This is a genomic window from Candidatus Nanopelagicales bacterium (assembly GCA_028687755.1).
Classification (GTDB): Bacteria; Actinomycetota; Actinomycetes; order S36-B12; family S36-B12; genus UBA11398.
Genome location: JAQTZL010000003.1, coordinates 172,017 through 229,687, shown reverse-complemented (window position 1 = coordinate 229,687; position 57,671 = coordinate 172,017). Strand labels below are relative to the sequence as shown.

The 57,671-nt window shown below is 53.7% G+C and carries 61 protein-coding genes and 1 pseudogene (2 of these 62 cut by a window edge); 8 read left to right on the top strand and 54 right to left on the bottom strand.

The genetic code is table 11. From position 1 onward, the window contains the following. From PHN51_06515 to sucC, 11 genes are all read right to left on the bottom strand, one after another. A protein-coding gene (locus PHN51_06515) for a glycosyltransferase (GenBank protein ID MDD2818432.1) crosses the window boundary here: on the bottom strand, positions 1-1,509 show its 5' portion. It extends 414 nt beyond the left edge of the window; the window shows 1,509 of its 1,923 coding nt (coding positions 1-1,509); the start codon lies at positions 1,507-1,509; its stop codon lies beyond the left edge, outside the window. Continuing rightward, a complete protein-coding gene (locus PHN51_06510; GenBank protein MDD2818431.1) occupies positions 1,506-3,203 on the bottom strand; it encodes a hypothetical protein in 1,698 nt (565 codons plus the stop codon). Before PHN51_06510 ends, PHN51_06515 begins: the two co-directional genes overlap by 4 nt. Beyond that, on the bottom strand, positions 3,200-5,245 hold the full coding sequence (locus PHN51_06505; protein ID MDD2818430.1) for a cellulose biosynthesis cyclic di-GMP-binding regulatory protein BcsB: 2,046 nt from the start codon (positions 5,243-5,245) through the stop codon (positions 3,200-3,202). Before PHN51_06505 ends, PHN51_06510 begins: the two co-directional genes overlap by 4 nt. 265 nt (positions 5,246-5,510) lie before the next feature. Then, positions 5,511-6,467 carry a DMT family transporter gene (locus PHN51_06500; GenBank protein ID MDD2818429.1) on the bottom strand — a complete coding sequence of 319 codons (957 nt, stop codon included), beginning with the start codon at positions 6,465-6,467 and terminating at the stop codon, positions 5,511-5,513. Positions 6,468-6,496: 29 nt separating this feature from the next. Beyond that, complete coding sequence (purH, locus tag PHN51_06495; protein ID MDD2818428.1) at positions 6,497-8,050, bottom strand: bifunctional phosphoribosylaminoimidazolecarboxamide formyltransferase/IMP cyclohydrolase; 1,554 nt, start codon at positions 8,048-8,050, stop codon at positions 6,497-6,499. Between the two features lie 52 nt (positions 8,051-8,102). Then, on the bottom strand, positions 8,103-8,672 hold the full coding sequence (purN, locus tag PHN51_06490) for a phosphoribosylglycinamide formyltransferase (protein ID MDD2818427.1): 570 nt from the start codon (positions 8,670-8,672) through the stop codon (positions 8,103-8,105). A gap of 112 nt (positions 8,673-8,784) precedes the next feature. Next, positions 8,785-9,447: a hypothetical protein gene (locus PHN51_06485; GenBank protein MDD2818426.1), complete on the bottom strand. Its 663-nt coding sequence runs from the start codon at positions 9,445-9,447 to the stop codon at positions 8,785-8,787. Next, on the bottom strand, positions 9,437-10,846 hold the full coding sequence (locus PHN51_06480; protein ID MDD2818425.1) for a DUF6350 family protein: 1,410 nt from the start codon (positions 10,844-10,846) through the stop codon (positions 9,437-9,439). Before PHN51_06480 ends, PHN51_06485 begins: the two co-directional genes overlap by 11 nt. A 33-nt stretch (positions 10,847-10,879) precedes the next feature. After that, positions 10,880-11,668, bottom strand: a complete 789-nt coding sequence (gene heR, locus PHN51_06475; GenBank protein MDD2818424.1) for a heliorhodopsin HeR — start codon at positions 11,666-11,668, stop codon at positions 10,880-10,882. Positions 11,669-11,751: 83 nt separating this feature from the next. Beyond that, positions 11,752-12,624 (bottom strand): succinate--CoA ligase subunit alpha, encoded by an 873-nt coding sequence (gene sucD / locus PHN51_06470; GenBank protein ID MDD2818423.1) that lies wholly within the window; start codon positions 12,622-12,624, stop codon positions 11,752-11,754. A 10-nt stretch (positions 12,625-12,634) separates the two neighbouring features. Continuing rightward, positions 12,635-13,822 carry an ADP-forming succinate--CoA ligase subunit beta gene (gene sucC / locus PHN51_06465; GenBank protein ID MDD2818422.1) on the bottom strand — a complete coding sequence of 396 codons (1,188 nt, stop codon included), beginning with the start codon at positions 13,820-13,822 and terminating at the stop codon, positions 12,635-12,637. Between the two features lie 260 nt (positions 13,823-14,082). Here sucC and PHN51_06460 point away from each other — a divergent pair, with 260 nt between their 5' ends. The 3 genes from PHN51_06460 (at position 14,083) to PHN51_06450 (ending at position 16,649) form a co-directional block, all read left to right on the top strand. Then, a complete protein-coding gene (locus PHN51_06460; protein ID MDD2818421.1) occupies positions 14,083-14,721 on the top strand; it encodes a DUF3800 domain-containing protein in 639 nt (212 codons plus the stop codon). A gap of 93 nt (positions 14,722-14,814) precedes the next feature. Further along, the gene (locus PHN51_06455; protein ID MDD2818420.1) at positions 14,815-15,801 is read left to right on the top strand and encodes an ATP-binding cassette domain-containing protein; all 987 of its coding nucleotides are present in this window, start codon (positions 14,815-14,817) and stop codon (positions 15,799-15,801) included. Then, positions 15,798-16,649, top strand: a complete 852-nt coding sequence (locus PHN51_06450; protein MDD2818419.1) for an ABC transporter permease — start codon at positions 15,798-15,800, stop codon at positions 16,647-16,649. The genes PHN51_06455 and PHN51_06450 overlap by 4 nt, the downstream gene beginning before the upstream one ends. Positions 16,650-16,674: 25 nt before the next feature. Here the strand turns inward: PHN51_06450 and PHN51_06445 are convergent, their stop codons facing one another. The 4 genes from PHN51_06445 to PHN51_06430 are packed head-to-tail and all read right to left on the bottom strand — an operon-like array spanning position 16,675 to position 22,549. After that, positions 16,675-17,901 carry a HipA domain-containing protein gene (locus PHN51_06445; GenBank protein ID MDD2818418.1) on the bottom strand — a complete coding sequence of 409 codons (1,227 nt, stop codon included), beginning with the start codon at positions 17,899-17,901 and terminating at the stop codon, positions 16,675-16,677. Then, the gene (locus PHN51_06440) at positions 17,898-18,212 is read right to left on the bottom strand and encodes a helix-turn-helix transcriptional regulator (protein ID MDD2818417.1); all 315 of its coding nucleotides are present in this window, start codon (positions 18,210-18,212) and stop codon (positions 17,898-17,900) included. The genes PHN51_06445 and PHN51_06440 overlap by 4 nt, the downstream gene beginning before the upstream one ends. A gap of 60 nt (positions 18,213-18,272) precedes the next feature. After that, positions 18,273-20,489, bottom strand: coding sequence for a DNA helicase PcrA (gene pcrA, locus PHN51_06435; protein ID MDD2818416.1), 2,217 nt, complete (start codon positions 20,487-20,489; stop codon positions 18,273-18,275). 41 nt (positions 20,490-20,530) lie between these two features. Next, positions 20,531-22,549 carry a hypothetical protein gene (locus PHN51_06430; protein MDD2818415.1) on the bottom strand — a complete coding sequence of 673 codons (2,019 nt, stop codon included), beginning with the start codon at positions 22,547-22,549 and terminating at the stop codon, positions 20,531-20,533. A gap of 101 nt (positions 22,550-22,650) precedes the next feature. Between PHN51_06430 and PHN51_06425 the strand changes: the two genes are divergently transcribed. Next, the gene (locus tag PHN51_06425; GenBank protein MDD2818414.1) at positions 22,651-23,364 is read left to right on the top strand and encodes a PIG-L family deacetylase; all 714 of its coding nucleotides are present in this window, start codon (positions 22,651-22,653) and stop codon (positions 23,362-23,364) included. A gap of 3 nt (positions 23,365-23,367) precedes the next feature. Here PHN51_06425 and PHN51_06420 read toward each other — a convergent pair whose 3' ends face one another. The 8 genes from PHN51_06420 to PHN51_06385 all read right to left on the bottom strand — a co-directional run bounded on the left by PHN51_06420 (position 23,368) and on the right by PHN51_06385 (position 32,185). Further along, positions 23,368-23,721, bottom strand: a complete 354-nt coding sequence (locus tag PHN51_06420) for a hypothetical protein (GenBank protein MDD2818413.1) — start codon at positions 23,719-23,721, stop codon at positions 23,368-23,370. 75 nt (positions 23,722-23,796) lie between these two features. After that, the gene (gene guaA / locus PHN51_06415) at positions 23,797-25,362 is read right to left on the bottom strand and encodes a glutamine-hydrolyzing GMP synthase (GenBank protein MDD2818412.1); all 1,566 of its coding nucleotides are present in this window, start codon (positions 25,360-25,362) and stop codon (positions 23,797-23,799) included. A 29-nt stretch (positions 25,363-25,391) separates the two neighbouring features. Then, positions 25,392-25,664 carry a CD225/dispanin family protein gene (locus tag PHN51_06410; protein MDD2818411.1) on the bottom strand — a complete coding sequence of 91 codons (273 nt, stop codon included), beginning with the start codon at positions 25,662-25,664 and terminating at the stop codon, positions 25,392-25,394. 8 nt (positions 25,665-25,672) lie between these two features. Beyond that, positions 25,673-26,782, bottom strand: a complete 1,110-nt coding sequence (locus PHN51_06405) for a GuaB3 family IMP dehydrogenase-related protein (GenBank protein ID MDD2818410.1) — start codon at positions 26,780-26,782, stop codon at positions 25,673-25,675. Between the two features lie 9 nt (positions 26,783-26,791). Further along, on the bottom strand, positions 26,792-28,285 hold the full coding sequence (guaB, locus tag PHN51_06400) for an IMP dehydrogenase (GenBank protein MDD2818409.1): 1,494 nt from the start codon (positions 28,283-28,285) through the stop codon (positions 26,792-26,794). Positions 28,286-28,382: 97 nt separating this feature from the next. Continuing rightward, positions 28,383-30,020, bottom strand: a complete 1,638-nt coding sequence (gene groL / locus PHN51_06395) for a chaperonin GroEL (protein MDD2818408.1) — start codon at positions 30,018-30,020, stop codon at positions 28,383-28,385. A 90-nt stretch (positions 30,021-30,110) separates the two neighbouring features. Further along, positions 30,111-30,410 carry a co-chaperone GroES gene (groES, locus tag PHN51_06390; GenBank protein ID MDD2818407.1) on the bottom strand — a complete coding sequence of 100 codons (300 nt, stop codon included), beginning with the start codon at positions 30,408-30,410 and terminating at the stop codon, positions 30,111-30,113. 149 nt (positions 30,411-30,559) lie between these two features. After that, positions 30,560-32,185 (bottom strand): bifunctional diguanylate cyclase/phosphodiesterase, encoded by a 1,626-nt coding sequence (locus PHN51_06385; GenBank protein MDD2818406.1) that lies wholly within the window; start codon positions 32,183-32,185, stop codon positions 30,560-30,562. A 127-nt stretch (positions 32,186-32,312) separates the two neighbouring features. Between PHN51_06385 and PHN51_06380 the strand changes: the two genes are divergently transcribed. Then, entirely contained in the window at positions 32,313-33,443 is a 1,131-nt protein-coding gene (locus PHN51_06380; GenBank protein MDD2818405.1) for a class I SAM-dependent methyltransferase, read from the top strand. On the opposite strand, the gene tsaD is transcribed toward PHN51_06380, so the two are convergent. From tsaD to glmS, 8 genes are read right to left on the bottom strand one after another with little or no spacing between them, the layout of a single operon-like run. Further along, positions 33,423-34,469, bottom strand: coding sequence for a tRNA (adenosine(37)-N6)-threonylcarbamoyltransferase complex transferase subunit TsaD (gene tsaD, locus PHN51_06375; GenBank protein MDD2818404.1), 1,047 nt, complete (start codon positions 34,467-34,469; stop codon positions 33,423-33,425). The genes PHN51_06380 and tsaD overlap by 21 nt on opposite strands. Beyond that, entirely contained in the window at positions 34,469-34,918 is a 450-nt protein-coding gene (gene rimI, locus PHN51_06370; protein MDD2818403.1) for a ribosomal protein S18-alanine N-acetyltransferase, read from the bottom strand. Before rimI ends, tsaD begins: the two co-directional genes overlap by 1 nt. Continuing rightward, the gene (gene tsaB, locus PHN51_06365; protein ID MDD2818402.1) at positions 34,915-35,631 is read right to left on the bottom strand and encodes a tRNA (adenosine(37)-N6)-threonylcarbamoyltransferase complex dimerization subunit type 1 TsaB; all 717 of its coding nucleotides are present in this window, start codon (positions 35,629-35,631) and stop codon (positions 34,915-34,917) included. The genes rimI and tsaB overlap by 4 nt, the downstream gene beginning before the upstream one ends. Further along, positions 35,625-36,089, bottom strand: coding sequence for a tRNA (adenosine(37)-N6)-threonylcarbamoyltransferase complex ATPase subunit type 1 TsaE (gene tsaE / locus PHN51_06360; protein MDD2818401.1), 465 nt, complete (start codon positions 36,087-36,089; stop codon positions 35,625-35,627). Before tsaE ends, tsaB begins: the two co-directional genes overlap by 7 nt. After that, positions 36,080-37,174: an alpha/beta hydrolase gene (locus PHN51_06355; GenBank protein MDD2818400.1), complete on the bottom strand. Its 1,095-nt coding sequence runs from the start codon at positions 37,172-37,174 to the stop codon at positions 36,080-36,082. The genes tsaE and PHN51_06355 overlap by 10 nt, the downstream gene beginning before the upstream one ends. Continuing rightward, on the bottom strand, positions 37,171-38,301 hold the full coding sequence (gene alr / locus PHN51_06350) for an alanine racemase (protein MDD2818399.1): 1,131 nt from the start codon (positions 38,299-38,301) through the stop codon (positions 37,171-37,173). Before alr ends, PHN51_06355 begins: the two co-directional genes overlap by 4 nt. Further along, positions 38,298-39,812, bottom strand: coding sequence for an NAD(P)H-hydrate dehydratase (locus PHN51_06345; GenBank protein MDD2818398.1), 1,515 nt, complete (start codon positions 39,810-39,812; stop codon positions 38,298-38,300). Before PHN51_06345 ends, alr begins: the two co-directional genes overlap by 4 nt. A 2-nt stretch (positions 39,813-39,814) precedes the next feature. Then, a complete protein-coding gene (gene glmS / locus PHN51_06340; protein MDD2818397.1) occupies positions 39,815-41,656 on the bottom strand; it encodes a glutamine--fructose-6-phosphate transaminase (isomerizing) in 1,842 nt (613 codons plus the stop codon). A 39-nt stretch (positions 41,657-41,695) separates the two neighbouring features. Between glmS and PHN51_06335 the strand changes: the two genes are divergently transcribed. After that, a complete protein-coding gene (locus PHN51_06335) occupies positions 41,696-42,658 on the top strand; it encodes a DUF389 domain-containing protein (protein ID MDD2818396.1) in 963 nt (320 codons plus the stop codon). Here PHN51_06335 and glmM read toward each other — a convergent pair. The 11 genes and pseudogenes from glmM to infA all read right to left on the bottom strand — a co-directional run bounded on the left by glmM (position 42,609) and on the right by infA (position 49,632). Then, a complete protein-coding gene (gene glmM / locus PHN51_06330) occupies positions 42,609-43,958 on the bottom strand; it encodes a phosphoglucosamine mutase (protein ID MDD2818395.1) in 1,350 nt (449 codons plus the stop codon). The two genes, PHN51_06335 and glmM, sit on opposite strands and share 50 nt — an antisense overlap. 4 nt (positions 43,959-43,962) lie before the next feature. Beyond that, entirely contained in the window at positions 43,963-44,466 is a 504-nt protein-coding gene (rpsI, locus tag PHN51_06325) for a 30S ribosomal protein S9 (GenBank protein MDD2818394.1), read from the bottom strand. A 32-nt stretch (positions 44,467-44,498) separates the two neighbouring features. After that, positions 44,499-44,942, bottom strand: coding sequence for a 50S ribosomal protein L13 (gene rplM, locus PHN51_06320; GenBank protein ID MDD2818393.1), 444 nt, complete (start codon positions 44,940-44,942; stop codon positions 44,499-44,501). A gap of 141 nt (positions 44,943-45,083) precedes the next feature. Then, positions 45,084-45,878: a tRNA pseudouridine(38-40) synthase TruA gene (gene truA, locus PHN51_06315; GenBank protein MDD2818392.1), complete on the bottom strand. Its 795-nt coding sequence runs from the start codon at positions 45,876-45,878 to the stop codon at positions 45,084-45,086. 251 nt (positions 45,879-46,129) lie between these two features. Then, positions 46,130-46,474, bottom strand: a pseudogene (gene rplQ / locus PHN51_06310) (50S ribosomal protein L17). Between the two features lie 40 nt (positions 46,475-46,514). Next, entirely contained in the window at positions 46,515-47,540 is a 1,026-nt protein-coding gene (locus PHN51_06305) for a DNA-directed RNA polymerase subunit alpha (GenBank protein ID MDD2818391.1), read from the bottom strand. Positions 47,541-47,617: 77 nt separating this feature from the next. Beyond that, a complete protein-coding gene (gene rpsD / locus PHN51_06300; GenBank protein ID MDD2818390.1) occupies positions 47,618-48,244 on the bottom strand; it encodes a 30S ribosomal protein S4 in 627 nt (208 codons plus the stop codon). A gap of 31 nt (positions 48,245-48,275) precedes the next feature. Next, a complete protein-coding gene (gene rpsK / locus PHN51_06295; GenBank protein MDD2818389.1) occupies positions 48,276-48,683 on the bottom strand; it encodes a 30S ribosomal protein S11 in 408 nt (135 codons plus the stop codon). 39 nt (positions 48,684-48,722) lie between these two features. Then, the gene (gene rpsM / locus PHN51_06290; protein ID MDD2818388.1) at positions 48,723-49,100 is read right to left on the bottom strand and encodes a 30S ribosomal protein S13; all 378 of its coding nucleotides are present in this window, start codon (positions 49,098-49,100) and stop codon (positions 48,723-48,725) included. A 172-nt stretch (positions 49,101-49,272) separates the two neighbouring features. Beyond that, positions 49,273-49,386 carry a 50S ribosomal protein L36 gene (rpmJ, locus tag PHN51_06285; GenBank protein MDD2818387.1) on the bottom strand — a complete coding sequence of 38 codons (114 nt, stop codon included), beginning with the start codon at positions 49,384-49,386 and terminating at the stop codon, positions 49,273-49,275. A gap of 24 nt (positions 49,387-49,410) precedes the next feature. Next, positions 49,411-49,632 carry a translation initiation factor IF-1 gene (infA, locus tag PHN51_06280; GenBank protein ID MDD2818386.1) on the bottom strand — a complete coding sequence of 74 codons (222 nt, stop codon included), beginning with the start codon at positions 49,630-49,632 and terminating at the stop codon, positions 49,411-49,413. 284 nt (positions 49,633-49,916) lie between these two features. On the opposite strand from infA, the gene PHN51_06275 reads away from it, so the two are divergent. Continuing rightward, a complete protein-coding gene (locus PHN51_06275) occupies positions 49,917-51,374 on the top strand; it encodes an FAD/NAD(P)-binding oxidoreductase (GenBank protein ID MDD2818385.1) in 1,458 nt (485 codons plus the stop codon). A gap of 14 nt (positions 51,375-51,388) precedes the next feature. After that, positions 51,389-51,532 carry a hypothetical protein gene (locus PHN51_06270; GenBank protein ID MDD2818384.1) on the top strand — a complete coding sequence of 48 codons (144 nt, stop codon included), beginning with the start codon at positions 51,389-51,391 and terminating at the stop codon, positions 51,530-51,532. Positions 51,533-51,536: 4 nt separating this feature from the next. On the opposite strand, the gene PHN51_06265 is transcribed toward PHN51_06270, so the two are convergent. The 12 genes in view from PHN51_06265 to rplE are tightly spaced (at most 58 nt apart) and all read right to left on the bottom strand, a layout consistent with a single transcriptional unit that may run on beyond the window. Beyond that, the gene (locus PHN51_06265) at positions 51,537-52,031 is read right to left on the bottom strand and encodes a hypothetical protein (GenBank protein ID MDD2818383.1); all 495 of its coding nucleotides are present in this window, start codon (positions 52,029-52,031) and stop codon (positions 51,537-51,539) included. A 16-nt stretch (positions 52,032-52,047) separates the two neighbouring features. Further along, positions 52,048-52,833 carry a type I methionyl aminopeptidase gene (gene map, locus PHN51_06260; GenBank protein ID MDD2818382.1) on the bottom strand — a complete coding sequence of 262 codons (786 nt, stop codon included), beginning with the start codon at positions 52,831-52,833 and terminating at the stop codon, positions 52,048-52,050. 5 nt (positions 52,834-52,838) lie between these two features. After that, positions 52,839-53,402, bottom strand: coding sequence for an adenylate kinase (locus PHN51_06255; protein MDD2818381.1), 564 nt, complete (start codon positions 53,400-53,402; stop codon positions 52,839-52,841). A 13-nt stretch (positions 53,403-53,415) separates the two neighbouring features. Continuing rightward, positions 53,416-54,714, bottom strand: coding sequence for a preprotein translocase subunit SecY (gene secY / locus PHN51_06250; protein MDD2818380.1), 1,299 nt, complete (start codon positions 54,712-54,714; stop codon positions 53,416-53,418). 12 nt (positions 54,715-54,726) lie between these two features. Continuing rightward, positions 54,727-55,167: a 50S ribosomal protein L15 gene (gene rplO / locus PHN51_06245; protein ID MDD2818379.1), complete on the bottom strand. Its 441-nt coding sequence runs from the start codon at positions 55,165-55,167 to the stop codon at positions 54,727-54,729. A gap of 2 nt (positions 55,168-55,169) precedes the next feature. After that, positions 55,170-55,352 carry a 50S ribosomal protein L30 gene (rpmD, locus tag PHN51_06240; GenBank protein MDD2818378.1) on the bottom strand — a complete coding sequence of 61 codons (183 nt, stop codon included), beginning with the start codon at positions 55,350-55,352 and terminating at the stop codon, positions 55,170-55,172. Next, positions 55,352-55,945 carry a 30S ribosomal protein S5 gene (gene rpsE, locus PHN51_06235; GenBank protein MDD2818377.1) on the bottom strand — a complete coding sequence of 198 codons (594 nt, stop codon included), beginning with the start codon at positions 55,943-55,945 and terminating at the stop codon, positions 55,352-55,354. Before rpsE ends, rpmD begins: the two co-directional genes overlap by 1 nt. Positions 55,946-55,979: 34 nt before the next feature. After that, entirely contained in the window at positions 55,980-56,363 is a 384-nt protein-coding gene (gene rplR, locus PHN51_06230; GenBank protein ID MDD2818376.1) for a 50S ribosomal protein L18, read from the bottom strand. Continuing rightward, the gene (gene rplF / locus PHN51_06225) at positions 56,360-56,899 is read right to left on the bottom strand and encodes a 50S ribosomal protein L6 (protein ID MDD2818375.1); all 540 of its coding nucleotides are present in this window, start codon (positions 56,897-56,899) and stop codon (positions 56,360-56,362) included. Before rplF ends, rplR begins: the two co-directional genes overlap by 4 nt. Positions 56,900-56,910: 11 nt before the next feature. Further along, a complete protein-coding gene (gene rpsH, locus PHN51_06220; protein ID MDD2818374.1) occupies positions 56,911-57,309 on the bottom strand; it encodes a 30S ribosomal protein S8 in 399 nt (132 codons plus the stop codon). Positions 57,310-57,367: 58 nt separating this feature from the next. Beyond that, a complete protein-coding gene (locus tag PHN51_06215; GenBank protein MDD2818373.1) occupies positions 57,368-57,553 on the bottom strand; it encodes a type Z 30S ribosomal protein S14 in 186 nt (61 codons plus the stop codon). A 3-nt stretch (positions 57,554-57,556) separates the two neighbouring features. Next, on the bottom strand, positions 57,557-57,671 hold the 3' end of the coding sequence (gene rplE, locus PHN51_06210; GenBank protein ID MDD2818372.1) for a 50S ribosomal protein L5. It continues 443 nt past the right edge of the window; the window shows 115 of its 558 coding nt (coding positions 444-558); the start codon falls outside the window, past its right edge; its stop codon occupies positions 57,557-57,559.

The window sequence follows — 57,671 nt, the reverse complement described above, 5'->3', positions numbered from 1 at the left end:
GGCAGAGGTCATGATGTAACCCTTGATCCAGCGCGTGCGCTGACGTATCCAAGGGTGTACTTGAGAGGCTGCTTCCTCCCAAGTTGTTGAAGAGTTGACTGAGACTCGGTCACCGTGAACTGATACGCGCATTCCAAGATCTGCATCTTCAGTGACGTTGTACGGGTCCCAAGCGCCGACCTTGCGTAGCACTTCAGTATTGAAATGATTAGACGTTCCCCCCAACGGGATTGGTAAGTTCGATTGATCTAGACCAGGCAGCATTGCGTCGAACCAATAGCTGTATTCGATCGCAAACATCCTCGTCAGGATGTTGTAATCCGAATTGAAGTAGTTCAGGGCGGATTGCACGCAAACTAATTGCTTTTGATTCGGGTTGATGTAAGTCCGCTCGAAGTCATCTTGCCGAAAGGCCGCAACTGAATCACGTAACTGACCAGATTCTGGTTTATCTTCCGCGTCGTAAATTACAACAAACTGTCCTCGCGCAAAACTCAAGCCGTAATTGCATGCTCGAGGTTTGGTCTGAGGTCCACCTGGAGGAACAACAATCAATCGAACCGTCTCTGGTGGATTCAAACGTTTGGCTGCCTCAATTGTTTCAAGATCATCAGCTTCCATGAGCAACAGAATTTCTAGTTTCGACGCTGGGTAGTCTAAAGAACCAAGATTTGCAAGGAGCTTGTTAATGACGTTGGCTTCGTGAAACACAGGCAGCAAAATTGTGTAGATCGGCAGTTCTTCGTCAGGTATGCGCGCAGGCGTTAGCGGTAACCCTTGTGCTTTACGGGCAAGTAGGAGTTCATATTCCCAGCGAAGATTGGTTCCACGATTAAATCGAGCACGCATCCCAGCTAACACTTTAAAACCAACATTGATCAAAAAAGTCAGGTTGGCGACGGTCAACAAAATAGTGAGTGCCCAACTCGGATACGCGATAAGCGCGATGAGCGAAACTGCGGCCAGCCCGATCGGGATTTTTTTCTGCCAGCCCACTAATCCATATTTTGCAGATTCATGCGCTCGTTCGTGAGCGTGACCTTCCGCCGCCGAAAACACCAAAGCAGCTCGGCAGGCCGTAGCGACGGCTTGATCGACATCCCAATCCGTCGTTGTAAGTACATCAATAAATTCAACCTGCAGAAGAGCTTTGGCCGCAGAAATCACGCTGTCTGTCGGTGGAACAGAAGTTGCGATTACTCCTCGACCACCTACAACTCGATACGGCAGCCACCCTTGGTTCACCAGTCTTTCTGGATCTAGATGTTCAAGTAGTTCTTGATCAGGTGGGTCAAGGACCAAATCAACGAATGGCGCATTCCACTGCTGCGCCATTGCTGCATACAGCTGGCGACGGCTAATTGTTCCCTGAAGAATCAGGATTCTCCCGAGTTGACCACCAAATTTCGCCTGAGTAATCAGGGCATTTTCGAGATCTAGTTCATTAACGAGTTTTTCGCGAAGCAGAATCTGACCAACGGTTTCGTAACCGTCTGGGCGGGAACTCATGAGGAAATTCGGCGGTAGATGCGGTAATTGCCCTGGTTAAAGACGAGCGCGTACTGAGATAAAAACTCAGGGTTATTTGCCAGCGCCGAAAACACAGAATCCGAACTACCTGATTGGCGATTACTATCCGCCGGAGCAATGAATTCAACCCAGCGAGCGTGGCTTGCTGGATGTTTGAGTGCGTCCTTAAAAAGTGAACCGGTGGACACGTTGAAGTATTCACTGAGTGGAATACCAATTTGCGGGAGCAATGAATTGCCGCCTGCATTTTCATCCATGAGAATGCGGCCACCGTCATAGTGATCTCTCAGGTATTGGACCATGGCGATCGATCTGGTTTCTTCTTTCAGGGTGATGCTCACACTGGCCTCTGCGATGACTCCAGAATGATTAAAGTCCATAACCCACCAAGCAGCCTGCAAAAGAATCAATAGCGAAACCAGTGCGATTACATACTTGCGAACAGCGCCAAAACGAACAGTGAGTTGAATGAGCATGGCCCCAAGAACTGCGAAGAAGGGCAGCGATGAAATTGCATACCGATAATTCCAAAGCCCTTCTGGCAATGAATGTGTGTTACTCATTGCAGTCTGGCCGGCGTACATGGCAACGATAATGAATGCAGATGGCACGGCAAGAAGCCAGATCATCAGTGCGTCATTGCGTAGGCCGCGTGTCCACGCAAGCGCTGGAATACCGATGATACCTATAAGGATCGGAACGACTCCAACTGTTCCCATTACTGCCCAGAAGTAAGTCCAGACAGTCATACCCAGACTGCCCTGATAGGCAATCACCCCGTACTGAACGAGTGCGGCTTGAAGCGCGCTCGCCGAATACTGCCCGGTTGCAAATTCAAGTGGATTTCCGTAGACGGCGAAGTTATAAATCAACCACCAGAATGCAGCCATTGCTGGCCAAAGCGCATACGCACCGGCAATCTTGAGCGCATGCGATCGCGAAGGCTTTCGTCGCCATCCAAGAACCGCAGCTACTGCAGTACCCGCGATCACGAGTGCCCAACCCTCATATCTCGACATCAACGCAGCAGCTGCAGGAAGCCCGGAGAACACCATCATCTCTCCGGCGCTGAGTTCACGCGAACTCATTGCCCAACGAGTCATACCTGCGACGCTAGCCACAAGCCACATCATCAACACCGGTTCAGCCATTGCAGTGGTGCACAAATAAATGATTGTCGAATTCAGCAGGAGCAGCGCTACCGCAGTGACGCGCCCTGCGCGCTTTATTCCTACTCGGGCGCAAATGCGATAAAGAGCAGCGCTAGTGCCTGCGAGCGCAACAGCACCCAGAATCGCTCCAGCCCAGCCGGTATGCCAGATAAAGGTTGACTGAACCAGTGGCAATAACAACAGGTGCGGGATCGGTAGCCAGACAGTGCCCAATTGTGGAAATCCTGGAGCAAGCGAGTCAGTAACTCGTCGAGCTATGGTGAGGTGAGCTTGCGCATCACCTAAAGCCAAATTCCAGCCAGAGCGAATCGAGTAACTCGCCGCTGCCATAACGAGGATGAATGCGACAACGGCAACGGTTGCGGTACCTGACACGCGACGGTCATTGGGTTCTGCATCAAGTTCCGACCACTTACGAAGCGTAAAAATTTTCAGCGAAGTCAAAATCCCAGCAAGCAAATGCTTTTTCCGGAGCTGATCAATCGTTGGAGCAGAGGTCACGATTCCTCCGACGTGTCCTGATCCTGAATGTCAGCACTTTCCTGGGTAGCCATCTCCGCATCGATATACGTGCGTATCTTTTTGGTGCGGATGCTCCTTCGCCAGGCACCTGCGAGTCCCAAAACTATTACGACACCAAGGCCCAACAAGAACCAAAGTGCGTAAGAATTGAATTCCTTTTTCACTTCTTCCTGCGGCAGGATTTCTTGGGTAGTCAACTGAATCGGCTTGGCGATCCCCGGTAAATCCACTAAAACGCTTCCATACAGCTCTGACCACCCGTATTGAGCAGTCGCTGGGTACTCGGCCAAATGAGCAGCTAAGAGTTGTTGCTGACTTTCAAAACCTGTTCCCCAACTACCCAGCATCAAGACATTGCAGGAGCTTCGCGCAAAGCCTTCCAAAATACCTACTGCCTCTGCCGAGCCAACACCATCGGCTAACTCGGTGCCCTTAACACTGGAAAAGTCAGATAAACGAACAGGCGATTCAAGTCGGGTTGCGTCCTGAGCCGTTGCACCAATAAACAGCCCTGTCATGCATGAATCTATGAATGTGTCAGGTTGGACAACAGATACCGAGAGCAACGCTGGATTTACTTTCTGCAACGAGGAAACGAGATCTCCTGCACTTGTCGTTGATGTATCAGAAGTCAGACCGGTTCCGAATGCAACTGGCAGCGCGTTGGCAAGCACCTGGGGGAATCGAGGAAATCCGGAATTCAAAGATTCGCCACGGACTCCAACGATCGTGGTGGCTGCAGTGTCCACATAAAAACCAACCGGCAATAAGCCAACCGGGCCAGAGCACTTAGTTTCACGAGGGATAGCGGTGAATGAGAGCTTCAGATCATTCGTCCCACGCATACGAGTTGCTGGTACGTCGATTGTTTCCATCTCATTGACGGAAGTCGAGGTGAGCGTTTTCGATGAAATTAAGTAGTCATTCCAGAACACATTCATAGATGCACCCAAATAGGCCGGAATCGACGTGTGAGTGCCTGAAAGGTGGATGGTTGCACGTTCGATTGGCCCACCAAAGGACGCCTGCGGTATCGAGAAACTTCGAGTCGATGTACCAAATCCAGTCAGCGCAAGGTTTTCTTCTGCACCGAAGTTATTCAAACTCTGTGTCAACATGTTCGCTGACGATGCGGCGGATGAACTCGGCGCGATGAGTTTTCCCTCAACCAATGTATTGAGGCGCCTGCCGAGTGTCGTGACCTCACCTAGTAGCGCATCATCTGGTCCGGCAATAGTCAGCATCGGGATGCGATTTGAATCCAAAGAAATGGAAGTGGTGACCGATTCACCGGTGGGAACTATCTCAATGCGCCGACTTCGAACTGAGTCCATGTGCGAAAGCTTGCTTTCGCTCTGCTTGGTCAAAAGAATCACTCTCGCCGATTTTGGGAGCACATGCGAGACCACAGCGACTGCATTCAAACCCGCGGCCATTGAATTGTCTGAGGGGTTATTGGGAATGACGACATGTACGGTCTCAACAGACGCGTTCAGAAAATCCAACCCTGAGGTCGGAATCGTTGGTTTGCCTTGTGTTTCAAGAACGATGTTTTGGACAGTTATTGAGCCCATAACTTCAGTCCCACAAAAGCCTTCATTTTTCTGTTCAACAGCCTTGAACGAAACTTCGACGAAGCCATCGATTACCGAGGCTCCGGCCATAGGCATGTAAAACGGGGTGCGACCTTCATTTACTTTCGCTGTGGTGATGACAGGACGAGCAAACGAGGACTCTGTGGGGCGAGCCGAAACAATCGTCTGCGCTGGGATCGTTGAGACCAATCTGGCCGATAATTTTGTTGGAGTTAAACCGGCCGGGACCGCAAGACGCAAGATTGTTGGCTGACTACCCAAGGAAAATGAAATGGTTTGCCCAAAGGGAAGTGAAATGACTCCAGAGGTAACCGAAGCTGGATCTTGTGGGTGTGCTTGAGAGATACGACCCGTTAGCGCCTGTGCGGCTGAGCAACCAAGCGCCCACATAAGAACGGCAGAAGTAAGCGTGATTGCGGCTCTCAAAGCAAGGCCTGGCCTGGAACTATGCAATCTGTAAAGCACTCTCATCTCCCCGAAGCCGTGTCCAAGAATCCTCATGAACTAGACATGCACTGTCAACGAATAGTTCGAAGCGTGTTGCGGATACGCCACGAGCCAAAATTATACGTTACGAATGAGTTAACAATTACCACCCATAAGGTGCATTTCAGTACCTCCTAGCCCGCAAATACGGGACAACGCTTACATGGCCACGCAATAGCCGATGGCCACAAACGCCACTCTTTAACTATTGGCGCGATTGTCGATTGAGCGCAGTCACTCCAACAGCCACAAACGCCAGCAGAACACCAAGAACTAGCGAGAGCGTCACTGAGGAACCAGGAGTTGGCGCAACGATGTCCAAGGTCATCGATCCAATGAGCTGCCCCGAGATACTGAGGAGTGCGAACATCAGCACGCCGACGATCGGCACTGACCAAGCCGCAATGCTGATGAACACAATGCCGATTAATCCGCCCAGATAAGCCCACCACGGCGCGACAAAAATCCCGCTGAGATCTTTACCCAAAAATCCAACAGAAACACCAAGAGCTAATCCCAACACGATGCAGCCGAACATGAAGTTGAGGAACGCTGCAGAAAGCGGTTGACCCGAAACCATCGACACCCGGCCATTGATCGCGCCTTGAACTGCAATCAACAGGCCAGCGATGAACGCAAACACCACCGGAAGAATTGGAATCGATCCATCGGTGAAGCGCTGCTCAACTGCAAGCGTCACAGCAACGACCGCCAAGATCGCGCCAACAACTCGCTGCCAGGTAATTGCTTGCTTACCAGCGGGCCCAAGGCCGATACGGTCAACAATCAACGAGTTCGTGCTCTGCCCAGCAACGATCGCGATAGTGAACACTGCAACACCAATCAATGGCACTGCTGATGCTTGAACTGCGACGAAGAACCCGCCAAGAGTTCCTCCAAGAATTTGCCACCACTTGATTTGCCCGTTGCGAATGGCTCGAGGTACCGCACCTAATCCATTGCGCACTTTGCGTGATAGCAGCGCAATGAGAATCAGCACGACGAAACCGGAACCAAAGCTATAAACCGCGGCTTCAATACCGTTGTGCATGCGCAGCGATAACTCACCATTCATGCGCGACTGAACAGCCGTAAGGGCACCGACAACCACACAAGCCACCATTGGAATGGCGACTGGGACCTTGCTGCCGGATACGTTCACAACGTCACAAAATCAAACGGAATCAGTGATTAATGGAAGAAGTGGCGCGTGCCGGTCATATACATCGTGATGCCTGCCGCCTTCGCCGCTTCAATCACTTCTTCATCGCGAACGGAACCGCCCGGCTGAACAACAGCCTTAACTCCCCCATCGATGAGCACCTGCAGGCCGTCAGCAAACGGGAAGAAAGCGTCTGATGCAGCTACCGATCCAGTTGCACGATCTCCAGCACGTGAAACTGCAAGACGAGCCGAGTCAACGCGGTTGACCTGACCCATGCCCACGCCCACTGCAGCACCTGAATCAGCGAGCAAAATCGCATTCGACTTCACCGAACGGCACGCACGCCATGCGAATTCAAGATCGCGAAGCATGTTGCGATCAGCAGCGGAACCAGAAACAAGAGTCCAGTTCGCAGGGTTGTCGCCTTCTGCGGCAACATCGTCAACCTGCTGAATCAAAATGCCACCAGTGATGGTGCGGGCTTCTTGATTACGACCAACATGTGGGCCTTCACAAATGAGCACACGCAGGTTCTTCTTCGATGCAAACAATTCAAGGGCTGCTTCATCAAATGCTGGAGCAACCACGACTTCGGTGAACACATCAATCATGGCTTCTGCCATTTCTAATGAAACCAAACGGTTGGCAGCTACGACACCACCGAAAGCTGAAACAGGATCCGTTGCAAATGCGCGGCGGTACGCCTCAGCGATATCTAAACCAACAGCGATACCGCAAGGGTTGGCGTGCTTGATGATCGCCACGGCTGGTTCAAGGTGGTCGAAGGCTGCGCGACGTGCGGCATCAGCGTCGACATAGTTGTTGTAGCTCATCTCCTTGCCCTGCAACTGTGTTGCGTTTGCTAGGCCTGGCTGATTGCGATCTGAGCGATAGGCAGCAGCCGCCTGATGTGGGTTTTCGCCGTAGCGCAACACATCGTGACGCGTCCATGATGCGCCCAACCACACTGGGAATCCTGATGGATCTGGAGTCACGACCGAACCGAGCCAGGAAGCCACCGCGATGTCGTATGACGCAGTGTGAGCAAATGCTGCGCGGGCAAGCTCTGCGCGTGCAGCCAAATCGAATCCACCTGCAGTAAGTGCAGCAAGCACGTCTGCATAACGCGATGGCGAGGTCACGATAGCTACGTTGGCGTAGTTCTTAGCTGATGCACGAACCATGGTTGGTCCGCCGATATCAATTTGCTCAACGCATTCATCAACTGATGCACCTGATGCAACGGTCTCGTTAAATGGGTAGAGATTCACGATCACAAGCTCAAAAGGAGCAATGCCCATATCTGCGAGCTGATCAACATGTGACTGCTTGCGAAGGTCGGCAAGGATGCCGCCGTGAATATGTGGGTGCAGGGTCTTCACTCGACCGTCGAGGCACTCTGGGAATCCTGTGACGTCACCGACTGGTGTAACGGGAACACCAAAACCGCTAATGGTGGAGGCAGTTGAACCTGTTGAAACAATTTCAACGCCAGCTGCGTGCAGACCACGTGCCAACTCTTCTAGGCCGGTCTTGTCGTAGACAGACACAAGGGCTCGACGGATTGGCGTGGTGGTCATCAAACTGCTCCTCTAATTACTGCGGACAACAACTCAAATACGAACAACAGCACTACTGAAAGTTCCCAGTAGCTACGAATTTTTCAAGAGCGCTCACTAAAAGACCGCGTTCTTCTATTTTGATGCGTTCATGCAAGCAAGCCTCGTCGTCATCGGCGAGCACAGGAACCACACGCTGGCTAATGATCTCACCTGTATCCACGCCCTCATCCACGTAGTGGAGGGTCGTTCCCGTCTCAGTAACTCCTGCAGCAAGAGCGTCACGAACCCCATGCGCTCCTGGAAACAAGGGCAACAAAGCGGGATGGGTATTAATGATTCGGCCGCGGTAGGCCGAAATCACAGACGGACCAAGGATTCGCATGAATCCGGCCGAGACGATCAGGTCGGGCGAAAACGCAGAAAGTGCCGAAAGGAGCCCTTCGTTCCAGGCTGCTCGATCAGGAAACGAGGCAGGCGACACCACAAAGGTGGCGACCCCAGCCGAAGCAGCACGTGTTAAAGCCGTGCAATCAGGAACATCTGAGCCCACGGCTACGAGTGAAGAAAGAACGGAGGAATCAAGGACCGATTGCAAGAGCGTGCCTGAGCCTGAGGCTAGAACCACGATGCGCTTGCTCACTCGGGTAAGTCTATTGGCGGCCCAGCCCCAGAGATCAGTGACCATTTTGAGACCCAAGGGAGCCAAACAGCCGAAGTCACCAACGCGGAGAAAAGATGACTGCCGCGCCAAGCTACTGATCAGTGAACTGACGGTACAAGTGCGCTGTGACGAGGGAAAGCATCGGCAAGGTAACGAGTGTGGCCAATCCGAGGGTGACGCTGCCAAGAATTAATACCGCCAGCGTGATCGCTGCGAGCCAGATGCCGATCTGGAAATTCTTCCTCATCACAACAGCACTGGCTTTGAACGCCGCTAACGGCCCTACTCCGCGATCAAGAATGAAATACGGGCCAAGCTGAAAGAACAGCGTGACGATCACGATTGGGAAGAAACACGCCAATAGCCCGATGTTTTGTAGGACTGTGTAAAGAAAACTAAAGAGCAAAAACTTCCAGAGGTTGTTGCCGTTCAACATGTCAGCAAAACTTGGAGCTTGCCCACGGGTGCTGCCTAGCGCTGCGCGCATCACTCCCGCAGACGCAAGGAGTGCAATCAAACTGAAGACGATCGCAACAACTGCAGCCAATCCGGCACTAGTAATGCTGGTTTCGCATGAATTGACTTGACCTGGCGACGTTGCATCTATGCAGTTTTCCAAAGCCGTCACGATCGGCTTTGTGGCAACTTGTTGCGCGAACAACACAATGGCGACCACAGCCGAGAGCGCAATATAAGCAGCAAGCTGGCTTCGATACGTTGCCCAAGCCCAAACAAATGCTGCTTTAAATCCCACGGTCTTGTTCCTCATCTGCCTGAGTTGCCGACAATTCAATCACTTCGGTTTCTAGATTCTTGTTGGCTATCGGTGCAGCTTCAACAATGTCGGGTGAGCCAATTTCATTCTTGTCTTCGACTGACACATTTGGAATATCGACGATGTCTTCAACATCTTCGAATTCAATCTCGCGAACAGCAACCGCGTTTACCAATACGTTCGACGAATCGACAGTTGCCGAACTTTCATCACCAGAATCAATGCGCAGCGCAAGAGCAGTAGGCACTGCACCAATTGCGATGAGGGCGAAGGCAAGCAGCCCGACGAGAACTGGATCAGGACCTATTTGGGCAAGACGAACATCACCGAGTGATCCGCAGGTAAGCCAGGAAAGCAACCCAAGCCCAACTCCAATCAAGGCTGCGACAGCTACAGCAAGCCCTAGACGGACTAACGCTGGTTGCTTGGTGCTGCGAGCCACCATGACGCCAACACCCACACCGATAACCACCGCGATGACGGGAAGACCCCAAGCGATTGGCCCGACTTGCTCAGGCAAGGCGGCAAGGAGCGGGAACGCCGGGAGCTGCGTTGAAGGTGGTGCCGGGACAAACGGCGACATCCCAATACCTGGGCCGATGAGAAATCCAGCACCAAGCATGTACGAAGTGGCCCAGATGATCAGGACTGGAAAATAACCAATGCACGCCAAAGCAATGAGCAGCCCGCCGAAGAAATTCGGCGTCAGGAATTCAAAGATCCCTCGCATCTGCGAGAAATGCCAGATGAGTGAAATGAGCGCGAGAACAGCACCGGCGCCAAGAAGCGCCAGCAGGCCAGCGCCGGCTGCACGCAAAATTCCCCAGAGCGTGGACGGAACCAGCGAAAGTAGGAGACGACCTGACTTTGTAGCTCTCAGTAAAGAAATCTTGAGAACTACCAACGCAATTACAAATCCGGTGAGCCCAGCGCGCCAAGGGGTGGTGAACGTGATTGCCGTAGAGGACCCATTGGAAACGGCCATAGCAAACAAGCCATAGAAGATCGCAGCAACAAGACCAAGTATGCCGACTTCAATAAGCCCGCTGGTTTTCAAGCGACGACTCAGGAATACGCCACCGCGGTAGATGAAGAAGATCGGAACTATCGCAAGACCCCATGGAAGCACTGCATAGGTTGCACCACCGCTTTGCACTGGCACGGCCTGAACCGCAAGCCACGCAGTGCCCATGAGTCGGAAGAGTTGATCAATTCCGTTGGTTCCATGCTCGGTGGTCAACCACGCGAGCCATACCGGAATCCCGATGACGATGTAACTCAAAAGCCCAGCGACGAGCCCCACGAGCGGGGCAAGAAGCCAATGAAGATGGAGTCGAGCCCCGAGCGCATGTAGATCTTTGATCACGGGGGCGGACACGGCCCTAGCCTTTCAGATCAAAGGCGAAAGCAGTTATGCCGGCACGAGCGTTCCGGCAAAAATCTGCCAAGCAAGAGCAGATTTTGCAACCAAGCTCAACACGATGTACGCCTTCTCGCCCTTGAGATAGTTCGACCACTTACCCACCGGCTTGTATTGCAGGAACTGAACGATTGCGAAGACGTTGAACAGCAGGAACAACGAAATGATGATGCCAATAACGAACCCAGGAATTTCATTTGCGCTCGTTGAGCCCGGTGCAATTGTGTAAAAAGCGATAACGATCCATGGCACTGATCCAGCGATGCAACCAAAGATGAACGGCATCCATCCACCACTGCCAGGAGTTTCATATTTTTCCTGCAGCCAGCCGAACAAAATCATTGATGCGTTCACACCAAAGATTGCAATCAACGCTGCAGCATCAGTGATTCCAACAATTTGAGCAATCAACACAATCATGATGGAAGAACTCAGTGAGTACTCAACCCAGCGGAAGTAGTTGCGCTTTTCAACAAGGCCAGCCGCGTAGCGCTTGATGAACATTGGCGAAATAACCAAGAAGTGGAACAGCGCAGATAAGCCGAAGAAGAGCGCGACTCCCCATGCGATACGTGAATCAAGCACGGTGACTGGGGCGAGCAGTGGAGTTCCCGGCGGACCATCCATATATGAGGCTGTGACAGGCAACGTGAAGTCTGTTGCGAGCACAAGGATGAGGACCATTTGAACCAGGTGGAACACCCCTGCAATTAAGTTCAAGCGCACGATCTTGGACATCTGATTTTTTACTGCCAAGGCATCTTCCATGGAAATGGTCATGCGCATAGTGTTGCACTTATCAAGCCCAGAAATAAGAAATGGCCTCGGTTTCCCGAGGCCATTTCTTGCTGACTAGTCCGCGACTAGCCCTTGGTCATGATTTCGCGCATGAGCAGAGCGGTAGCCGAAGGAGTCTTACCAACCTTCACACCGACTGCTTCAAGTGCTTCTTGCTTGGCTGCTGCGGTACCAGCTGAGCCCGACACGATGGCACCTGCGTGGCCCATGGTCTTGCCTTCTGGAGCAGTGAAGCCTGCAACATAGCCAACAACTGGCTTGGTGATGTGCTTGCCGATGTAAGCAGCAGCGCGCTCTTCAGCATCGCCACCGATTTCACCGATCATCACGATTGCATCGGTGTCAGGGTCATCCTGGAATGCCTGAAGCGCATCGATATGCGTGGTGCCAATGATTGGGTCGCCACCGATACCAACACAGGTTGAGAAACCGATGTCACGCAATTCGTACATCATCTGGTAGGTCAGGGTGCCTGACTTTGAGACGAGACCAATGCGGCCTGACTTGGCGATATCTGCCGGAATGATGCCTGCGTTGGACACACCTGGAGTGATGATGCCTGGGCAGTTAGGTCCGATGATGCGCGTGGTGCCTGCGTTTTGTGCGTACTGGAAGAACGCTGCAGTGTCATGCACTGGCACGCCTTCAGTGATCACAACAACGAGTGGCATCTTTGCGTCCACTGCTTCAACAACTGCACCCTTGCAGAACTTAGGTGGCACGAACACAACACTGACGTTTGCGCCAGTTGCTGCCATCGCATCTTGAACGTTGTTGAAAATAGGAATGCCGTCAAGATCTTGACCGGCCTTACCTGGGGTGACGCCAGCGACAACCTTTGCGCCTGATGCAACCATGCGACGTGTGTGCTTGGTTCCTTCAGATCCGGTCATACCCTGAACGAGAATCTTGCTGTCTGCGTTTAACCAAATAGCCATGTTCGTGCCTCTACTTTCCGGCCTTGCGAGCAGCTGCAAGTTCAGCAGCGCGACGCGCGGCATCGTCCATGGTTTCAACCATTTCGATGAGTGGGTGGTTCGCATTGGTAAGGATGGCGCGGCCTTCAATAGCGTTGTTGCCATCAATACGAGCGACGATTGGCTTGGTCAGTGTTGCGCCCTTTGCCTGCAACATGTCCAATGCCTGAAGGATGCCGTTGGCAACTGCATCACAAGAAGTGATGCCGCCGAAGACGTTCACAAAAACAGACTCAACTTCTGGGTCATTAAGAATGATGTCCAGACCGTTAGCCATCACTTCAGCGCTTGCGCCGCCGCCGATATCGAGGAAGTTCGCTGGGCGAACGCCACCGAATTCTTCGCCTGCGTAGGCAACAACGTCGAGCGTGCTCATGACAAGACCAGCACCGTTACCGATGATGCCAACCTCGCCCTGAAGCTTCACATAGTTGAGATCGAATTCCTTGGCACGAAGTTCAATTGGATCGGTGCCTTCGCGGTCGATCATTGCTTCGTGTGATGGCTGGCGGTACGCAGCGCTGTCGTCAAGTGTGACCTTGCCGTCGAGCGCGAGAACCTGGCCTGCTGGGCTCAACACGAGTGGGTTGACTTCAACGAGGGTTGCGTCTTCCTTAACGAAGGTATCCCAAAGCTTGACGAGGATGGCAACAACCTGGTCGATGATCTTTGGATCAAACTTTGCGGCTTCTGCGATCTCGCGTGCCTTCTTCTCATCGACACCTTCAAGAGCGTCAACGCGAATCATGGCGAGGGCATCTGGGTTGTTCGCAGCAACTTCTTCAATCTCCACGCCGCCTTCAACACTGGCCATTGCCAGGAATGCGCGGTTGGTGCGATCGAGAAGGAAGGAGACGTAGTACTCCTCAGCGATATCGCTGGCCTGAGCAACGAGCACGCGGTGCACGGTGTGGCCCTTGATGTCCATGCCCAGGATGGCGGTTGCCTTTTCCTTAGCGTCTTCTGGGTTCTCAGCAAGCTTGACGCCGCCAGCCTTGCCACGACCGCCGGTCTTCACCTGGGCCTTAACAACAACTTGGGTGCCGATCTTGCGAGCGATCTCTTGAGCCTCGTCCGGAGTGCTGGCAACTGCGCCAGGCGTCGTTGGAACGTTATGGGTCTCAAAGAGCTGCTTTGCTTGGTACTCGTACAGGTCCACGCAGGACTCCTTTTTGCGATGCGGGTAACGCGATGGCAGAACGTGATCTCGGCAAAGTTCATACCGAGCGAGCCCCGAGCCTACCCATCTGGCGTGGGGCTTGGCGCCGCGTGGCCTGTGATCTTGGCCCCATCCGTACGTATGAACTGGCCCTGATGTCCCCTCATGCGACGAGCAAACGTTTACTTCAACCCACGAAGTTATGCACAGGCAAGTGTTTCGGCCTGGCACCTCCAAGAAGATCTTCCTAGGGTCGCGCAATGCGCCTGCTCTATTGCGACGATTCTGGGAACCCCAACCTGACTCTGTACGCATTTGTGGAGGTTGAGGCCAAACACTGGAGCGGCGCCCTAAATTCGTGGCTTTCCGCACGAAAGGTCCTCAGGGATGAATATTCAATTCCAGTCCGCAGAGAACTCCACGCGGTCGATTTCCTTTCCGGCCGAGGCAATCCCTCGACTGACCCGCTGTGGAATCGCAATCGTTCACACAGGCTCCAAGTAGGAGAATTCCTGCTTCAGACGCTCACCATGATGCCGATCGAGTTCTCTTGCTTTTACTCCACGGGGAATCGCCGCGCTTGGACATACGCTTCGGCAATCGCTTCGATAAATCACCGACTTCATCGGGCCAACGAACAAGCCATCATCATGATCGACGGCGACGGCACAGAGCCTGCCTACCTTGATGCCCATCGCGCCCTCGATTCCTACGACCGACACATCGTTGAGGACCCGTGGCCCCAAGGCTCACATGCCAGTCAATGGATCATGATTGCGGACCTTGTCGCGTACTTAAGTTTTCACGCCTTAACCAATACGAATCAGCATTTGCGATCTTTGTATGGCAAATATCTACTGCCGAAAGATGTCTATGCAGGGCCACATCGCGTGAATTGAATTCTCACCTGCACCCGTTTTATAATCGAGGCTGCGGAGCTGGCCCACGCACGTGGATCACCGGCTCCGCTTTTTATGCCTTACGCTCGATCCATGACTGATGACGCCGTCGTAGCCGAGGGACTCGTCAAAGAGTTCGGTTCGGTCAAGGCCCTCAATGGGATCGATCTCACGGTGAAGCGAGGCCAAGTTGTTGGCCTCCTTGGGCCAAATGGCGCCGGTAAAACCACCGCCGTTCGCATCCTTTCCACCTTGCTCACTCCAACAGCTGGCCGGGCCATGGTCGCCGGATTCGACGTGGTGAAAAACCCTGAAGAGGTGCGCCGCTCGATTGGTCTCACCGGGCAGTACGCAGCTGTGAACGAGTACCTCACTGGTCGCGAAAACTTGATCATGTTCGGTGCGCTCTATCACTTGCCTTCTGCGTATGTGAAAAAGCGCGCAACGGAACTCTTGGAATGGTTCGACCTAACCGACGCGGCTAACCGACCAGCAAAAACCTATTCAGGTGGCATGCGCCGTCGCCTTGATCTGGCATCGAGCTTGATTGCGCAACCATCAATTCTGTTTCTTGACGAACCAACGACAGGCCTTGATCCACGTTCACGCCTTGGCATGTGGGATGTCATCAATGGTCTTGTTGCAGATGGCACCACGGTGTTACTCACTACTCAATATCTCGAAGAAGCCGACCAACTTGCTGACGAGATTGTCGTGATCGATCACGGTCAGGTCATTGCCCAAGGAACAGCGGAATCACTCAAGGATCAAATCGGTGGTGATCGCATTGAGATTTCCATTGTTGATCCTGCTCGCGTCTCCGATGCTGTCGCAGCGATTCGCTCAGTAAGTAGCGGTGAGCCACTTGTTGAAGAACTCAAAATCTCAGCGCCTGTGTCAGGCGGATCCACGGTGTTAGTCAATGCGATTCGCGCGCTCGACGTGCAAGGAGTTGAAGTGGGCGACATCTTGTTACGCCGACCAACCCTTGACGATGTCTTCTTGTCGGTCACTGGCCATGGTGCCGAAGAGCCCACTCCCTCAACTGATGAACCTAAGCGCGGAAGGGGTCGTAAATGACCACCTCAATTCCTACACGTAAGCGCCCACTGCTTGGTTGGAATATTTCCGATGGCGCTGTTGTCTCGCGCTTTAGTTTGGTACAGACCCTGCGCGTACCAGAACTCATGTTCTTCTCACTCGTGCAGCCTGTGATGTTTGTGCTGCTCTTCGCTTACGTATTCGGTGGAGCAATCCCGATTGCTGGCGCAGGTGCAACACCTGATGACGCCGCAGATATTTATCGCAACTACTTAATGCCAGGCATCTTTGGTCAAACCGTTGCCTTTGCCGCAGCAGCCACCACTGTAGGCATGGCTGAATCAATGTCCACCGGCTTGATCGATCGCTTCCGCTCACTGCCGATGGCATCGGGCGCAGTGCTCATCGGCCGCACCTTTGCTGATGCTGCTCGCCAAATTCTCGTGCTGCTTGTGCTCTCGATCACGGGGCTACTCGTTGGATGGCGAATCACCGGTGGATTCTGGAATGCAGTTGGCGCTTACGCCCTACTGCTGCTTTTCGCCTACGCAGTGTCATGGGTTGGCGCCTACATCGGCTTATCCATGCGTTCGGTTGAAACAGCCAGCACCGCTGGCTTGATTTGGTTGTTTCCGCTGACTTTCTTATCGAATGCATTCGTGCCGATCAGCTCAATGCCTACTTGGCTACAAACGATTGCTGCCTACAACCCAATTTCAACTTTGGTGTTGGCCACGCGTGAACTCTTTGGCAACCCCACAGGCATTCAGCCAGATTACTGGCCGATGAATAATCCCGTGCTCTACACAATCGGATCATGCTTGTTGGTCGTCGCTATCTTTGCGACGATTTCAATTCGCAAGTACAAGAGGACAACAGCAAAGTAGTCGGATAATCGTCAGAAACCACAACCTACTGAGCCTGGCTGAATGCGGGTTCCATCGTTTCGATTTCCCTGCTACCCAAACCAATCCGAGCAGCGACATTTCGCCATTGACTAGCTGCTTCTTTTACTTCAGACAGCACGGTTAATGCGGCATCTTCATTGAGTCGGAAATATGGTGCCACCTTGATTGCGGCGTCAATCGTCGCCGGTCCATCCGAACCATCAACGCTGGTACTTAAGAATTTGAGACCAGTCGCTGGATTAGGGTTCAAATCAAATGCAGGCGATAGCCTCCAAGTATCGCCACGCACATGGAGAAAGCCGTGGTTTCTCAAGTGATCATCAGTGTTGGAAATAAAAATTGAAAATACGATGCGGCGCCAGAGTTCCTCAAGTTCGGCGTTGACCTGCACAGAATGAGTTTCAATCACCTCAGCGATTTCAAGGTAACTCCGTTGCTGACCATCACTTGCTTCAAGCAATGACATCGCACTTAAGTACCCCACACGATCACCGTTTGAGCCACGGTCAAAGCGATCTATCACCAATACAGATCGCCCATCAATTTGAATCAGTGTGGTGTCGGAAACGTTAATTCCCGCGTTGCGAGCTAATTCGTACGCAACTTTTTCCCAGGCCATCACATTCCAGGTGTCACTCGCAGCGCTTGGAAATTTTGCGATGGCGATGTGCCCCCTATTTGTTTTCACGTGAGCCTTGGGTCGAGCTCCTCCAAGCGAACTGCCTACATGCACTAAACGCTCAACCTCAATGAGGGATGCATCATCGCGTTCAACGAGCGTTGCAAGCGCTAAAAGATCTGGTAACTCGATGAGATCAGGAACCCCGATTGCGTCTTGCGCTAAAAATGGACCGTCGACTATTTTTAGGCGAAGCGCACCAGCACGCAGATCATCGCGAACGCCGAGAAGATATTCCTGCTCACCGACACTTCTCCCAGCCGAATGTTCTTGCGCCGCTCGCATTCGCTCACGGCGATTTATTAATGTGCGACCCCATCGATCCGGTGAGCTGTCAGAAAAGGCACCAAAGAGCGACTGCCCTACTCGAGTCTGCTGGCTTCCTTGGATAAGCGCTAATTCAGGATCAATGGCATAGGCCAGAGGATGCGCCAGATATCTATGTGAATAGCTGAAGGTTGCCGACTCGCGATTCCCTCTGCGATGCATGTAGAGGTCCCCTACATGTACCTCGTCACTTTGCAGGTTCGTGTACACCTGAATTGGATTCATGACGATTTACCATGACGAATGCGCACGGGTAATTCTTCGTCAGCCCGCAGGCGCCCGATGTCAGTGTTGTACGGATCGAGAGCATTCACCAGGAGTTCTGTGACTCCAAGTGCTCGAGCAATTCTCAAGGTATTTTCAAGGGAAGCCCCGTGCCCATTTTCTAGGCGCGCAATAGTGGCAACACTGATCGCGGCTCGCTGCGCTACCTCATCACGAGTGAGCCTGCGCAGACGCCGCCAAGTGTTGAAATGTTCACCCAACTGCCGTTGGGCAGCAACAACAGGCAGCGGGGTTGGAGGAAAACTCGCCATGCTCGACTTTAACACAGCAAATATGCAGATTTAAACTGTTTAAATACGCATATTTGCTATTTAAAGTTTTTCAACAGGTGCGTAGCGCAGCAATAAACGCTTGACGCCTGCTGACCCAAAGTCGATGGTTGCGTCGGCCTTTTCCCCACTGCCGGCAGTACTGACCACGGTGCCCAAGCCGAACTTGCTGTGCGTGACGCGATCTCCTGCCGAAAGGTTCAGCACCGGGCCAGCATTGACCACGCGATCACCGAGGCGAAGCGCACTGCTGTTGCGTGAGGCCGTAGACGGAATGAAACTCTGACGCACCGGCTCTTCACGACGCCAATTCAATGACTCTTCAGGGATTTCATCTAGGAAGCGTGATGCCGGGTTGTATGAGGGCGCACCCCAAGCTGAACGCATCATCGAACGAGAGAGATAGAGCCGCTCGCGTGCACGAGTTATACCTACGTAGGCCAAACGACGCTCTTCTTCAAGTTCCTTGTTGTCACCCAATGAGCGCATATGCGGGAAGACGCCATCTTCCATGCCCGTCAAGAACACCACGGGGAATTCAAGACCCTTTGCGGTGTGAAGGGTCATCAAGGTGACCACACCGCCTTCACCGTCAGGAATCTGGTCAGCGTCGGCTACCAATGCAATGCGTTCAAGGAGATCCACGAGTGTTCCCTCAGGGTTATCGTCAACAAACTCCTGCGCCACCGATTCAAGCTCAGCCAAGTTCTCCAAGCGGCCCTCATCTTGTGGATCACTGGACTGGGTCAACTCTTTGACATAACCCGATTGCTCGAATACCGCCTGCAAAATTGTTGCCGCATCAGAACCTGATTCAAGAAGTGTGCGCAGGCTGCGCATCATTTCTACAAATGGCGCAATGCTGCTAATCGAGCGACTTGCCATACCTGGCGCTTCTTGAGCCCGCTCAAGTGCTTCCCAGAAGGTGATGCGTTCTCTTTGCGCAAAGGCTTCGACCATTGCTTCAGCGCGATCGCCAATGCCTCGCTTGGGAACATTCAAAATTCGGCGTAACGAAACATCATCTGCAGGGTTTGCAAGAGCACGCAAATATGCGATGGCATCTTTGACTTCCTTGCGCTCATAGAAGCGCACCCCACCGACAACCTTGTAAGGCATGCCTACACGGATAAACACATCTTCAACCGAACGCGATTGGGCGTTCGTGCGATAGAACACCGCAACATCACTTGGCTTCACTCCGTGATGATCGGTAAGCAAATCAATTTCGCCAGCAATGAACGACGCTTCATCATGTTCATCGTCGGCAACATAAGCAACGATGCGCTCCCCATCACCAGCATCAGTCCACAGATTCTTGGCACGACGACTCTGGTTGCGCGAAATGACCGCATTCGCAGCCGTCAGGATCGTTTGGGTAGATCGGTAATTTTGCTCGAGCAAAATTGTTTTTGCATTCGGGTAATCGCGTTCGAATTCTTCGATGTTGCGAATCGTGGCTCCGCGGAAGGCGTAAATCGACTGATCTGCGTCACCCACCACACACAGCTCACCAGCCTTGAGGTTTTCAGTGTCATGTCCAACGAGCTCTTTTACGAGCTGGTACTGGGCATGGTTAGTGTCCTGGTACTCGTCAACCATGATCTGACGGAAACGTCGGCGATAGTGCTCGGCAACGTCCGGGAACAACTGCAGCAGCGCAACAGTGCTGCCAATCAAGTCGTCGAAATCAAAAGCACTCGCACGACGCAAACGTTCCTGATACATCCGGTAGGCACTCGCGAGCGTTTCTTCCATTTGATTACTTGCGCGCGTTGCATAGGTTTCTTCGTCGATCAGTTCGTTCTTCAGGTTTGATACCTGCGCAAGGAAACTACGAGGCGTGAACTTCTTGGGATCCAGATCAAGATCGCGAATGACCAATGTCATCAAACGCAAGGCATCTTGTTGGTCGTAAATCGTGAAGCTACTTGAGATGCCAAGTCGCTTGGACTCAGCGCGCAGGATCCGAACACAAGCACTGTGGAAGGTCGACACCCACATGGACTTCGCCGATGGGCCAACGAGCTCGGCCACGCGTTCTTTCATCTCGCCAGCGGCTTTATTCGTGAAGGTGATCGCCAGGATTTCTCCCGGGCGAGCATCGCCCGTAGCAAGAAGATGAGCAATGCGGCGGGTCAGTACCCGAGTTTTCCCTGAGCCGGCACCTGCCACGATCAGTAGCGGGCCTCCGCGATGTTCGACAGCTGCTCGTTGTGCGTCATTGAGGCCATCGAGAAGTTCAACTGTTGAAGTCACCGATGCATCGTACGCGTCGTGACTGACGAACTCGGCAGGCGTTACTTCACGTACCCCACGAGCGTGGCAACGAACTTGGTAGCAACAGTGGAACTCACCTGAATCTTGCCGTCAGCACCCACTGGCGCAAGCACAAGCGCCGCATATTTGGCGTTGGCCATCACTGGTGCTGATCGCGTACCTGGGGACTGCCCACCTGATGCATATACCGCCAACGTGCCATCGGCCGTTGCCTTCTTGGTCTGTACGCGCAGCAACACTGCTTTGAGCTTCTTCATCCCCGGAAGGCCGAACTGGCGAGCTGCCTTGAATAACTGTGGTGTTGCCGGGTCGACCGTGCCCTGCATCATTAATTTCGGTGTCATTGGGATAACTGTTGGCGGCGTATCACTTGTTCCAAAGCCAAGCACTTCAACGCGTATCTGCACAGCAGAGGAAGGCGATGCACTCAATGTCATATCGCTGCCGTTAACCGGCACGATCATGACTGCCTTTTTCATTGCAGTCTTTGGGAACTTCACCTTTAAGGATTCAGTTGCGGTCGAACGCCCAATCCGAAGGAAACCCTTCTTCTCGGCTTCCTTGGTGGTCACGAACACCACCGCACTTCGCGCGGTTGTTGGAAGACCAGCCAGCGAAATCGTTCGAGATTCACCCGCTTGAATTGGTGCATCACTCGTCGTTTCAAATCCCACGATCGACCCAAGCGCCTGGAATTCACTTGGTTCAGGTTCAAGTGGCGGCGGGCTCGCTGGAGTGATGGTTTGCGCTGGCGCCTTTTCTGGCGCCTTCGTCACTGTCGCATTCGGTGTTGGCGTGAATACCGGCACCGCGCCCATAGGCGTTGAACCGCTCGTCGTTGTTGGTAGCGCTGCAGCTGCACCTGTGGCATCAGCCTTGTAGTAGCCCAACACTTCTACAACAACGTCAGTTGCACCCGTTGATGTGGCAATGGCAATCGTGCCGTCAGTCGAAACAGGAACAGTGGTTTCGGCACTGGCATCTGAATTCATGCCGACTTCGAATAGTGGCTGACTCTTATCTTGACCGGGAGACCACACGCGAACAGTTGCTTTTGCGTTCGATCCCTGCGCGGTAACACGCACGCGCACTGAACCAACGTTGTTTGGTGGAAGACCACCTACGCCAGCGATCTTTGGGAACAGGCGATGTGAATCGCCCGTCCATCGATCTTGTTGAAGCCTGCACCGTTGCGCAACACCAAGACCCGCGCGTGTATCCAATACACGCACTGGGCCAACAGGAATGAGTTCGCCTCGGGCTTCTGGATATTTCGTACTAGCACCAGAACTTGCGCGAGCGCAGTAGGGCGCTGTGATTGGATTTCCCGTCCACATGGAAGTGGTGCCCGCCGCACCGTCCCAAGTAAACGAAATGTGAATGTGGTTACGGTGACACGTGGTGTCAGATGACGGTTCTGGTTTTGAGAAACAACCCTTAAGTTCGGTCCAGCCGCGACTGACGTCATAGCCACGCCAAATGCGATCATTCCAACCGATGTACATCACACCCATACGCATCGCATTGCCATAAGGAATACCTGCCGCATCAGGTCCAAGCAACCAGGCCAAGTACGTCTCAGCATTAGAGCGCTCTTGGGCTTTGCGTACATCAGTCATCCAGTCGAGTGCACGACCTTCTTTGTGCTCGCTTTGATCGCCAACATCACACCCGCGCGGAATCCATACGGTCTGACTTGCGCCGTACGTGGCTTTGATCAAATCCGCTGCACGCTGGGCACCGGGTTTGATTGTTGGGTCACATGTTTGTTGGCCTTCATAGGTAGGAGCAATGTCGACCACGGGCGCCACGGGCGCGGGATTCGTCGGCACTGGTGCCGCGGGTAGCCCCACACCCGGAACAGGCGGTCCGCCAACGACACCTGTCCAGTTGTTCGAAGTCCACCCAGAATCGGCCGCTTGCGCCAACGGCGCGGTCGCGACGAGTAACGTTGCTGCCAGAACCGCCGAGGTCAGCGCGCGAACGCCATGAGGGCGTCGTCGAGTAGACAGGGCAAAATGCCCGTGGCGGGGAAGCACCCGCCTATGGTGTCACGAAAGTGGCCCATGTGACGAATGTGACGAGTGGGATTTAGGCCTCAATCATGTGATCGGGGTCACATTGGAGAAAAGAGTTGCTCATGCTGGATGGAATTGAACGCGTTCTTGTGGTGACTGCTCATCCAGACGATGTGGACTTCGGGGCTGCTGGCACCGTCGCTACCTTGACCGCTGCTGGCATCCAGGTGAGTTACTGCATCGCGACTAATGGCGATGCCGGCGGCTTTGACCCTGATGTTCCCCGCTCCGAGATCCCCAAAATCCGCCAAGCTGAGCAAACCGCGGCCGCTGCCATCCTCGGCGTCACCGATCTGCACTTCCTGGGATACACGGATGGCGAGCTCACAGTTACCCATGATTTACGCCGCGACATCAGCCGGGTCATTCGTCAGGTGCGTCCTCAACTGATGATCATTCAGTCTCCTGAACGCAATTGGGCTCGCATGCCCGCTTCACACCCCGATCATCTCGCAGCAGGCGAAGCGGCGATTTTTGCCATCTACCCCGATGCGCGCAATCAGTTCGCACATACATCGCTCTTTGACGATGAAGGCCTGGAGCCTTGGACCGTGCATCACGTCTGGGTCATGGCTGGACCAAATCTCGATCACTACATCGACATCACTGATCATTTCGATCGCAAACTCGCTGCCCTCAAGGCCCATGAAAGTCAAACAGCGCACATTGAAGGATTCGATGACTTCATTCGCGGTTGGAATGCAGGCACAGCAAAGGCGGCCGACTTTGCAGAAGGCCGCCTCGCTGAAGGGTTCTTAAAGGTTCAAATCCCTTAAGGATTACCAGAAAACTGCAAGCACCACGTTCAACAAGGTGAGTGCACCGATAGCGCCCCACAGCCCAACCTGTGGCGCAGGCTTCTTGCGACCTACCCAAGCAAGGGCTGTGATGATCAAAACAACGATGAGCTTGGTACCAATCTTGCTCATGTTCAACGGCTCTTCTTCGTCGAGCGCGCCTGACTCAACGATGCCCACCATCAAAACGCCAGTGACTAACTGAGTAAGTGCGCCATGAAGCATCGCTGGGTTGACGCCTTTATCTGGGCTCTTCATTTGCACGATAAAGCCACCGAGCAAACTTGCCAGACCCACAAAGTGCAGAACAACAATGAGATTAAAAATGAATTCCATAGACTGACTGTAATGGTTCAAACAGCGTTCACTTGTTAACTTGACACAACAACATCCGTGTTGAGACTCGCTGAATTACTCCCATTCAATAGTGCCCGGCGGCTTGCTCGTAATATCGAGCACCACTCGGTTCACTTCGCGCACTTCGTTGGTAATACGCGTAGATATTCGTTCAAGTACCTCGTATGGCAAGCGCGACCAGTCGGCAGTCATCGCATCTTCACTCGAGACCGGGCGTAACACAATTGGATGACCATAGGTTCGGCCGTCACCTTGCACGCCAACGGAGCGCACATCGGCAAGCAGCACCACCGGGAACTGCCAAACATCACGGTCAAGACCTGCAGCCGTGAGCTCTTCACGCGCAATTGCATCAGCATCGCGCAGAATTTCAAGACGATCTTCATCGATCGCGCCGACAATTCGAATCGCTAGGCCCGGGCCTGGGAAGGGATGACGCCAAACAATCTCTGGAGGCAAACCAAGATCAAGACCAACTTGGCGCACTTCATCCTTGAACAAGGTGCGCAATGGTTCGATCAGTTTGAACTGAAGATCATCAGGCAGGCCGCCGACATTGTGATGGCTCTTGATGTTGGCAGTTCCGGTGCCACCACCCGATTCAACAACGTCTGGGTAGAGAGTGCCTTGCACCAACCACTCAACCTTTTCACCCGATGCGCCAGCCTCAGCAATAACTTCACGCTCTGCTGCCTCGAACACGCGAATGAATTCACGTCCAATGATTTTGCGCTTCTGCTCTGGATCAATCACTCCTGCAAGGTGATTCAAGAATTGTTCTTTTGCATCCACCACAACGAGTTTGATACCTGTAGCTGCTACATAGTCTTCTTCAACCTGCTCTGCTTCACCCTTACGAAGCAAACCATGATCAACGAACACGCAGGTGAGCTGATCCCCTACTGCTTTATGCACCAATGCTGCAGCAACAGCTGAATCAACACCGCCGGATAGACCACAGATAACTCGGCCAGTGCCAACCTTTTCGCGGATGATTGCAACTTGCTCGTCGATCACATTCGACATGGTCCAGGTTGGTTCAAGCCCTGCAATGTTGCGCAGGAAATTCACGAGGATGGTTTGACCATGCTCACTATGGAGCACTTCTGGGTGATACTGAACGCCTGCCATTTTTCGTTCAAGATTTTCGAAGGCGGCAACGGGTGCACCAGGCGTACTTGCGGCAATCGTGAAACCTTCAGGCGCAACACTGACGCCATCGCCATGTGACATCCATACCTGATGGGTCGCTGGGATTCCTTCGAAAAGTTTTCCTGATGCACTCACCGTGAGCGGAGTACGGCCATATTCTCGACCGCCAGTGTTTTCTACCGTGCCACCAAGTGCTTGAGCCATTGCTTGGAAGCCGTAGCAAATGCCAAATACTGGAACACCCAGTTCAAGAATCGCTGGGTCCAGAGAAGGTGCACCTTCGTCATAAACAGATGAAGGCCCACCACTCAACACGATGGCAGATGGGGCTTTCGCCTGCACTTCTGCCGCAGTGATGGTGTGCGGAACGATTTCGGAATACACCTTGCCTTCGCGCACGCGGCGAGCAATGAGTTGCGCATACTGCGCACCGAAGTCAACGACGAGAACTGTTGGCTGTGCACTCACCTGTATTGCCTAACGTTGAAGGAACAAACTTACGAACTAAACGCACCCATAAAACCGAAGATGACCAAAATGAGGCCATTAATCACCACACCTAAAATCACGGTGATCTTGAGCCATCGACGAGCCAAATTACTTGACCTACTTGCAGCGTCAAGATCGCCTCGATCGACAGCAGCCATTGTTTTGATCGAGAAGATCAACGCCACAATGCCAAGCGGAAAGAAGCACAACGCGGTTGCCGCGACAGCCCACCAGAGGTAGGTGCGTGGCGCAGCGTTTGCGACTACTTCCACTTCATCCATGGTCGTGATTAACCAATGACCATTTCAACGCGCTGGAATTCCTTGAGATCGCTGTAGCCCGTGGTTGCCATTGCCTTACGCAGTGCACCAGCAATATTCATCGTGCCATCAGCTTGGCGACTAGGACCATGAAGAACTTCAGCGAAGGTGCCTGACTGCTCCAAGGTGTTGCGCTTACCGCGAGGCAAATGTGGATGCCAGGCTTCGGCGCCCCAGTGCGTGCCATTGCCTGGCGCATCAGTTGCACGGGCAAGTACAGAGCCGAGCATTGCCGCGTCAGCACCACAAGCGAATGCCTTCACAATGTCGCCACTTCGACCAAGGCCACCATCGGCAATTACATGCACATAACGGCCACCTGATTCGTCAAGGTAATCGCGACGAGCTGCAGCTACGTCAGCGATCGCACTTGCCATAGGCACACGGACACCCAGGACGTCAGAAGTTGTTGAGTCTGATGTTCCACCAAAGCCCACGAGTACGCCAGCTGCTCCTGTACGCATCAAGTGCAGCGCGGCTTGGTAGGTCGCACAACCGCCAACGATCACTGGCGCATCAAGGTCATAAATGAACTGCTTGAGGTTCAGCGGTTCACCATCGGCCGTGACATGCTCCGCGGACACTGTGGTTCCACGAATCACTACGAGATCAGCGCCTGCTTTTGAAACAACAGGAGCAAGAGCAGCTGTTGCCTGCGGGCTTACTGCAACGGCAACGGTGATGCCCGCTGCTTTAAGTTCAGCAACGCGCTGTGCAACAAGCTCTGGATTTACTGTCGCTGCTGCGTAAATTTCCTGAAGGCGCTTGGTTGCTTTCTCTGCGGGAAGTGAAGCAATCTCTGCAAGCAACTTCGTTGGGTCTTCATAACGACCCCAAAGGCCTTCAACATTCAAGGTTGCCAACATGCCAAGCTCACTCAGAGTCTGGGCAGACGCTGGCGAAACAATGGAGTCCATTGGTGCTGCAATGAATGGCAATTTGAACTGGTACGCATCAATGTTCCAGTTAGTGGAAACACCTTGAGGGTCACGAGTGCGTCGGCTTGGAGCAATCGCTACTTCATCAAAGGTGTAGCCACGGCGGGCACGCTTGGTCCCACCAATCTCAATGGTGTCCACTTGGTTTCCTTATCGACCGGTGTAGTTCGGAGCTTCAATGGTCATCTGCACATCGTGTGGATGTGATTCACGTAGACCTGCGGAAGTAATACGTACAAAGCGACCACGTGCATGCAACTCAGGAACATTTTGCGCTCCTGAGTAACCCATTGCTGCACGCAAGCCACCAACAAGCTGGTGAGCAACCGCGGTCAGTGGCCCGCGGTAAGGGACCAATCCTTCAATGCCTTCAGGGACGAGCTTGTCGTCACTGAGCACATCGTCTTGGAAGTAACGGTCCTTGCTGTACGAGCGCGCTTCGCCACGAGACTGCATTGCACCAAGGGAACCCATGCCGCGGTAAGACTTGAACTGCTTGCCCCCGATGAACACCACGTCTCCTGGTGCTTCTTCAGTACCAGCGAGCAATGATCCGAGCATTACAACATCTGCGCCAGCAACAAGTGCTTTAGCGATATCGCCTGAGTACTGAAGCCCACCGTCACCAATGACAGGAACGCCTGCAGGACCAGCAGCAAGGGATGCTTCGTAAATTGCTGAGACTTGAGGAACACCAACGCCGGCAACTACACGAGTGGTGCAAATGGATCCTGGGCCAACACCAACCTTCACGCCATCAGCACCTGCATCGATGAGTGCTTGCGCACCTTCACGAGTTGCAACGTTGCCGCCGATGATGTCAATACTCGTTTGACCTTTGAGTAAACGCACCATGTCTGCGACTGCGCGTGAGTGACCGTGAGCCGTGTCAACAACCAAAAAGTCAACGCCTGCTTCGATCAAAGATTTCGCGCGGCGCTCTGCGTCTTCACCAACACCAACAGCAGCACCAACAACTAAGCGACCGACTGAATCCTTTGTTGCATTTGGGTATTTGTCCGTCTTGACAAAGTCTTTGACCGTAAACAATCCGCGCAAGCGACCACTCTCATCAACCAACGGCAGCTTCTCAACCTTGTGCGAAGCAAGAATGTTGAGTGCATCATTTGGATCAATACCGGCTGGTGCGGTGATGAGTGGCATGCGAGTCATCACTTCATGAACCTGACGCTGCATGTTGTCTTCGAAACGCATGTCGCGGTTGGTCACGATACCCACGAGAATTCCGTCGGCATCAACGACAGGAACACCGGAAATGCGGAAACGTCCACACAAGCGATCAACATCTTCAAGTGTGTCATTCGGCAAACAGGTAACAGGGTGGCTCACCATGCCAGCTTCGCTGCGCTTGACCATATCGACCTGAAGGGCTTGCTCTTCGATGGAAAGGTTGCGGTGGAGCACACCGACGCCACCAAGCCGTGCCATGGCGATTGCCATACGCGCTTCGGTAACGGTGTCCATGGCACTAGAAATCAGCGGCACTTTCACACTGATATTTCTAGACACGCGTGAGGTGGTGTCGACCTCGCTTGGAACCACATCGGACTCGGCTGGCAACAGCAGCACATCGTCATAGGTCAAACCCAAATATGCGAACTTGTCAGCCACTCCGCCAGTCATGGGCTAAGGCTACCGGCCTCGTGGAGTGCTCAAACCAACCCTAGAAATACTGAAGGCGGCTCCCGTGAGGAAGCCGCCTTCAGTGTGAGGTTTTTCTCTAGTGCGCGTGCCCACCTGGGCCATGGCTGTGGCCATGTCCACCGTGACCGGCATCTTCTTGCTCTTCACGCTTCTCGACCACGAGGGCCTCGGTTGTGAGGAGCATGGCTGCGATTGAAGCCGCGTTGACCAGAGCTGAACGGGTCACCTTGACTGGGTCGATCACGCCATCAGCGATGAGGTCGCCATAGGTGTCAGTGGCTGCGTTGTAGCCCTGGCCCACAGGAAGTTCCTGGACCTTAGAGACCACGACGTAGCCCTGCTCGCCTGCGTTTTCTGCGATCCAGCGAAGTGGTTCCAGGCCTGCGCGAGCAACGATGCCCACACCAGTTGCTTCGTCGCCTTCTAGGCCAAGGTTGCCCTTGAGTACAGTGACTGCCTGCACGAGTGCAGCGCCGCCGCCAGAAACAATGCCTTCGTCAATTGCAGCGCGAGTTGCTGACACTGCATCTTCGATGCGGTGCTTCTTTTCTTTCAGTTCAACTTCGGTGTGTGCGCCAACCTTGATCACAACAACGCCGCCGCTGAGCTTGGCAAGACGCTCTTGAAGCTTCTCGCGATCCCAATCGGAATCAACGGTGTCGATTTCACGACGCAACTGAGCAATGCGATCGGCAACAGCACTTGAGTCGCCGCCACCATCAACGATGGTGGTTGCATCCTTGGTGATGACGATGCGACGAGCTGAGCCAAGAACCTCAAGACCAGCTTGGTCTAGCTTCAGGCCAACTTCTGGAGCAACAACCTGTGCGCCGGTGAGCGTTGCGATGTCTTCGAGGATTGCCTTGCGACGATCACCGAAAGCAGGAGCCTTCACAGCTGCTGATGCGAAGGTGCCACGAATACGGTTCACCACGAGGGTTGAAAGTGCTTCGCCTTCAACATCTTCAGCGATGATCAACAGTGGCTTGCCGGTCTGCATAACCTTTTCAAGCAATGGCAACAACTCTTGGACGCTAGAAACCTTGCCCTGAACGATCAGGATGCGTGCATCTTCAAGCACTGCTTCCATGCGCTCTGCATCGGTGACCATGTACTGAGAGATGTAACCCTTGTCGAACTGCATGCCTTCAGTGAATTCAAGCTCTACCTGAGTGGTGCTTGATTCTTCAACTGAGATCACGCCGTCTTTGCCGACCTTGTCGAATGCGTCAGCAATCAAATTACCGATTTCGCGGTCTTGGCTGGAAACAGTCGCGACGTTGGCAATTTCTTCCTTGCCATTGACTGGGCGGGATGCCTCATGCAGCGCATCGGACACGGCCTTCACAGCCTTGTCGATACCGCGCTTGAGATCCATTGGTGATGCGCCAGCAGCAACCTGCTTCAAACCTTCGCGAACCATTGCTTGTGCAAGCACGGTTGCAGTGGTGGTGCCATCGCCTGCGATGTCGTTGGTCTTGGTTGCTACTTCCTTGGCCAGCTGGGCACCGAGGTTTTCGTACGGGTCATCAAGTTCTATTTCGCGAGCAATCGTGACGCCGTCGTTCGTGATGGTGGGAGCGCCCCACTTCTTATCAATAACGACGTTGCGGCCCTTTGGACCAATGGTGACGCGGACTGCGTCAGCAAGGGCATTTACGCCGCGCTCGAGGCTGCGACGAGCATCCTCATCAAATTCCAGGATCTTTGCCATGCGTGTTCACTCCCAAATGGATTGCATTGGATTGCTATGAACGAAGCGCCCCGCCCCGGTAGGCCGGATCGGGGCGCTTCGCGAAGAGATTTACTTTTCGACGATTGCGAGGATGTCGCGGGCTGAGAGCAGCAAGTACTCCTGGCCGTTGTACTTCACTTCAGTGCCGCCGTACTTGCTGTAGATCACAACGTCGCCGACCTTGACGTCAAGCGGAATGCGCTTGGCGCCAGCGTCGTCAAAACGACCGGGACCTACTGCGATAACGGTGCCTTCCTGAGGCTTTTCCTTCGCAGTGTCTGGAATAACGAGGCCTGATGCAGTGGTCTGCTCAGCTTCGAGTGTCTGAACGAGGATGCGATCCTCAAGGGGCTTAATTGTGACCGACACGGTTACGTCCTCCGGATAGTCGGTGAGGCCCTTTTTAGGGGGCGAAACGGTTAGGTCTTTTGGCACTCCCCGGTGGGGAGTGCCAGAACAGAATCTACGCCGGCGGTTAGCACTCCGTCAAGTCGAGTGCCAGCATGCCGTGTTCGCTCTCAGAGAGGTTGCGGCATGCCCAGATGCCAGCCCTGCCCAATCTCGACTCCGCAGTCCAGGAGGAGTTCCGCCTGCTCTTGGGTCTCCACTCCCTCAGCGATCACCTGGCCACCGAAGATCTCCCCAATCGCTACCCCTACGCGAATGAGCTCCTGCGCCCGCGGCTCGCTGATATCCGCCGTGAAAGATCGGTCCAACTTCAGTCGGTCAAACGGGATGTCTTTAAGAATTGCCAAGGTTGATGAGCCCGCACCAAAGTCATCAATGCTGATCTTGATGCCGAACGCCCTTAATGCACTGATGAGTTCATGGAAGGCACCTTGATCGTGAGCAATCGCGGTTTCGGTGACCTCGATGACCATCTGAGCAGGATCAACTGCGTACTCAGCAAGCGCTGACTTCACGGCACCGATGTAATCGTGTTGAGTAAGCGAAGTTTTTTGACTGACATTTACTGCAACGGTTTGCCCAGGCTCAGTGAGCAGTACTGCTGCCTGACGACAGGCCTCGCGAATGACCCACCGGTCAATTTTTGCGATCACGCCTGTTTCCTCGGCCGCGGTTATGAACTCGAACGCTGGAATGACACCGCGATCGGGATGCACCCATCGCACAAGCGCTTCAAAACCGAGCACCCGTTGATCATCCAGACTGACGATCGGCTGGTAGTACAAGCAGAATTCATTTCCAGCCAACATCTCATCAATGCGGGCTGTGAGCTCTGTGCGCACTCGTGCATAACTGCGCATCGCAGCATCGAGAACTAGATCACTGTGGCGAATTTTGGCCTGGCGCACTGCAAGTCGCGCACTTTCAAACATCTCGCGACCCGATTCAAAATCACCGACGGTCTCAGTTGTGGCAACACCAATTTGTGTATGTAAAGAAACGAAGTGATCGCCAACCGGACGAGTCGGATCCAGTAACTTGCGCGTTCGCTCAATTAACAATGCCGGATCTGTTTCGGTTGTGATGATTCCAAAAACCGTTCCTTTAAGGCGTTCGACATTTGCTTCGCCAAACTCACTTCGGAGCTCTTCCAGCACTGAAGTGATGAGGCGATCGCCTCCGTCGTAACCAAACTCGGCATTGAGTTGATCAACATCGAGCACCTTGACGAACACCATTGCGCCTTGATTGATGATGCCAAGGGATTCTGCGCGGTCACCAAGTCGCTTAATCGCCGAAGCCCAGTCACGAAGCCCCGTGCGTTCAGAACTAAAGGAATCAACTCCGACAGGATCTGAATGCACATGCTGCCGCGTAACGTCGCGATACAACCAAATATGTTCGAACACTTGGCCGTCTTTTACTCGAGGGCGATAGTCGCGTTGTAGCCAGCGACCATCAACGGTTTCCCATTCGTCATTACTAACCGACGTTTGTCCGGCCACAATTGCGCGCGTTTCAGTTAGCCATTGTTGTGACTCTTTAAACATTGCAGCTGTTTCTACTGCTGATGCATCGCAATCGCTACCCACCATGAGTTCGGGATCTAAGCCCGGAATGAAAATGTCCGTGAAGGCCTTGTTCGCGAATTTCACATGTCGCGATTCATCTTCGACCAGCACACCTTCATGAAGGTGCCCGAAAACTACATCCAGGCGGGTCTCTTCAATTGGCACCTGCGAAGTTTGCCACCCCCGCCCGTTGAAAGCCAGACAGAACGCGTGGAACGATGACGGCGTGTGGATCACTTCTGAGCACGGACAACGTGTCCGGACAAAAGCCATACAACTATTGTCCGGACAATTGTCCGATCCACTGGCTGCGAACACTGCACTTCGCAAGGCTCACCCCGAACTTGCCGCTGATCAGATCGCGGCCGCTTTAGACCAAGCAACGCTGTTTACTCTGGCATCAGATCGCTATGGAATCGATGCCACTGCCCTCTTACTGACGCGCGACGGGCTCGAACAAGGCACTCGGCCAGAAGTGGCAACGTTCCGTGCGCAACTCATAAAGAACATTGGCGCTCACACTGTGATCGACATGTCAGCTGGTCTGGGGTTTGATGTACGCGCATTCATTGAACAGAGCCTCAATGTCATCGCAATCGAACGCGATCCAGTAACAGCTGCATACCTACGAGCGAACGCTCCTGAAGCAACGATCATCGAAGGTGACAGCGTCACATTGATTGATGAATTACTTCCACAACTGTCGTCTTCTGATGTGGTGTTCGTTGACCCTGCACGGCGTAGCGGGCGACGCACTCTTGATGGTTCACGCGCACATCCAGAGCGCGATCCAGAACGCTGGTCGCCTTCGTGGTCATTTGTAACTTCACTTGCACAGCGCGGAATACGAGTCTGTGCAAAAGTTGCGCCGGGCTTTTCTCCCACCCTTCTTCCCTCTGGGTGGTCAGGCATCTGGACCTCTATGCACCGCGATGGCGTTGAAGCCATGGTGTTCTCGTGGAGTGATGGCCCATTGCGCACCGCACGCTTGATTGATGAGCAGGTAACTGACTTCAGCGGTAGTGGAGTCGTAAGTGCAGAAATTTCTCCAATACTGACGTTCCTCTATGAACCCGATGTTTGCCTAGTTAATGCTCAACTACTCGATGTTTTCTGCCACGCACTCAGTGGGCTTCAACGCATTGATGCTGATTCCAATTGGCTGACTTCCCATGAACCCGTCACCCACCCAATGGTGCGTCGCTATCAGGTATTACACACCTTGCCCAACGACATCAAAGCGTTGCGAAAGTCGCTGGTCAATCTCAATGTCGGTGACATCACTATCAAAAGCAAAGGCATGAACATCAATACAGATGCCCTTCGCAAGGAATTGAAACTCCCAACCGGATCTCCGGGAACGATAGTGATCACGACTGCTCGAGGAGCGCGAACAACAGTGTTAGTGCATCACGACGGTTGAGACAGGCATGACCGACAGCGTTGGAAAACCCAAGGGCGTTGGTGCCACACCTTGCCGAACAAGCTTTGAGCCAAGAGCCGCCACCATTGCGCCGTTATCGGTACACAACTTTGGGCTTGGCACCCGCAGAACAATACCCGCAGCATCACAGCGCTCCTGCGCCAGCACACGAAGTCGACTATTGGCTGCCACACCTCCCCCAATCACGAGGTGTTCAACTCCATATTCCTTGCACGCAGCAACAGCTTTCTTCGTCAGCACATCGACCACTGCTTCTTGGAAAGATGCCGCAACGTCGGGGACCGAAATTGCATTGCCAGCTTTCTGCTGCTGCGCTATCCATCGAGCAACAGCAGTCTTGAGACCACTGAATGAAAAGTCGTATTGATGTTCAATCAGATCTTTACTCGCAGTGAGCCCACGCGGGAAGGCAATTGCGTCGCGATCACCATCTCGAGCGGATTTATCAATCCATGGACCGCCGGGGAACGGCAGACCGAGAATTCTTGCGATCTTGTCGAAGGCTTCACCCGCAGCATCGTCAATTGTCGCGCCAAGGGAGGTCACATTTTCAGCATCATCTCGGACAAGCAGCAAAGAAGAATGACCTCCTGAGACCAACATGCCGATCGCTGTTTCAGGTAGTGGCCCGTGTTCGAGTTCATCGACAACCACATGACCGGCAAGGTGATTGACTGCATACAACGGAATGCCCAACGAGCTTGCTAACGCTTTTGCCGTTGCTGTGCCAATGAGTAGCGCACCAACCAGACCAGGGCCGCCCGTCACAGCAATGGCATCAATATCGCGCAGGCTCACTCCAGCATCACTACACGCAAGTTGAATTGTGGGAACCATGGCTTCCACATGAGCACGCGAAGCGACCTCAGGAACGACGCCACCAAATCGAGCATGCTGCTCCACGCTTGATGCAACTGCATCGGCAAGCAACGTTGAACCCCGCACAATGCCAACGCCAGTTTCATCACAGCTTGTTTCAATGCCAAGAATCAATGGCTCATTCATCAGGCCACCATCCGCAAGGGCTTTTGGATCATGACTATTGCGTCTACCCCAGGAGCGTAATAATCGCTACGAATATTGAGTGACTCAAATCCAAAGCGTGCATACAACGCGAGCGCTGCTGAGTTATCGGAGCGCACTTCCAGCATGAGTTGTTCACATCCTTGATTCTGTGCATTACATATCAAGTCGTTGAGTAACTGTGCTCCTAGTCCTCGGCCTTGAGCAACCGGGTTGACCGCGATTGTTTGGACATCAGCCTGCGGCGCAAGTGCAAACAGCCCGTAGTACCCAAGAATCGATTCGGTTTCTTTCGCGACAACATAGGTTCGCGTTGGTTGAGCTAACTCAGACCAGAACTGCTCTTTGCTCCAAGCATCAACGGGAAAGAGTTGCTGCTCAAGGGCGTGCACTTCATCAATATGCCACCAGCGCATTGGTTCAAGAATCATTTGGTTGGCTCCACTGCATCAGGGCGCCGAACATAGAGCGGATATGGCGCTAGGAGATGCTGCCCTTGCAAGGCAAGAGCGGTTGCGCCGTCGTCGTGCCCGTGCGTTGAAAGCTCGGCACGTGCTTCACTCACGACATTGCCAGCTTGCAAGTGATGCAAGGCAAATCGTCCAATATCGCGCGCATCGGGATACGCAACAGTGTCTGCCAATTCCCCGTGGAGAGCTTCCAAATGCTCGAGAGCGACATCACCGAACCATGGAAGTGATCGAACCTCAGCGGCTATTTCACTTGGCCGTTGCACATGCGGTCCAGAAATGCGCACACCTTCAGCGTCATATTGCGCCCAGTAGACCTCTTTGCGGCGAGCATCGATTGCACACGCAAAGGATTGATCAACCGCATCAGAGGCTGCTAGCGCCATCGCATCCAGTGAACACACACCAATCACGGGAACTTCCCAGACCAAGCCATACGCCTGGGCTGAACTCACGCCAACGCGTAAACCTGTGTAGGCCCCTGGGCCAACTCCTACGGCGATGGTGGTCACCGCTGGCGAACCCGAAACCTGCAGTGCCTTGTGCACCATCACTGCGAGCACTTCAGCATGATGTCGCGCATCAACGTGCACATCATGAGCCAGAAGCAGGTCACCATCCAGCACCGCAACTGAAGTTGCTGGAGAAGACGTATCTATTGCCAGCATCACCATGGTGCGCTCAGCTCATTGAGTGCTTCCATATTCCAGCGGTGGCCAACACCGGTGAAGTCGACTGTTCGCGTGTCATCATCATCATCTGATCGCGTAATAGCAATGGTTAAACGATCATCAGCGAGCTGTTCAACCTTTCCTTCACCCCACTCGACCACGGTGATGCTGGTATTGATGTCAGCATCAAGATCAAGCTCATCAAGTTCGACTGTGGATCCCAATCGATAGGCATCAACATGAACAAGCGGATGGGTGCCATCCAAATGAGCGCGGGCGATCACAAAGGTGGGGCTGGTAATCGAATCGGAAATGCCCAAGCCAAGGCCTAACCCTTGAGTGAACGTGGTCTTACCCGCACCCAGATCTCCAACCAGCACCACGAGATCACCTGGCAAGAGGTGTCGCGCAACATGCACACCTAACTCGTGCATCCGTTCGCGCGTTTCAACTACGACCACAGTGATGCTGCCTTAGGTGACTGCTTGCCAAGACTTGCTTCCACTCGCTGCAACTGTTCAAGGAGCACTTGATTGACTTCATCGTGGTGCTCAATTCCCACCATATGACCGCCATCATGAATGACTGCGAGTGTGGATCCTTGAATTCCCGAAGCTAATCGTTCGCTGAACACCACAGGCGTGAGTCGGTCAGCATCGCCGACGACAACCAGCACATCGCACTTGGCAAACTGAGGTAGCACCCCATACTTATCGTGTTCTTGTAACGCTGGCAAGAACTCGGCGAGTACATCTATTGGTGTGTCATCGATCATCCCAGCGACAAATGCGCTGGCTTCTTTAGAGGGTCGCGACCCAAATGAATATGCGCGGAAAATCATTTCGGAAATATCGCCACCTGCACGGCGACTCACTTCAACAATGCCTTTTGTTTTTGCCAGAGCCGATGCCATCACTGGTGCTGCTCGATGCACCAGTGAGCGCATCACTGCAGGCATACCAAACGTCACTTCCGTGAGTCCGCCTGCCGTTGTTGCAATAAAGGTAATCGCCTTGATTCGTTCGCGAAAGAGTTCGGGGCGCTGTTCAGCTAAGGCCATGATGGTCATGCCGCCCATAGAGTGACCAATCAACATCAACGGGCCTTGTGGTGCAAAGGCATCAATGAGTTCACTCAGGTCTTGACCTAACTGATCAACGGTGTCAAAAGCAACCTGCGAACTGCCTGACTTTCCATGACTGCGTTGGTCATAGGAAATTACTCGAGCGCGATCCTCAAGCACTGCGCGTTGAAACACCAGCGACGCTGAACTCAGCGCGTACCCATGACACAGAATCACCGTCAGTGGGTTTTTATCTCCTGTGAGTCCATCAATTTCAACATGCAGTGTGGTTCCATCACCGGTAGTGAACTCATGAACCTGCGGCGTAAAGGTGGGCAAGAACCAATCAGCGTCTGAATGCATAGTTCGAGCAACCACACGACGCTGCACCGCTAAGCCAATTGCAGCTCCTGCTGCGACAGTTCCTACAGCAATCAAACTACCGCCAGCGATTTTTAAAACACCCGGAACACTGGGGCTCATGCTTGACCTTGGTAATCGCGCGGGATTCGTGATCCGATGCGTGTGACAATTTCATAGCCGATCGTGTTACTGGCGCTACCCCAGTCATCAGCCGTTGGCGCTCCCGTGTGAGCGTCACCGAAAATCACGACATCATCACCCGCGGCAATATCTCCCACCGCATCGGGCAATGCGATCACAAACTGATCCATCGCTACTCGACCAAGAACATCACATTGCACGCCATTGACCATCACGTATGCGTTCTGAGCCGACCGTGGAATGCCATCGGCATAACCCACAGGCACCAGCCCGATGCGAGTTGGCTGCGTTGCAGTCCAGGTTCCGCCATAGGAAACTGATTGACCAGCAGGGATGGTTTTCACATGCGCCAACTTGGCATGCAAAGTCATCACAGCCTTGAGATCAAACCGCTGCGCACTGGCTGGATCAAGTGGGGAAACGCCATACATTGCGATGCCGATACGCACCATGTCGAATTGAGTATCAGGGTAGGCCAGCGCACCACCACTGTTTGCCAGATGAAGTAACTGCGGCTCAAGTCCTTCAGTCTTGGCTATTGCCACCCCCTGAAGGAAACGCTCACGCTGCTGCGCCACAGACGGATCGTTTTCGTAACCGGCATTGGCAAGGTGTGACCAAATACCAACGACTTCTATGCGCCCACGTGATTGCAGCGCTCTCGCGGCGATCACTAGTTCATCCCATTCCGACAAGTCAGCACCGTTACGCGAAAGACCAGTGTCAAGCTTCAAGTGAATTCGCGCAACAGCGTTAGCGTGCGCAGCTGCTTCTGTCACTTCAATCAGTGACCACATTGATGAAACAGAAATCTGAACATTGCGTTTGAGACATTCAACTAAATCTGGGTCCCCTGGTGTCCACAACCACGCCAACACCGGGCCTTCATCACCCGATTCGCGCAACTCAATGGCTTCACGAAGCAGAGCAACACCGAGATACTCAGCTTCTGCTGCTCGAGCAGCTTGCGCCACCTGAACCAGACCGTGGCCGTAGGCATCAGCTTTCACCACTGCCAACACCTGCGAATGAGGAGCGGCCTTACGAATGAGCGCGAGATTGTGACCAACGGCGCTCAGGTCAATAACTGCCCGTGCTCTGGTCATGAACCCATTCTCCCCGGTCGCCGAACTGCAGCAACAGCCGCCGGTAGCGCCCCAAGAATGTGCGTAGCTGTTACCGGCAGCCCGCCCACCGAAGCCAAACGCCCTGCCTCACTGTGCAGCCACACCGCAGCAGCTGCGACCTCAGCGGCAGTGGTGTCATCAATGTCTTCGTCAGTACGCGCCACGGCCCCAGCTAGCAAAGCGCCCAGGAGACCACTCAACACATCGCCACTACCCGCGGTTGCAAGCGCAGGTGTACCAAGAACATCGATAAATAGAATTCCGTCAGGGCTCACCACGATTGTGCCTGAACCCTTGAGCACCACAATCGCATTCAGGTCTCGCGCACATTCATAAGCTGCACCCAAACGATTGACTTCAAGATCAGCATCACTCAACCGTGCGAATTCCCCCTCATGCGGAGTGATGATGGTCGGGAAATTGCGATCGATCACTGCCGCTCGTAATTCATCGTTGTTAGCTATCGCAGTGAGCGCTCCTGCATCCAGCACTACGGGTGTTGAGCATCGCAACACTGCAAAGATCGCTTCATCGTCATGTGGTGCACCACTAAATCCTGGGCCTACCACCCATGCGCGTACCCGTGAGTTTGATGCTGGGTCTGCAATGGTGGTGACAACAGGAGGATGGGCGAGGACTACATCGCGAGCCAAACCATCGCCGCGATCGAAGTACTCCACCATGCCAATGTCCGCACACGATGCCGCAGCCGTGGTCAGGAATGCGGCACCTGGGTACTGCTCGCTACCTGCGAGCAGGCCCACAACACCGCGACGGTATTTGTAATCGCTGACTTCAGGTTCAGGCACCCACATCGCAACATCGTTGGCATCAAGAATTCCACCGCACACCTCAAGAGCATCAGTGACGCCGATATCGACGAGTCGCACTCCCCCAGAGAACTCTTTACCTGGATTCACGAGTAAGCCTGGCTTCACTCCACCAAAGGTCACCGTTTGATCTGCATCGATGACTTCGTTTGCAATCGCACCAGTGTCTGCATCAACACCAGTAGGTACATCGACAGACACAATGAGGCCAGGAATTGAGCGCGTGGCCGCAACCATTTCATCCATCGGTGCACGCAGGTCGCCTGTTGCGCCAATTCCTAAAAGCCCGTCAATAACGAGATCTGCGTTTTGTAGTTCGCTTTGTGCATCTTCATCCCAGGGCAGCAGTAACCCACCTGCCGCAACGAGAGCCTGCGCTCCAGCCTCATGAAATGTTGACGATGAAGTGATCGCAACGACCCGCACCCCGCGACGCAGTAATTTCGCGCCAGCAAAGAGTGCATCTCCGCCGTTAAAGCCCGATCCAACGAGCAACACCACACGTGCTCCAACAACACGGCCGAAGACTTGTTGCAAGAGGTCGATGACGGCAGCAGAAACGCCATGCGCTGCTCGATCCATTAACGCGCCACTTGCGAGCTCTTCGGCGTGCACCTGTTCGGCTGCTCGAATGGCTGCGACGTCGTGCAGGGTAATCATGGTTATTCCACAGTGACGGACTTAGCCAAGTTACGTGGCTGGTCAACGTCATGACCCTTAGCTGTTGCCATCTCACACGCGAATACTTGAAGTGGCACGGTGGAGACCAATGGCTGCATTAATGGCGGGACTACCGGAACACGAATGATGTGATCACTAAACGCGACAATCTTCTCGTCGCCTTCTTCAGCAATCGCCACGATATGCGCACCACGCGCACGCACCTCTTGAATTGCGGAGATGACCTTGTCATGCAGGAAGTGACTTGGCGAAGGCACGATCACCACAACCGGCACGCCGTCTTCAATGAGAGCAATCGGACCATGCTTCAACTCACCTGCAGCGAAACCTTCTGCATGCATATAGGCAAGTTCTTTGAGTTTCAATGCACCTTCAAGTGCAACAGGGAAGCCCACATGGCGGCCAATGAAGAGCACTGACTTTGCATCGGCAAGTTCGCGAGCGATTGCGCGAACTGGTTCAACTGTGTCGAGCACTAGGTCAACTGCTTGTGGCATGTTGTCGAGCTCGGCAAGAATTGTGCGAATCTCATCACTGCTCATCGCCCCACGGACCTGAGCCAAATACAGCCCAATGAGATACGCGGCGATGATCTGAGTAAGGAAAGCCTTAGTCGAAGCAACCGCAATTTCTGGGCCTGCGTAGGTGTACAGCACACCATCACATTCACGTGGAATCGTTGAACCAACTGTGTTACAAATCGCAAGTGTTCGAGCGCCCTGTTCTGCCGCATGCCGCAAAGCCATGAGCGTGTCCATGGTTTCACCTGATTGCGAGATCGCAATCACAAGAGTTCCTGGACCAACGATTGGATCGCGGTAACGGAACTCGCTTGCCACCTCCACTTCAACGGGAATGCGAGTCCAGTGTTCAACTGCGTATTTCGCAACGAGGCCTGCGTGATACGCGGTGCCACAGGCGACCACGACAACCTTGTCGATGCCGCGAAGATCTTCGTCAGACACACTCATTTCATCAAGTTGTAGACGACCTTCTTTGGTCATGCGACCGCGAAGCGAATCAGCAACAGCCTTCGGCTGTTCAGCGATTTCCTTCAACATGAACAGGTCGTAGCCACCTTTTTCCGCGGCAGACGCATCCCAATCAACCGTGAATGGTCGAACAGGTGCAATCTCGCCGAAGAAGTCGGTGACCGTTACGCCATCAGGTGTCAGGGTGACGATTTGGTCCTGACCAAGCTCCAGCGCATTGCGCGTGTGATCAACGAAAGCGGCAACGTCGGAAGCAAGGAAGTTTTCACCATCGCCAACACCAACAACCAGCGGTGAATTACGGCGAGCTCCAACAACAACATCTGGATAGAGCGGAGAAACAGCAACGAGAGTGAAGGCGCCTTCAAGCTCTTTACAGACTTCACGCATGGCAACCGTGAGATCGCCTGCACTTGGCAACACACGTGCGAGCAAATGCGCAACGACTTCAGAGTCAGTATCAGAAGAAAGTTTCACGCCCGCATTTGTGAGTTCTTCACGAAGTTCGGTGAAGTTCTCAATGATGCCGTTGTGGATGATCGCGACCGATCCATCTTCGCTGACATGCGGATGAGCATTGCGATCGGTTGGGCCGCCGTGGGTAGCCCAACGGGTATGGCCGATGCCGGTGGTGGAGTCAGGAAGTGGGTCTTCGCCCAACAGGGTTTCCAGATTGACCAACTTGCCGGCCTTCTTACGGGTATCAAGAGCGCCATCAGCCAGCACTGCTACTCCCGCAGAGTCATAGCCGCGATATTCCAGCCGGCGCAGGCCAGCCACGACGATCTCCAGAGCCTGCTTTTGCCCGACATATCCCACGATCCCGCACATAGGGCCCAGCCTACGGGGCGCACGGTGTTGGATAGGCCCATGCTGAGCCTGCGCGTGAGTACAACTGTCCAACTCAGCCCTGCCGTGGAATCGCTGCTGATCTCTGAGGCCCACATCAGTAGCTTGACCGTGCTGCGCGGAGCCAGTGTGCAACCCAAGGGTGACGTGTTCATTGCCGATATCCCCCGCGAGCGAGCCAATGACATCGTTGATCAACTTCGGGCCCTAGGTGTGCATTACGAGGGCACTATTGCCCTCAACCACGTGGAAACCTGGATTTCCCAGACTGGCTACCACGTAGAGGAACAGGCACCCGGGCAAAGCGCAGATGCCGTGGTCTGGGCTGAGGTCACCGAACGGGCCTACGACGACAGTGAACTCAATTGGACCTATCTGAGTTTCATGATTCTTGCCACCCTCTTGGCCTCCATAGCGATTCTTACCGATTCAACAATCGTGCTGATCGGTGCGATGGTTCTTGGCCCAGAGTTCGTGCCGATTGCCGCCTTAGGGCTGGCCTTGGTACGCAAACGCCCAATGCTCCTGCGTCAGGCGCTGCGCACGTTAATCATTGGGTTCACGATTTCAATTGCGTTCACCACCGTGGTGGCAGTCATCTTGAATCTGACCAACATCGTGGACTTCAGCGAATTAAATTCAGCTCGACCTGGCACCAATTTCATCTACAACGTGAACTGGTGGTCACTTGCGGTTGCGGTTATCGCTGGTGCCGCTGGCGTGCTCTCGCTTACCTCGTCAAAAGGCAGTGGGCTCATCGGAGTATTTATTTCTGTCACCACAATCCCAGCATCCGGAAATATTGCTCTGGGGGTGGCTTATGGGGTGTGGAGCCAAGTCTTAGGTAGCAGTGCCCAGTTGATAGTGAACATCACCGGTATGGCTATCGCTGGTTGGCTGACCTTGGTACTTCAGCAAAAACTTTGGAAGAGCCCTATCCAAGTGAAAGCTCGGCCAACACCACGGCAGCGAGCTGATCAGTAATTCGTTGTGCAAGCTCTTGGCTCGGCGCTTCAACCATCACGCGGATAACCGGCTCTGTTCCTGATGAACGCAGCAATACTCGACCAGTTGCACCAAGTTCAACTTCCGCAGCAGTAACTGCCGCAGCAACACTGGCATTGTTTACTAATGCTGCTTTATCAACACCGCGTACATTCACAAGAACTTGAGGCAGCTTCTCTACTCGCGCAGCTAATTGCGCCAGCGATTCCTTGGTTTGCGCCATGCGTGCCATCAAATGCAGTGCAGTAAGTAAGCCATCGCCAGTGGTTGCGTGTTCAAGCATCACGACGTGGCCACTTTGTTCACCACCGAGAGCAAGGCCATCAGCCTTCATTGCCTCAAGTACGTAGCGATCACCAACACCGGTTTCAATCACTGTGATGTTGTGAGCTTGCATTGCAATCTTGAATCCAAGATTTGCCATCACGGTTGCAACAACAGTGTTGTTGGTGAGTGTTCCGGCATCACGCATCGCAATAGCCAGAATCGCAAGTATGTGATCGCCATCGATTTCATTGCCATCAGCATCAATAGCAAGACAACGATCAGCATCGCCATCATGGGCAATACCAAGATCAGCTTTGTGTTCGCGCACTGCAGCCTGCAGATCACCAAGGTGGGTACTGCCGCAGTTGTCATTGATATTTAAGCCATCTGGTTGCGCATGAATGGCAATGACGTGCGCGCCTGCGCGTTCATATACATCTGGAGCAATGAAAGAGGCTGCACCGTTAGCGCAGTCAACAACAACCTTGATTCCATCAAGTCGATGCGGCGTTGATGCCAACAACATCTCTTCATAGAGAACTGCAGCATCTGCTTCGACGACTACGCGACCAACATCGCCGCCAAGCGGTCGATCCCACTCTTCACCCATACGCGCTTCGATGGCATCTTCAATGACATCGTCGAGTTTGTGTCCACCGCGTGCGAAGAATTTAATACCGTTGTCAGGCATTGGGTTATGGGATGCCGAAAGCATCACGCCGAGATCACATTCAAGTTTGTCGGTTAAAAATGCAACCGCCGGTGTCGGTGTCACTCCTAAGAGAATGACATCAACACCGGCGCTTGCTAAACCTGCTACAACTGCTGCTTCAAGAAATTCACCGCTTACGCGGGAATCGCGACCAACAACAGCGCGGGGACGATGGCCTTCAAAGGCACCAACATCACCCAGAACATGGGCAGCTGCAACAGCAAGATCTAATGACAGTTCAGCGGTGAGATCGCGATTAGCGAGCCCGCGCACTCCATCAGTGCCGAAGAGCCGACCCAATGGATTAGCGCTTGCTGTACTGGGAAGCCTTACGTGCCTTCTTCAGACCGTACTTCTTACGTTCCTTGGCACGTGGATCACGAGTAAGGAAGCCAGCCTTCTTCAATGAAGGGCGGTTGCCGTCACGATCGATCTCGTTGAGTGCGCGTGCAACACCGAGGCGAAGTGCACCAGCTTGACCGGAAACACCGCCACCGTTGATGCGTGCAATGACGTCGAACTTGCCCTCGCCACCGGTGGTCGTGAATGGATCATTCACTTCCTGCTGGTGAACCTTGTTAGGGAAGTAATCGTCAAGCTCACGACCGTTGATGGTCCACTTGCCGGTGCCAGGAACGATGCGCACGCGAGCAATTGCTTGCTTACGACGACCGGTTGCGCCTGCAGGTGCAACAACAATGTCGCGGGTAACGACAGCGCGTGCTGGGGTCTCTGAGGTGTACTCAGATGGAATCTCTTCTTCGATGTCGATGTCGACGTCTTCGATCGTGGCCTCTGACACTGCCATTTCCTCTTCGTTAAGTTCCGGCTTGGGGGTGACTACTGAGCGATCTGGGTGATCACAAATGGCTGTGGAGCCTGCGCAGCATGTGGGTGATCGGGTCCGCCGTACACCTTTAGCTTCGTGAGCTGCTGCTTGCCGATCTTGTTGTGAGGGATCATGCCCTTCACAGCCTTTTCAACAGCCTTGCGTGAATCATTAGCAAGTAAGTCGGTGTACGAGGTCGACTTCATGCCGCCTGGGTAACCGGAGTGGTGATACGCCTTCTTCTGCTCACGCTTTTGACCCGTCAACGCGACCTTGTCAGCGTTGATGATGATGACGAAGTCACCTTGGTCCATATGCGGTGCATATGTGGTCTTGTGCTTGCCGCGTAGCAAATCTGCTGCATGCGTTGCAAGGCGTCCGAGAACGACATCGGAAGCGTCAATAACGTGCCAGGTGCGAGTTACCTCACCGGCCTTTGGGCTGTACGTGCGCACGGGACGCCACCTTCATAGTTGATTCGGACTGCTGATTATGACTTCAGGGCATTCGGGGAAGCACTGAAGCGACCCCAAAGAGTACCCAGTAAGGGCGCTTTACGCCAAATTGGGGTACCCCTTCCCCACGAACCCAGAGCATTAGCCCTGATCAGGGTTGCGTTTGGTGCGGGTGATGAGCTGGCGGGCCATCATCTGGTCGGCTTCGGGGTAGCCCACTTCTTCTAGCACCAAGGGGTGCGCCGGCATCACTTCAGGGCTCAACGTGCGGTCTTTTGAAGCCAAAATCATCGCTGGCCAATCAACTGACCTGCGCCCATCTCCCACCGGGATCATGGCGCCTACCAGGCTGCGCACCATTGAATGACAAAACGCATCCGCCTGCACAGTCATCACGCAGATTGCACCTTCGCGATGCCACTCGAGCTTTTCTACCTCGCGCACTGATGTTGATGCATCGCGTGGGCGGCAATAGGCAGTGAAATCTTGTAAGCCCATTAACCCTTGCGCTGCTTGATTCATTGCATCAATATCAAGCCGCTTGTAGTGGAATAACGTTTGATGACGCGTCAAAGGATTCATTTCATCTGACACATCGCACACGCGATAGGAATACCTGCGCCATAACGCTGAAAAGCGTGCATCAAAGCCGTAAGGCGCTTCTTGAATTGAGTGGATGCGAATATCTTCAGGGAGCGCGCGATTTAATCGCGCAGGATCTTCAAGGCGCGCAACATGTTCTGGACTTAAGTCGACATGAATGACTTGACCGCGTGCATGGACTCCAGCATCAGTGCGGCCTGCAACAAAGATTTCAACCTTTGAATGCGTCAGGTAATTAAAGACGCGCAGGATTTCGCCTTGAACCGTGCGCAAATCCTTTTGAACTCCATAGCCAAAAAACCCTGCACCGTCATATGAAAAATCAATGCGCAAACGGATCAGCCCGTCCCCAGGTAGATCGGGGACGGGCTGATCAATGATCTGCGTTGACAGGACTATTCCTTGTCAGTTGCTTCTTCTGATACTTCAGCTTCTACAACCACTTCTTCAACTACTTCTGGAGTCTGTTCAACAACCACGGTCTCTTCAACCTTGGTCTCGACTGCAGGAGCAGCAGCTTCCTTAGCTGCACGCTTGGTTGCGCCAGTAGCTTCTGCAACGACCTGCTCAAGCATTGGCTCGCAGAGCTCAATGATTGCCATAGGTGCGTTGTCGCCCTTGCGGTTACCAATCTTGGTGATGCGGGTGTATCCACCTGGACGACCGACATACATCGGTGCAATCTCAGTGAACAGCGTGTGCACGACTGACTTGTCGCGTACGACCTGCAATACCTGACGACGGTTGTGGATGTCGCCGCGCTTTGCCTTGGTGATCAAACGCTCCGCCAATGGGCGAAGGCGCTTGGCCTTAGCTTCGGTCGTGGTGATGCGTCCGTTCGCAAACAGCGACGTGGCGAGGTTCGCCAAGATCAACCGCTCGTGAGCTGGACCGCCGCCGAGGCGGGGACCCTTGGTTGGGGTAGGCATCGTCTTTCTCCTGTCAGTTTCGAAAAATCAGTAGTGCGATTTAGAGCTGTTCGTCCTCGGCAAATGCCAAGTCGTCATCAAGATCTTCATCGTCGTCGTAGTTAGCAAATGCTGATGGATCGAACCCTGGAGGGCTGTCCTTAAGTGCCAAGCCCAAGCTCACAAGCTTGACCTTGACTTCGTCGATTGACTTTGCGCCAAAGTTACGGATGTCGAGCAAATCAGCCTCGCTGCGGGTGATGAGTTCACCAACGGTGTGGATGCCTTCGCGCTTCAAGCAGTTGTATGAACGAACGGTCATATCAAGCTGCTCAATTGGAGTCGAAAGCTGCTCAGCAACAAAGGTGTCTGTTGGTGATGGGCCAATGTCAATGCCTTCAGCATCAACGTTGAGCTCACGAGCCAAACCGAAGAGTTCAACCAAGGTCTTACCTGCTGATGCAACTGCATCTGCTGGGCGAATTGAATGCTTGGTCTCGACATCGATCACGAGCTTGTCAAAGTCGGTGCGCTGCTCAACACGAGTAGCTTCAACCTTGTAGGTGACCTTGAGTACTGGTGAGTAGATCGAGTCAACAGGAATGCGACCGATTTCCTGACCAGCTTGCTTGTTCAACGTTGCTGATACGTAGCCGCGGCCACGCTCGACAACGAGTTCAATCTCAAGCTTGCCCTTGTCGTTGAGCTCTGCAATGTGCAGACCTGGGTTATGTACTTCAACACCTGCTGGTGGCTGAATGTCAGCTGCAGTAACGGCACCTGGACCTTGCTTGCGCAAGTACATAACAACTGGCTCATCGTGTTCTGATGAAACAACGAGCTGCTTGATGTTCAAGATCAACTCGGTGACGTCTTCTTTGACACCTGGGATTGTGGTGAACTCATGCAACACGCCATCAACGCGGATGCTGGTTACTGCTGCACCTGGGATTGATGAAAGCAGGGTGCGGCGAAGTGAGTTACCAAGGGTGTAACCGAAACCTGGCTCGAGTGGCTCAAGCACAAAACGCGAGCGGAACTCGCTAATTGGCTCTTCGGTGAGCACTGGACGCTGGCTAATGAGCACGTGTCTTCCTTCCCGCGACGACCATTATTTGAAGTCGCGATTTTGTCGAGTAGTTAGGGCGTTCCAACTACTAGGGATTACTTGGAGTAGAGCTCGACGATCAGCTGTTCGGTAACAGGGGTGTCGATGATTGCGCGCGATGGAAGTGCGTGCACGAGGATGCGCATCTTTGATGGGATCACTTCGAGCCATGCTGGCACTGGGCGATCACCGATCTCTGCATGTGCAATCACAAATGGCGTCAGTTCGCGTGATGCAGGTGCAACCTCAACGATGTCAGCAGCACTGACGCGGAAGGAAGGAATGTTGACCTTCTTGCCGTTCACGAGGAAGTGACCGTGGGTTACCAACTGGCGTGCCATGTCACGGGACTTTGCAAAGCCAGCGCGGAACACCACGTTGTCAAGGCGAGTCTCGAGAATGACGAGCAGGTTTTCACCGGTCTTACCTGATTGGCGAGCAGCTTCAACGAAGTAGTTCGAGAACTGCTTCTCAAGCACACCGTACATACGGGTTGCCTTTTGCTTTTCGCGCAACTGGAGCAGGTACTCAGAATCCTTTGAGCGACCGCGACCGTGTTGGCCTGGTGGGTAAGGACGCTTTTCGAATGGGCAAGCTGGTGACTCGCACTTAGCTCCCTTAAGGAACAACTTCATCTTCTCGCGACGGCACCGCTTGCAATCGGCAGCTGTATAACGCGCCATGGTTTGTGTTCTCCTGTTTTCTTACGCGCGATTAAACGCGACGACGCTTTGGTGGACGGGTGCCGTTGTGAGGCGCTGGGGTGACGTCGGCGATTGAACCAACTTCAAGACCAGTTGCCTGCAACGAACGGATAGCGGTTTCGCGGCCTGAGCCTGGACCCTTAACGAACACGTCAACCTTGCGCATGCCGTGTTCCATTGCGCGACGTGCTGCAGATTCTGCTGCGAGCTGTGCGGCGAATGGGGTGCTCTTACGTGAACCCTTGAAACCAACCTGGCCAGCGCTTGACCATGCAATGACTGCGCCTGTTGGGTCAGTGATCGAGACGATCGTGTTATTGAACGTGCTCTTGATGTGAGCATGGCCGTGGGCCACGTTCTTCTTCTCCTTGCGGCGAATCTTCTTCGCCGCGCCCTTCTGTCCTGCCTTGGGTGCCATGTGTATGTATCTCCTAGAAGTCCGGTAGAGACCAGCGAATTACTTCGCGGCCTTCTTCTTGCCAGCGACGGTCTTACGAGGACCCTTACGAGTACGCGCGTTGGTATGGGTGCGCTGGCCGCGGACCGGAAGGCCCTTACGGTGGCGAAGACCCTGGTAGCAACCAATTTCCACCTTGCGGCGAATGTCAGCTGCAACCTCGCGGCGAAGATCGCCTTCAACCTTGAGGTTCTGATCGATCCAATCGCGCAGAGCAAGAGTCTGATCGTCGGTGAGGTCCTTGGACTTCATTTCTGGATCAATGCCCGTGGCGGTGAGGGCAGCGGAGGCCTGTGAGCGGCCAATGCCATAGATATAGGTAAGTGCGATTGCCATGCGCTTTTCGCGCGGCAGATCGACACCAACAAGACGTGCCATGTGACGTTCTCTCTTCTTCTCATGCACGGGGTTTCGATTGAAGTACCAGCCCTGACCGTCAGATCAGGTCTTGAGCCCCGTGGCTCAAGGTGTCGTCCCAGTTACCTGGGGGTCGGGTACTTCACAGTTGAGGTCGTACGGGATTTCTCCCCGCATTGACCCTCGTCAGGTATTAGCCCTGACGCTGCTTGTGGCGAGTGTTCTCGCAGATCACCATGACGCGGCCATGGCGACGAATGACCTTGCACTTATCGCAGATCGGCTTGACGCTTGGGTTCACCTTCATGATGTTTTGCCAGTCCTCGTGTGGTTATTTGTAGCGATAGACAATGCGGCCGCGGGTGAGGTCATACGGTGAAAGTTCAACAACTACGCGGTCATCAGGCAGGATGCGGATGTAGTGCATTCGCATCTTGCCGCTGATATGCGCAAGAACTTTGTGACCGTTGTCCAACTCCACGCGAAACATCGCATTAGGCAAAGACTCCATGATCGTGCCCTCAAGCTCGATCGCTCCGTCTTTTTTACCCATGCTTTTGCATCGTCCTTCGTTGTGGTGGGCGCTTTCATTGGAAACCCCGGACATACGTCATCCACCAAAACATCAGGTGGCGGGTAGTTGGGGAAGCCAACGACAGCCTGCAAAGTCTAGGGGGCGAAGTTCCCAACGTCCAATCGGGGTGATTTACCCGAATTGTCGGAAGTCTTTCTGCTCCAACTATGGACTTTAGCCTCTAACACCTATACCCCTGTGGGGTATAGGCTCCTCAGTGAGCAGCCAATTGATCGATTGGCGCTGGAGGCAAGGAGCACGCAATGGCAAGAACCGTGATTTTGGGCGCTGGGATCGCTGGTCACACCGCCGCGCTGCACCTTCGTCGGATGCTGGGTAAGGAACACGAAGTCGTAGTGGTCGCCCCCAACTCGAAGTGGAACTGGATCCCTTCAAATATTTGGGTTGGCGTCGGGCAGATGAGCGTCAAGCAAGTCACGTTCCCTCTTGCACCTATTTATAAGCGAAAAAACATTGAGTTCCACCAAGCACTTGGGATCGAGCTTCATCCCGAAGGCTCGCCTGCCCAATCGCACCCACACGTCACGGTGCGTTACACCGATCCAGCACGCGAAGGTCAAGAAGCCAATCTCGAATATGACTTTCTCATCAATGCCACCGGACCAAAACTGAACTTTGGCGCAACCCCGGGGTTGGGACCCGATGGTTACACCTGGTCAGTGTGCACCGCAGGCCACGCGACTGAAACTGCGAAAGCCTTTGATGAAGTCATCGACAAACTTAAAGCCGGTCAACACCAAACACTCTTGATCGGTATGGGGCATGGCACGTGTACATGTCAGGGCGCCGCGTTTGAGTACACCTTCAATGTTGAGCATGAACTTGTGAAAGAAGGCGTTCGCGACAAGGCCGAGGTCATCTACATCACCAACGAAGCACAGCTTGGTGACTTCGGAATGGATGGGATGAATTTCGGCCATAAAGACCAAATTATTCCGAGCCAGACGTTCACTGAATCGCTCTTTCATGAACGTGGCGTCAAAGCAATCATGTCTGCGCACATTGAAAAAGTTGAACCTGGTGTTGCGCATTACGAGCAAATAGATGGCACTAAATCCGAGCAGTCCTTTGACTTCGCAATGTTGCTTCCACCCTTTCGTGGCGTCGACATGAAGGCCTTTGATGCCAACAACAATGACATCACTGCTGAGGTTTTTGCGCCGAGTGGTTTCATGAAAGTTGATGCCGACTACACCGCTAAACCGTACGAAGAGTGGAAAGCAAGTGACTGGCCCAAGACCTACCAGTCAGTGAAATATGACAACGTTTGGGCAGCTGGCATCGCATTCGCTCCCCCACATCAGATGTCACGCCCCCGAACCACTCCAAATGGCACGGTGATCGCACCGGCACCACCGCGCACCGGCATGCCATCAGGCGTCATTGGTCGAGCCGTTGCGCAAAGCATTGCCGAACGCATCAAGCACGGAGCCGAAGGCAAGGTTCACACTGCATCAATGGCAGACATGGGTGCGGCCTGTATCGCTTCTGCAGGTAAAGGTTGGCGCACGGGAACCGCTGCAGCGATGACGGTATTCCCGATCATTCCTGACAAAGAAAAGTACGGCGAGATGGGTCGAGATACCAAGGAGACCTACGGCGAAATTGGTTTGAGCGCGCACTGGATGAAAGTGATGTTGCATTACCTCTTCATCTACAAAGCAAAAGCTCGCCCGTTTTGGTACTTAATCCCCGAATAGAAGGTGAGTCACTCATGTCTACTCTCGAAACATTTCCCAATGCACCATTACCAACGGCCAAAGATCTCAAAGCGCGCAAGAACCTGTTTGTGCAGTTGTTTCGCTTTGCTGGCTTGAACCTCAAGATGATCGGCATGATCAACAAGGGTCATCACTAACAAACTAGCCGCGAGGAACGATGGTGAAACGCAAGGTCATTTGCACTGGGCTACCAATGGCCGCTTCGCGTGCACCAACCATCGTTCCCGTTGACTGCGCATTCGAGTACGCACCTGAACCTTGCAAGAAACTCATCACGCCATGGAACTTGGTCTTGGTTCCAGCAGCCACAGGGATAGCCAAAGCCTGTCCGTCAACATGGAATGCCAACTGGGCTCCATCAGCACGGGTAATTGTGTAGTAGCCATTGAATGGTCCACTGTCGTTCTTGTAGGCCACGTCACCTTGCAGGCGAATCGAAACTGGCTCTTTACCCCAGTTCGCCACACCCTTGAGGTCATTCCAGCCGTACTTCACATTGCCAATGGTGTTCAGGCTGGTGCCGACACTTGTCAGTGTCGTAACGAGTACGACCTCCTGAGCGGCAGGCGCTGCTTGAGCAGGTGCCGCTACAACAATTGCGAATACTGCAAACGCTGCAGCGAGAACTTTCTTCATGGTTGACCAGACCTTTCTAGAGACGAACTTCATCGAGTGCAGTGAGCACCCACGGACCTTCTTGCGTAATTGCAACCGTGTGTTCCCAATGGGAAGCCCAGGAACGGTCCTCAGTGACAACCGTCCAACCGTCTTGAAGCACTTCAACCTCTGGCGAACCAATGGTGACCATTGGTTCAATTGCTAACACCATGCCAACTTTCAACACTGGACCGCGGCCTGCAGTTCCATAGTTAGGAATCGGTGGCTGCATGTGCATTGATGTACCGATGCCATGGCCAACGTAATCTTCCAGAATTCCGTAGTTTCCAGCGGCTCTTACAACAGTTTCAACAGCATGGCCGATATCAGAAAGCCGATTTCCAGCACGCGCTTGACCAAGGCCAGCCCACAATGACTGTTCAGTTACTTTAGAAAGCTTCATCACATCAGGCTTTGCATTGCCTACCATCACACTGATCGCTGCATCCCCATGCCAACCATTGACAATTGCACCGCAGTCGATCGAAATGATGTCGCCGTCAATCAGTTGGCGATCACTAGGAATGCCATGCACCACTTCTTCGTTAATTGACGAACAGATAGCAGCGGGGTAACCGTGATAACCCAAGAACGAAGGCGTTGCATTTGAGGAACGAATAACTTCATGGGCAATTGCATCGAGTTCTTTTGTCGTGACGCCCGGCGCTACAGCTGCTTCAACTGCCTGCAACGCGTTGGCAACAACCAAGCCGGCTGCACGCATGAGCAAAATTTGCTCAGGTGATTTGAGCTGAATTTTTTCTTTCTTGTGAAAGACCACGAGCGCTATGCACCAAGTGCAAGAAGAAGCCGTGCAGTGACTTCATCGACTGCACCCATACCGTCAACACGCACCAAGATGTCACGTGCTTCGTACACCGCAGTCAGTGGAGCTGTCTGCTCTGCGTACACCTCAAGGCGACGGCGAATGACATCTTCGGTGTCATCTGCTCGGCCTTGTTCTTGCGCACGTTTCACTAAACGAGTTACAACCTCGTCGACATCAACAGTCAGTTCAACGGCGCGATCAATAGCCAAGCCATCTGACTTCAACATTTCGTCGAGTTCACCGACCTGCTCAAGGGTGCGTGGGTAACCGTCGAGCAAAAAGCCAGGACGGCAATCGTCTTGACTGAGGCGGTCGCGCACCATGGCATTGGTGACGCCATCAGGAACGTATTCGCCGGCATCCATGTAGCGCTTGGCTTCAATGCCCAGCGGAGTGCCTTCGGTGACATTGGCGCGAAAGATGTCGCCCGTTGAGATGTGAGGGATCCCCAATCGGGCAGCGAGCCCAACAGCTTGAGTGCCTTTGCCAGCCCCTGGCGGTCCCATAAGTACTAAACGCATTGTGCAATAACTCCTAGCGAAGGAAACCTTCGTAATTACGTTGCTGAAGCTGAGCTTCGATCTGCTTCACCGTGTCCAAACCAACGCCCACCATGATCAGCAAGCTCGTACCGCCGAAGATGAACTGACTCGAGACGCCAAGGTAACCAAAGGCGAACACTGGGAGCACCGCAATGATGCCCAGATAAAGCGAGCCAGGTGCAGTCAAACGAGTCAGGACGTAGTCCAAGTAATCCGCAGTGGGTTTGCCTGCCCGAATACCTGGAATAAAGCCACCGTATTTCTTCATGTCGTCGGCAACTTCAACGGGGTTGAAGGTGATTGACACATAGAAATAACAGAAGAACACAATCAGCAAGAAGTAGGTCAGCAGGTAAATCGATCCGCTACCGCTTCCGAAGTTTTGCTGGATCCATTGTGCCCAACCTGCCGTGCTGCCCGTGAGTTGCACAAACAAGGTCGGAATAAAGAGCAAGGAAGAAGCGAAGATCACTGGAATAACACCAGCCATGTTCACCTTCAATGGAATGTATGTGGAGGTGCCGCCATACATCTTTCGACCGACCATGCGCTTGGCGTACTGCACCGGTATGCGTCGTTGCGCTTGCTCAACAAATACGACCAGTGCCATCACCAGCACACCAATGCCGATCGTGATCGCGAAGGTGAACGCTCCCTTGCTGCCCCACACCGATGCGAACTGTGAGGGAACAGTGGCAATGATCGAGGTGAAAATCAGGATCGACATACCGTTGCCAACGCCACGCTCGGTAATAAGTTCGCCGAACCACATGATCACGGCCGTACCAGCAGTCATCGCCAACACCATGACAAGAATGATCCAGATGCCTTGGTTTGGCACAATGTTTTCATTACACCCACTGAAGAGTGCTCCAGGAGTGCGAGCGAGCGACAGAATCGCCGTCGACTGCAACACCGCAAGCGCAATCGTTAAATAGCGCGTGTACTGGGTGATCTTTGCTTGGCCGGCTTGACCGTCTTTTTTCAAGGTTTCAAGACGCGGAATCACCACGGTCATCAACTGAATGATGATGCTTGCGGTGATGTACGGCATGATGCCGAGCGCAAAAATGGACAGTTGCAGCAATGCGCCGCCACTGAAGAGGTTGATCAGCGCGTAAACCGAGTTTCCCTGAACAACGTCAATACAGCGTTGAACTGCCGAGTAATCAACACCGGGAGTCGGTACAACCGAGCCCAAGCGATAGATCGCGAGAAGACCAAGGGTGAACAGAATCTTCGCTCGAAGATCCGGTGTACGCAGGGCAGCCCCGAACGCACTGATGTGCACTGTGCCTCCTGCTTAGCTTTCGGTGACGGTCCCACCTGCGGCGACGATCTTGTCGCGCGCAACGGAGGAAAACGCATCTGCGCTGACCTTGATGGCTACTGCAATATCGCCTTGTCCGAGAACCTTAACTGGGTGTCCCTTACGGACAGCGCCCTTGGCTACCAGATCATCAACGGTGACGTCGCCACCCGTTGGGAAGAGCTTGGCCAACATTGCAACGTTGACAACCTGGAACTCAACCTTATTTGGGTTCTTGAAACCCTTGAGCTTTGGAAGGCGCATATGCAATGGCATCTGGCCGCCTTCGAAGCGAGCAGGAACCTGGTAACGAGCCTTGGTGCCCTTGGTGCCACGACCAGCGGTTTTACCCTTTGAGGCTTCACCGCGACCCTTGCGGGTGCGCTCGGTCTTAGCGCCCGGAGCTGGACGTAAGTGATGGACCTTGAGTGCCATGGTTACTCAACCTCTTCAACAACGACGAGATGCTGCACGGTGTTCACCATGCCGCGGATTTCTGGGCGGTCTTCTTTGACCACAGTGTCATTGATGCGCTTCAAACCCAATGAACGCAACGTGTTGCGCTGGGTAGCAGTGCCACCAATTTCAGACTTCTTCTGAGTCACCTTTAACCGTGCCATTAGCTTTCCGTCCCTGCTGCCATAGCGCGCAGCAAACGAGCTGGCGCGACGTCTTCAAGAGGCAAACCGCGACGAGCTGCAACCTGAGCTGGTGATTCCAAGCCCTTCAATGCAGCAATCGTGGCATGCACGATGTTGATGGCGTTGTCTGATCCCATTGACTTGCTCAGGATGTCGTGCACTCCTGCGCATTCCAATACGGCGCGAACTGGGCCACCAGCAATAACACCGGTACCAGGAGCAGCTGGGCGCAGCATGACTACGCCTGCGGCTGCTTCACCTGTGATTGGGTGAGGAATCGTGCCCTGGATGCGAGGAACCTTGAAGAAATGCTTCTTGGCTTCTTCAACGCCCTTTGCAATCGCTGCAGGTACTTCCTTCGCCTTGCCGTAGCCCACGCCAACCATGCCGTTGCCGTCGCCGACAACCACAAGTGCGGTGAAGCTAAAGCGACGACCGCCCTTTACGACCTTGGCCACGCGGTTAATCGCGACCACACGCTCAACGAATGCGGACTTCTCTTCGCGAGGAGCGCGCTCCTTGCGATCCTTGCGCTCGCCTGCTCCGCCTTCGCGTCGCTGGGTTGCTGCCATGGTGTTTCCTCTTCCCTACTTGTCCGAATACGTCTTAGAAGTCCAGTCCACCTTCGCGGGCGCCCTCAGCGAGAGCGGCCACACGACCGTGGTACTTGTTACCGCCGCGGTCAAACACAACTGCGTCGATGCCGGCCTTCTTGGCGCGATCGGCGACCAGCTGGCCAACCTTGCGTGCCTTTGCGCTCTTGTCGACGGCGTCGACACGAAGGTCGGCTTCCATCGTTGAGGCTGATGCCAACGTCAAACCCTGGGTGTCGTCGACAACCTGAGCCACGAGGTGGCGTGCTGATCGGGTTACAACCAAGCGTGGACGCTCGGCAGTACCTGAAACCTTCTTGCGTACGCGGATGTGGCGACGCTTGCGGCCAATGACATTTTTGTTGCCCTTGCCAAGCTTGACACCGTACTTGCTCACTTCTTACCAGCCTTTCCAGCCTTGCGGCGGATGACTTCACCCTCGTAACGCACACCCTTGCCCTTGTATGGCTCTGGTGGACGAATCTTGCGGATGTTGGCGGCAACTTCGCCGACCTTTTGCTTGTCGATGCCCGCGATCTTCAACTTCACTGGGCTTTCCACCACGAAGGAAATGCCTTCAGGTGCAGGTACCAATACTGGATGGCTAAAGCCGAGCTGGAACTCAAGGTCAGTGCCCTTTGCCGCAACGCGGTAACCGGTGCCAACGAGTTCTAGAGACTTTTCAAATCCTGTGGTTACACCGATCACCATGTTGGAGATCAATGTGCGGCTCAAACCGTGCAATGCACGTGAACGACGCTCATCGTTTGGACGAGCAACCGTGACCACACCATCTTCGATGGAGGCAACGATTGGCTCAGCCACAACGATGCTCAAGGTTCCCTTAGGACCCTTGACAGTGACGTTTTGGCCAGCGATGTCAACAGTGACACCAGCAGGAACGGTGATTGGGAGACGACCGATGCGTGACATCAGATAACCCCCTACCAGACGTAGGCGAGGACTTCCCCACCTACGCCTTTCTGCTGTGCCTGACGGTCGGTAAGCAGACCGTTAGAAGTTGACAGGATTGCAATGCCAAGGCCACCGAGAACGCGAGGCAATGCAGTGCTCTTTGCGTAGACGCGAAGGCCAGGCTTGGAAACGCGACGCAATCCAGCGATTGAACGCTCACGGCTAGGGCCGTACTTGAGATTGAGTGTCAACGTCTTGCCAACGGTTTCGTCGTTTTCGCTGAAATCGGCGATGTAACCCTCACGCTTCAAGATTTCTGCAATGTGCAGCTTGATCTTGCTGTGAGGCATCGACACGGAGTCGTGGTAAGCAGAGTTAGCGTTGCGCAAGCGCGCAAGCATGTCTGCAATCGGGTCAGTCATTGTCATGTTTTTGGCCTAAGGCCTTCCTCGCTGCGGTTTCCGTTAGGACCTTCAGCGTCGTGGTTTACCAGCTGCTCTTTGTCACACCTGGCAGTTCGCCAGCGTGTGCCATTTCACGGAGACAAATACGGCACAGGCCGAACTTGCGATAGACAGAATGCGGACGGCCGCACTTGTTGCAACGTGTGTAGCCGCGAACCTTGAACTTCGGCTTTGCTTGTTGCTTATTGATGAGTGCTTTCTTCGCCATGGCTCAGGCCTCCTTGAACGGGAATCCGAGAAGGCGAAGCAAGGCGCGGCCTTCATCATCGGTCTTCGCAGTGGTGACAAGAGTGATGTCCATGCCACGGGTGCGATCGATCTTGTCT

Bases quoted from the DNA above. Each gene is read 5' to 3' on its own strand.
- rpsD (MDD2818390.1), bottom strand. From the start codon at position 48,244: ATGGCGCGTTATACAGCTGCCGATTGCAAGCGGTGCCGTCGCGAGAAG.
- PHN51_06265 (MDD2818383.1), bottom strand. From the start codon at position 52,031: ATGAAGAAAGTTCTCGCTGCAGCGTTTGCAGTATTCGCAATTGTTGTA.
- heR (MDD2818424.1), bottom strand. From the start codon at position 11,668: ATGACCATTTCCATGGAAGATGCCTTGGCAGTAAAAAATCAGATGTCC.
- PHN51_06270 (MDD2818384.1), top strand. From the start codon at position 51,389: ATGTCTACTCTCGAAACATTTCCCAATGCACCATTACCAACGGCCAAA.
- alr (MDD2818399.1), bottom strand. From the start codon at position 38,301: ATGACCAGAGCACGGGCAGTTATTGACCTGAGCGCCGTTGGTCACAAT.
- PHN51_06255 (MDD2818381.1), bottom strand. From the start codon at position 53,402: ATGCGTTTAGTACTTATGGGACCGCCAGGGGCTGGCAAAGGCACTCAA.
- tsaD (MDD2818404.1), bottom strand. From the start codon at position 34,469: ATGAATGAGCCATTGATTCTTGGCATTGAAACAAGCTGTGATGAAACT.
- rpsI (MDD2818394.1), bottom strand. From the start codon at position 44,466: ATGGCAGTGTCAGAGGCCACGATCGAAGACGTCGACATCGACATCGAA.
- infA (MDD2818386.1), bottom strand. From the start codon at position 49,632: ATGGGTAAAAAAGACGGAGCGATCGAGCTTGAGGGCACGATCATGGAG.
- rpmD (MDD2818378.1), bottom strand. From the start codon at position 55,352: ATGGCACGGTTAAAGGTGACTCAGAAGAAGTCTGAAATTGGTGGCACT.
- rplF (MDD2818375.1), bottom strand. From the start codon at position 56,899: ATGTCACGCATCGGTCGTCTCCCAATCACCGTTCCTGCTGGTGTCACT.
- PHN51_06275 (MDD2818385.1), top strand. From the start codon at position 49,917: ATGGCAAGAACCGTGATTTTGGGCGCTGGGATCGCTGGTCACACCGCC.
- rpsK (MDD2818389.1), bottom strand. From the start codon at position 48,683: ATGGCACCCAAGGCAGGACAGAAGGGCGCGGCGAAGAAGATTCGCCGC.
- glmS (MDD2818397.1), bottom strand. From the start codon at position 41,656: ATGTGCGGGATCGTGGGATATGTCGGGCAAAAGCAGGCTCTGGAGATC.
- PHN51_06345 (MDD2818398.1), bottom strand. From the start codon at position 39,812: ATGATTACCCTGCACGACGTCGCAGCCATTCGAGCAGCCGAACAGGTG.
- tsaB (MDD2818402.1), bottom strand. From the start codon at position 35,631: ATGGTGATGCTGGCAATAGATACGTCTTCTCCAGCAACTTCAGTTGCG.
- PHN51_06410 (MDD2818411.1), bottom strand. From the start codon at position 25,664: ATGGATGAAGTGGAAGTAGTCGCAAACGCTGCGCCACGCACCTACCTC.
- PHN51_06355 (MDD2818400.1), bottom strand. From the start codon at position 37,174: ATGAGCCCCAGTGTTCCGGGTGTTTTAAAAATCGCTGGCGGTAGTTTG.
- PHN51_06450 (MDD2818419.1), top strand. From the start codon at position 15,798: ATGACCACCTCAATTCCTACACGTAAGCGCCCACTGCTTGGTTGGAAT.
- rpsM (MDD2818388.1), bottom strand. From the start codon at position 49,100: ATGGCACGTCTTGTTGGTGTCGATCTGCCGCGCGAAAAGCGCATGGCA.
- PHN51_06335 (MDD2818396.1), top strand. From the start codon at position 41,696: ATGCTGAGCCTGCGCGTGAGTACAACTGTCCAACTCAGCCCTGCCGTG.
- PHN51_06445 (MDD2818418.1), bottom strand. From the start codon at position 17,901: ATGAATCCAATTCAGGTGTACACGAACCTGCAAAGTGACGAGGTACAT.
- guaB (MDD2818409.1), bottom strand. From the start codon at position 28,285: ATGACTGGCGGAGTGGCTGACAAGTTCGCATATTTGGGTTTGACCTAT.
- groL (MDD2818408.1), bottom strand. From the start codon at position 30,020: ATGGCAAAGATCCTGGAATTTGATGAGGATGCTCGTCGCAGCCTCGAG.
- PHN51_06420 (MDD2818413.1), bottom strand. From the start codon at position 23,721: ATGGAATTCATTTTTAATCTCATTGTTGTTCTGCACTTTGTGGGTCTG.
- rpsH (MDD2818374.1), bottom strand. From the start codon at position 57,309: ATGACAATGACTGACCCGATTGCAGACATGCTTGCGCGCTTGCGCAAC.
- rpmJ (MDD2818387.1), bottom strand. From the start codon at position 49,386: ATGAAGGTGAACCCAAGCGTCAAGCCGATCTGCGATAAGTGCAAGGTC.
- PHN51_06455 (MDD2818420.1), top strand. From the start codon at position 14,815: ATGACTGATGACGCCGTCGTAGCCGAGGGACTCGTCAAAGAGTTCGGT.
- PHN51_06440 (MDD2818417.1), bottom strand. From the start codon at position 18,212: ATGGCGAGTTTTCCTCCAACCCCGCTGCCTGTTGTTGCTGCCCAACGG.
- rpsE (MDD2818377.1), bottom strand. From the start codon at position 55,945: ATGGCAGCAACCCAGCGACGCGAAGGCGGAGCAGGCGAGCGCAAGGAT.
- PHN51_06460 (MDD2818421.1), top strand. From the start codon at position 14,083: ATGCGCCTGCTCTATTGCGACGATTCTGGGAACCCCAACCTGACTCTG.
- sucD (MDD2818423.1), bottom strand. From the start codon at position 12,624: ATGGCTATTTGGTTAAACGCAGACAGCAAGATTCTCGTTCAGGGTATG.
- PHN51_06425 (MDD2818414.1), top strand. From the start codon at position 22,651: ATGCTGGATGGAATTGAACGCGTTCTTGTGGTGACTGCTCATCCAGAC.
- rimI (MDD2818403.1), bottom strand. From the start codon at position 34,918: ATGATTCTTGAACCAATGCGCTGGTGGCATATTGATGAAGTGCACGCC.
- PHN51_06215 (MDD2818373.1), bottom strand. From the start codon at position 57,553: ATGGCGAAGAAAGCACTCATCAATAAGCAACAAGCAAAGCCGAAGTTC.
- rplO (MDD2818379.1), bottom strand. From the start codon at position 55,167: ATGGCACTCAAGGTCCATCACTTACGTCCAGCTCCGGGCGCTAAGACC.
- purH (MDD2818428.1), bottom strand. From the start codon at position 8,050: ATGACCACCACGCCAATCCGTCGAGCCCTTGTGTCTGTCTACGACAAG.